Raw genomic sequence first — 57,671 nt, 5'->3', positions numbered from 1 at the left:
GCCGAGGTGCTCGGCGACTGGGACGACCTGGCCCGCCACCCGGCGGTGCTCTTCGAGGGCGGCCCGGTGCAGCCCGACTCGGCCATCTGCCTGGCCCGGATGCGGCACCCGCTGCGCCGGGTCAAGGGCTTCCACCAGGTCTCCGGTGCGGTCGGCACGATCGACCTCTCGGTCGACCCGGAGCGGCTGCGGGAGAGCATCGGCGCCATCCGGGTCTTCGCCGGCTACTCCGGCTGGGGGAGCGGGCAGCTGGAGCAGGAGATCGCCGACGGCTCCTGGTTCGTGCTGGACGCGCTGCCCGGTGACGCCTTCGTCGACCGGCCTGACGACCTGTGGCCGATGGTGCTGCGCCGGCAGGGCGGGATGATGGCCGCCGTCGCCCACTTCCCGCCGGACGTGGCGCTCAACTGACCCGCGTCGGCCGGCCCGCGGTGGGACCCGCGAGATGACCACGCTCGCGGGCATGTGTATAGTTTCGCCAGTGCCCGGGCGACCGGGGACAGCAGCAAGGGGCCGTGGCGCAGCTGGTAGCGCACCACACTGGCAGTGTGGGGGTCAGGGGTTCGAGTCCCCTCGGCTCCACCCTTGCGACCAGGGCGTTCGTCAGAAATGGCGGGCGCCCTTCGTCATGTTCTGGGCGCGGGCTTGACGTTTGTCGCTACCCTGCTTGCCGTCGCTGCCCGCAGCGGAGGGAGGCGTTGACGATGGATCAGGCAATCACCGCTCTGGCGGCCGTGATCGCGGTGCTGGCCGGAGCGGCCGGCACGTACGTCGTCGGCAGGCTCACCGATCGCGACAGGTTCGCCAGGGAGCTGCACGTCCGGTGGGACCAGCGCCGACTGGACGCGTACGTGTCCTACGTCTCGGCGGCGAAGCTGGCCGGCACCCGGGCGAACCAGGTTCACGCGGGCCGTATCAACGGCGCTTCCGAGGCCGACCTCGCTGCGCTGCTGCAGGAGCTGGCGGACGTCGAGATACGCAGGTCGGAGGCGTTCGAGGCGCTGCCCCTGCTGGCCGACGGCGCCACCATCGAGGCGGCACACGAGCTGAACCACGCCGTCTGGCAGCTTGAGCAGCCGGCACGGCTGGGCACGAAGCTGGACGACGACGTCTGGCACGCTCTCGCCGACAAGTGGGTCAACGCCCTCAACAACTTCCACTCGTGCGCTCGGGCGGGGCTGACCGTCCCCGGGCAGTTCTCCAGGCGGGACGTCGCGGCGTTGCCGGTGTCGCGTCCCGAGCCGGCCACTTCCTCGACGAGAGAGCAGTGACCGCTCGGCCGGCGTTGAAGCGGGCAGGCGGGACGACCGGGCGGAAAGCGTCAACCGGTCGAGCGGGGGTCCTCCTGAGGGGCCGGCCGGGTGGCGGCGGTGAGGCTACCCAGGATGCCGAGCAGCTCGGCGCTGCGGCTGCCGGGTTCGGCGTGGAAGACGACCATGATCAGGCCGTCGGTGCCGCCGATGGCGAGCTTGTTCGACTGAAGGTCGATGTCGCCGACCTGTGGGTGGGTCAACCGCACCACATGGCCCCGCTGCGGGTGCACGTCATGGCGTGCCCACAGCTGTCGGAACCGCTCACTGCGCACCGACAGCTCCCCGACCAGCTCCACCAGCCGCGGGTCGTCGACCTCGGGGCCGGTGTGGGCGCGCAGGATGGCGACCCCCTCCTCGGTGGTGTCGTCCCAGTCCCGGCGAAGAGCCCGCTCCGCCGGGTCGAGGAAGACCGACTCCAGCAGGTTCACGCCGGGCGCGTAGTTCGGTGACAGCGCCGCCGCCAGGGTGTTGACGGCGACCACGTCGAAGAACCGGGTCTGCACGTACGCCGGGTTGCCGGCCCATCCGTCGATGAGCTGCCGGATGCTCATCGGCACCCGGACGGGCGGCGACGTGCGGGCGCGGGCCGCCCTGGTGGATCGGCGGGAACCCTGCCCCTGGGCCAGCCGGATCAGGTGGGCGGTCGCGTCGCGATCGAGCCGCAGAACGCGGGCGAGCGCCTCCAGGACCTGCACGGAGGGGTTGCGGTCCCGGCCCTGCTCCAGCCGGAGGTAGTAGTCCGCGCTGATGCCGGCGAGCAGGGCGACCTCCTCGCGGCGCAGGCCGCGGACCCGCCGCAGGCCCGTGCCGGCGCCGATACCGACGTCCTCGGGGCGGACCAGTTCCCGTCGAGCACGCAGGAACTCCCCGAGCGGGTTGTCGCCATCCACGTCACCCACGGTAGGTCGGTTCGCGCCGCGGTGGCTGGCCCTCTCGGGACCAGGATGACGGGGTGCCTCTGACAGCCCGAGGCGCCGGGCACACGAAAACGCCCTGGCCGGAGATGTCCGGCCAGGGCGTTCGTCGACTGTGTGCCCGGTAGGGGCTCGATCAGCCCTGACGGCTCTTCCACTGCGGGTTCGCGCGGTTCACCACGAGGACCCGGCCGTGTCGGCGGACGACCACCGAACCGGGCTTCTGCTTCAGCGCTCGCAACGAGGTGCGTACCTTCATGTCTGCCTCCTCGGCCTGGGGATCTGGTGTCGATCCCGTACCGCCTGTCGGAACGCCGGGCCCGGGTCCGCGATTCCCGGCCCCCTCGACGTCGAACCTTTGCCGCCCCGCGCCCGTACCACTGCGCGGGAGGTCAATCCATGACCGTGCGCCGAGTGCTCGCCGCCGTGCTGGTCGCCGTGGCGACCGTGCCGGTGGCCGCCACGCCCGCCGTCGCGCACGGCGCCCCGACCGACCCGGTCAGCCGGGCGGCGGCCTGCGGACCCGAGGGCCGGTACGCGGCCACCAGCGCCTGCCGGGCGGCCGTCGAGGCGGGTGCGGCGGTCCGCGAGTGGGACAACGTCCGGGTCGCCGCGATCAACGGCCGGGACCGGGAGAAGATCCCGGACGGCGAGCTGTGCAGCGGCGGGCTCTCCGCGTACCGGGGACTGGACCTGCCCCGGACCGACTGGCCGGCCACCGAACTGACCGCCGGTGCCCGGTTCACCTTCCGCTACCGGACCACCATCGAGCACCGGGGCACCTTCCGGCTCTACGTCACCCGGCCCGGCTACGACCCCCGGAAGCCCCTGACCTGGGCCGCTCTGGAAGCCCGCCCGTTCCTGACGCTGACCGACCCGCCGGTACGGGCCGGGGCGTACCAACTGCCGGGCCGGCTGCCGGGGGGCCGGGACGGCCACCATCTGATCTACACGATCTGGCAGAACTCCAACACCCCGGACACCTACTACTCCTGCTCCGACGTGGTGTTCCGCTCGGCTCGCGGCGGCACGGCGACGGGCACCCCGAAGCGGGCCGCCGCGACGAAGAGCGCTGTGCCGCGTACCACCGCGAGCCGCCCGGCGGCGACCGAGCCGGCGGTGGCGGCGGCGGCCGAGCCGGGCGTGCCCGTGGCGTCGGTGACCGACCTCGCCGGCCGGTGGCCGGTGCTGGCCGGTGCCGCCACCGTGCTGGTCGTCGCGCTGCTGATCGGTGCGAGCCGGCGGCGGCGCAGCGACGGCCCCCCGGTCGGCCGGGCCTGCGAGGTGCGCAACCACCGGGCCGGACGGCGCCGGATCTGGTGACCCGGCCCGCCGGCCCGGCGGCGCTCAGCCCAGGTGCCGGTCGATCTCGGCCAGCTCCTCGGCGGTGAGGTCGAGGTTGTCCAGCGCGGCGATGTTCGTCTCCAGTTGCTCGACGCTGCTCGCGCCGATGATCAGGCTGGTCATCCGCGGGTCACGCAGCGCCCACGCCAGTGCGAGCTGGGCCAGCGACTGGCCGCGGCCCTCGGCGACCGCGCCGAGCCCCCGGATGGTGGCCATCTTCTCCTCGCTGAGGTCGCTCTCGTTGAGGAAGACACTGGTGCGCACCCGCGAGTCGGCGGGGATGCCGCCCAGGTAGCGGTCGGTCAGCAGGCCCTGTGCCAGCGGGCTGTAGGCGATGCAGCCGGCGCCGACCTCCTCCAGCGTGTCCAGCAGACCGTCGGCCTCGGTCCACCGGTTGAGCATCGAGTACGACGGCTGGTTGATCAGCAGCGGCGTGCCGAGGTCGCGCAGGATCGCGGCGGCGCGGGCGGTCTGCTCGGAGTTGTAGTTCGAGATGCCCACGTACTGCGCCTTGCCGGAGCGGACGATCGCGTCCAGCGCGCCCATCGTCTCCTCCAGCGGAGTGTCCGGATCGAACCGGTGCGAGTAGAAGATGTCGACGTAGTCCAGCCCCATCCGGCTCAGGGACTGGTCCAGGGACGAGATCAGGTACTTGCGCGAGCCCCACTCGCCGTACGGGCCGGGCCACATCAGGTAGCCGGCCTTGCTGGAGATGACCAGCTCGTCGCGGTACGGCTTGAGGTCGGTGGCGAGCAGCCGGCCGAAGTTCTCCTCCGCCGCGCCGGGCGGGGGACCGTAGTTGTTGGCCAGATCGAAGTGGGTGACGCCCAGGTCGAAGGCGCGGCGGACGATGTCGCGCTGCCGTTCGAACGGACGGTCGGGGCCGAAGTTGTGCCACAGGCCAAGGGAGACGGCGGGCAGCCGCAGGCCACTGCGTCCGCTGCGCCGGTAGGTCATGGTGTCGTAGCGGTCATCCGCGGCGAGATAGGTCACGATCATGAGCCTAGCTCCGGCCCGGCGTAGGCGGGATCGGGCGTGTGAACCCGGACAACGGGGTAGTTTCGAGACCATGCGTCTCATCGCGCTCGACACCCCCAAACCGCTGTCCAAGATCGGGTTGGGCACCTGGCAGTTCGGCTCCCGCGAGTGGGGTTACGGCCCGGACTTCGAGCAGCGAGCGACGCAGATCGTCCGCCGGGCCGTCGAGCTGGGCGTGACCGTCTTCGACACCGCCGAGGTCTACGGCTTCGGGCGCAGCGAGCGGATCCTCGGTGCCGCGCTCGGCGAGGACCGGCACAAGGTCGTGGTCGCCAGCAAGATCTTCCCGGTGCTGCCGGTGGCCGCCGTGGTGCAGCAGCGGGCGGTCGCCTCGGCGGCCCGACTCGGCGTCACCAGCCTCGACCTCTACCAGGTGCACCAGCCCCACCCGCTGGTCGCCGACCACAGCACGATGCGCGGCATGCGGGCGTTGCAGGACGTCGGGCTGGTCGGCGAGGTCGGCGTGAGCAACTACGGGCTGCGCCGCTGGCAGGTCGCCGAGGCGGCGCTCGGCCGGCGGGTGCTCACCAACCAGGTGCGCTACAGCATGCTGGACCGGGCACCCGAGCAGGACCTGCTGCCGTACGCGCGGCAGGCCGGCCGCGTCGTCATCGCGTACAGCCCGCTGGCACAGGGCTTCCTCTCCGGCCGCTACGACGCGAAGAACCCGCCCACCGGCGCCGTCCGGCGGGCCAACCCGTACTTCCTGCCCGAGAACCTGGAGCGGGGCGCCAACCTGATCGACACGCTGCGCCAGGTCGCCGACGCCCACGACGCCACCCCCAGCCAGATCGCACTGGCCTACCTGCTGCGCCACCCGAACGTGCTGGCCATCCCCGGCGCGTCCGGCGTGGAGCAGATGGAACGCAACGCGGCCGCCGCCGACATCGACCTCGCCGACGACGAACACGCCGCGCTCGCCGAGGCCGCCAAACGGTTCCGTCCGGTCACCGGCCTCGCCGCGATGCCCCGAATGCTGCGCGCCCGGTTCGCCGGGCCGACGGGAAAGTGAGCACAGTGGACGACATCACCGCACTGATCCTGGACGACCACGCCGCGTTCCGGCGTGGCTTCGCCCGCCTCGACGACGCCCGCGACGAGCAGGAGCTGCTGGCCATCTGGGAGGCGCTCGCCCTGCACCTGGACATCCACGCCGAGGCGGAGGAGGCGATCCTCTACCCGCACCTGGTCAAGCACGGCGACGACGGTGAGGACGAGACCGCCGACGCGATCGGCGACCACAACAAGATCCGCGACGCCATCGCCGAGTCCAAGCTGCACCCGGTCGGCTCCGATCGCTGGTGGGAGGCGGTCGGTACGGCCCGCCGCGAGAACAGCGAGCACCTGGCCGAGGAGGAGGACGAGGCGCTGCCCGACTTCCGCCGGCACGCCGGCACCGAACTGCGCGCCGAACTGGGCCACCGCTGGCTGACCTTCTACGGCGAGCACAAGAACGGGCGCAACCTGCCGTTCCGCGACAAGGACCCGCAGTCGTACGTGGCCGACCACCGCTGAGATCTCCCCGGTGCGGGGGAGTCGCACCCCGGGGAGTCGGCCGCAGAATGGCGTGATGACCCTCCGAGCGGCGCTGGCCCCGCTGGTCGCCGGCAGCACCTGGCGGCGCGGCGTGTTCCTGCTGCTGGGCGGGGTGCTGGCGCTGCCGTACGGGCTCCTCGCGGTGACCTTCGCCCAACTGCTCGGCGACGCGGAGATCCCCCGCCCACTGGTGTACGCCCTGCTGGTGATCGCGGCGCTGATCGCCGTGGTGCCGCTGCTGCTGGACGGCAGCCGGGCACTGGAGATCGCCGCCGTGCGGGCGTTGCTCGGCGTCGACCTGCCTGAGCCCGCAGCGGGGCACCGCGGCGACCGGGAAACCCGCCTGCGCAGCGCGCTCTGGATCACCACCCACCTCGTCGTCGGGGCTCTGGTGATGGTCGCGCTGTTCAGCGCCCTGCCGATGGCGCTGGCCTTCATCGCCCAGCAGTTCGGCGTCGGCGACGAGCTGACCAGCCGGGAACGGTTCGGGCCGCTCCACGGGCGGGACAGCGGCTGGTTGACGCTGACCGGGGTGGCCCTGCTGGTCGGCCTCGGCTACGCCGTCGCGGCGCTCGGCGCGCTCGCCGGGTCGATGGCGCCGGTGCTGCTCGGCCCCGCGCAGGCGGAGCGGATCGCCGCCCTGGAGGCGCGGGCCACCCGGCTCGCCGAACGCAACCGCCTGGCCCGGGAACTGCACGACTCGGTCGGCCACGCGCTGACCGTGGCCACCCTCCAGGCCGGCGCCGCCCGCGAGGTGCTCGACACCGACCCGGAGTTCGTCCGGCGGGCGCTCACCGCCATCGAGAACGCCGGGAGGACCGCCATGGACGAGCTCGACCACGTACTCGGGCTGCTCCGCGAGACCGGCGGCGACCGGAGCGGGGCGGCGCCGCAGCGTACTCTCGCCGACCTGGACCGGCTGGTCACCGACGCCCGCGCGACCGGGCTGACGGTGCACGCGCAGCGCGCCGGCGACCCGGCGCGGGTGCCCGCGGCGGTCTCCCGCGAGGGCTACCGGATCGTCCAGGAAGGGCTGACCAACGCCGCCCGGTACGGGCACGGGCCCGTGACGTTGCGCCTGGACCTGCACCCGGACGCGCTGGAGCTGGAACTGGTCAACGCGGTGGGCCGGGCAGACCGCGCCGACCCCGGTCGTGGTGGTCGGGGCCTGGACGGCATGCGCGAGCGGGTGCTGCTGCTCGGCGGCAGGCTCACCGTGGGCCCGGACGGCGAGCGGTGGCTGATCCGGGCCCGCCTGCCGTACGAGGGGACGCGATGACCACCGGCGTGCTGATCGTCGACGACGACGAGCTGATCCGGATCGGGCTGCGGGCAATCATCGACGCCCAACCCGACCTGCGCGTGCTCGCCGAGGCCGCCGACGGCGCCGAGGTGCCGCCGCTGGTCGCCCGGCACCGGCCGGACGTGGTGCTGATGGACGTGCGGATGCCCGGCATCGACGGCATCCAGGCCACCCGGCACCTGCTGGCCACCTCCGCCGACCCGCCCCGGGTGCTGGTGGTCACCACGTTCGCCAACGACGAGTACGTCTACGAGGCGTTGCGCGCCGGCGCCTCCGGCTTCCTGCTCAAACGGGCCCGGCCCGCCGAGGTGGTGGAGGCCGTCCGGGTCGTCGCGGCGGGGGAATCGCTGCTCTTCCCCGCCGCGATCCGCCAACTGGTCGGGGCGTACGGGCCGGCCGGCGGCGACCGGCTGCGCGGGGCACGGCTCACCGAGCGGGAGGCCGAGGTGCTGCGCCTCATGTCCACCGGCCGGTCCAACCCGGAGATCGCCGCGCACCTGGTGGTCGGGGTGGAGACGGTGAAGACGCACGTCGGCAACGTGCTGGCCAAGCTGGGCGTCCGCGACCGTACCCAGGCGGTCATCGCCGCCTACGAGTCTGGCTTCGTCACCCCGTCCGGCTGACCGGTCCCTCCGCCGGGGGAGCGGCTTCACCGCCGGCCGGGAGGGCACCGACCTGCTGTCGGACCAGGCTGAGAGCATGACAACGATCACTGCCTCCCGACCCCGTGCCGACTCCCGCTGGCCGGACCGGCTCGCCCCACTGGCCGCCGGTTGGCTCGGCCTGTGGGGCGTCCTCGCCCTGGTCGGCACGCTCACCGGTGCCGGCTACCCGTTCGGCCCGAACGACCCCCACGGCGGCGACGTCAGCCTGCTCCGCCTGGTGCCGGTGGAGGTGGCCACCCCGCTCTTCGCCGGCGTGCTGCTCACCGCCGCGGTGGCCGCCCTGGCCATGAGCCGCCCGGCCGTACGCCCACCCGGCCCACTGCGGACGCTGCTCGCCGGCTACGGCTGGACCGTGGCGTTCGTGCTCGCCGTTGTCGTTCCGGACGCCCGGGTGCTGGTCATCCTCGGCTACCTGCCGATGCTGATCATCGGTGCGCCGTTCGGCTGGCCGCCGGTCGACTACGCCGAGATCTTCACCTGGGCGCTGTTCGCCCGGTTCGCCGCGCTCGTCGGCGGGCTGCTGCTGGCCGGGGCGGTGCTCGCCTGGCAGCGCCGCACCGCCGGGGCCTGCGTCGGGTGCGGCCGCGACGACACCGACCGTGGCTGGACCACCCCGGCCGCCGCCGCGCGCTGGGGTCGGTGGGCCGCCGGCATCGCCGCGGCCATCCCGTTGACGTACGCGCTGACCCGGTTCGCCTGGACGGCCGGCATCCCGCTGGGCATCTCGCGGGAGTTCCTGGCCGAGATGCAGGACACCGGGCTGGTGTGGGCCGGGTTCGGGCTGGGCGCGTTCGCGACCGTCGGCGCGATCCTCACCCTCGGACTGGTGCAGCGGTGGGGCGAGCGGTTCCCGCGCTGGATGGTCGGGCTCGCTGGTCGCCGGGTGCCGGTGAAGCTGGCCGTCGTGCCGGCCACGCTGGTCGCCATCGCGGTGACCGCCGCCACACTGGGCCTGCTCACCAACCCCGAGTTCTGGCGGCTCACCGGCGGGTTCAGCCTGACCGGGGCGCCGATGCTGCTCTGGCCGTTGTGGGGCGTGGCGCTCGGCGCCGCCACCTACGCGTACCACCTGCGCCGCCGCGGAGCCTGCCGGCGCTGCGGGCGGAGCTGAGGGTGGGAGTGGCGGTGCCCCCCGATGCCCGGGGCGCCCCCGCGAATGTGAGCTAGCGTGGGTCGGGTGACTGCGCCCTCCCCGGTAATCCCGGTCCCACCGGCCGACCTGCCCGGCACGCTCGGCGCGCTTCGGGCGGCCGGTCACCAGTACCGCACCGTCAAGCAGGAACTCCGCGACAACCTCCTCGCCCGGATGCGTTCCGGCGAGGACCGCTTCCCCGGCATCGTCGGCTACGACGACACCGTGCTGCCCGAGGTCGAGCGGGCACTGCTCGCCGGGCACGACATGGTGCTGCTCGGCGAGCGCGGCCAGGGCAAGACCCGACTGATCCGCTCGCTCGGCGCGCTGCTCGACGAGTGGACGCCCATCATTCCCGGCTCGGTGCTCAACGAACACCCGATGCACCCGCTCACCCCGGCGTCCCGCGCCCAGGTCGCCGAGGCCGGCGACGACCAGCCGGTCGGCTGGCTGCACCGCTCGATGCGCTACGGCGAGAAGCTGGCGACCCCGGACACCAGCGTCGGCGACCTGATCGGTGACGTCGACCCGATCCGGATCGCCCAGGGCCGCACCCTCGGCGACCCGGAGACCATTCACTTCGGCCTGGTGCCCCGCACCAACCGGGGCATCTTCGCCGTCAACGAGCTGCCCGACCTGGCCGAGCGGATCCAGGTGGCGCTGCTCAACGTGCTGGAGGAGCGGGACATCCAGGTCCGTGGCTACCAGTTGCGGCTGCCGCTGGACCTGCTCCTGGTGGCCAGCGCCAACCCCGAGGACTACACGAACCGGGGTCGGATCATCACCCCGCTCAAGGACCGGTTCGGCGCGGAGATCCGCACCCACTACCCGGTCGACCTGGAGTTGGAGCTGGAGCTGATCCGGCAGGAGGCCGACCTGGTCGCCGAGGTGCCGGAGCACGTCCTGGAGGTGCTGGCCCGGTTCGCCCGCGCGGTGCGTGAGTCGCCGTCGGTGGACCCGCGCTCCGGAGTCTCCGCCCGGTTCGCCATCGCCGCCGCCGAGACGGTGGCCGGCGCCGCGCTGCGTCGCGCCGGCCTGCTCGCGGCCCCCGGCAACGCGGAGGGTCAACCGGAGGCAGCGGTGGCCCGGGTCGGCGACGCGGTGTCGGTGACCAGCACCCTGCGCGGCAAGGTGGAGTTCGAGAGCGGCGAGGAGGGGCGCGAGATCGAGATCCTCGCCCACCTGCTGCGGACCGCGACCGCCGAGACGTTCCGGGCCCGCCTCGCCGGGCTGGACCTGTCCGGCTTCACCAACCTCGTCGAGGACGGCGCGGCCATCGAGACCGGTGAGCTGGTCGGTGCCGCCGAGTTGCTGCGCCAGGTGGGCACCGTGCCCGGCCTGGCCAAGGTGCTGGACCGGCTCGGTCTGGGCGACGCGCCCACCCCCGAGGAGGCCGCCGCCGCCGTCGAGTTCGTGCTGGAAGGGCTGCACCTGACCCGCCGGCTCGGCAAGGACATCAGCGACTCCGGGCGCACCGTCTACGGCGGCCGGGGCTGACCATGGCCGGCAACCGGTTCCGGTACGGGCAGTGGCGCGGCGGGCCGGACCCGCTCGCGCCCCCGTACGACGTGCGTGAGGCGGTGGACGCGGTCGGCGCCGAGGTGCTGGCCGGTGGCAGCCTCCGGGAGGCGCTGCGCGACCTGCTGCGCCGTGGCCCGCAGGGCCGTGGCGGGCTCGACGACCTGGCCGCCCGTGCCCGGCGGCTGCGCCGGGAGGCGTTGCGCAGGGGCGACCTGGACGGCGCGGTGACCCGGGCGCAGGCACTGCTCGACCAGGCCCTCGCCGCCGAGCGGGACGAGCTGCGGGGCCGCGACGACGACGCCGCGCGGTTCGCCGAGTCGGTGCTGGACAACCTGCCCCGCTCCACGTCGCGGGCGGTGGAGGAGTTGGCCGGTTACCAGTGGGCCAGCGAGGACGCCCGCCGGTCGTACCAGCAGATCCTCGACCAGCTCCGCGACGACGTCCTCGGTCAGCGTTTCGCCGGGCTGCGCGACGCGGTGCGCGCCTCCGCCGACCCGGCCGCCCAGCAGCGGCTGGCCGAGATGATGCGGGACCTGAACGACCTGCTGGCCCGGCACGGCCGCGCGGAGGACACCACCGACGCGTTCGCCGAGTTCATGCGCCGGCACGGCGACTTCTTCCCGGAGAAGCCGGAGACCGTCGACGAGCTGGTCGACGTGCTGGCCCGCCGCTCGGCGGCCGGCGAACGGCTCATGAACTCACTCTCCGACCGGCAGCGCGCCGAGCTGGCCGGGCTGATGCAGCAGTCGCTCGGCGACCGGCTGGCCGGGGAGCTGTCCGCGCTGGACGCGAACCTGCGGGCGCTGCGACCGGATCTGCGGTGGGGGCGCGGCGAGCGGGTCCGGGGCGAGCAGCCGCTGGGCTACGCCGACGCGGCCGGAGCGTTGGGTGAGATCGGCGAGCTGGACGAGCTGCTCGACCAGCTCGACCAGGAACACCCGGGCGCCACCCTGGACGACGTGGACGTCGACGCGGTGGCCCGGACGCTGGGCCGGGACGCCGCCGACGAGGTCCGCCGGTTGCGTGAGCTGGAGCGGGAGCTCCGCCGGCAGGGCTGGGTGAGTCGGGACGCCGACGGCCTCACGCTGAGCCCGAAGGCGCTGCGCCGACTCGGCGGGACCGCGCTGCGACGGGTCTTTTCCGAGCTGACCGCCGGGCCGCGAGGCCAGCACGACCTGCGGTCGGCGGGTGCCGCCGGTGAGGTCAGCGGCGCGTCCCGTCCGTGGCAGTACGGCGACGAGCAGCCGCTGGACGTGGTCCGGACGCTCACCAGGGCGGTGAGCCGGGGTGGCCCGAGCGTGCCGGTGCAGCTCACGGTGGACGACTTCGAGGTGGTGGAGACCGAGAAGCGGGCCTCCGCGGCGGTGGTGCTCTGCGTGGACCTCTCGTACTCGATGATCTCGCAGGGTCGTTGGGGGCCGATGAAGCAGACGGCGCTGGCACTGGCGCACCTGATGGAGACCCGGTTCCCGCAGGACGCGCTGCAGATCGTGGGCTTCGGCCGGGAGGCGATGACGCTCACCCAGCAGGAGTTGGCCGCCGTCGAGCCGGACATGGAGCAGGGCACCAACCTCCAGCACGCGCTGCGGCTGGCCGGTCGGCACCTGCGCCGGCACCCGGACGCCGAGCCGGTGGTGCTGGTGGTGACCGACGGCGAGCCGACCGCCCACCTGGACCCGGACGACGGGGAGGCGCTGTTCCACTGGCCGCCGCTGCCGGAGACGATCGAGGCGACGGTCCGCGAGGTGGACCGGCTCAGCCGCTACGGCGCCACGCTCAACCTGTTCATGCTCGGTGACGATCCGGGTCTGCGCCGCTTCGTCGACGCGGTGGCCCGGCGCAGCCGGGGTCGGATGTTCACCCCCGACACCGACGACCTGGGCGAGTACGTCGTCAGCGACTACCTCCGCTCCCGCCAATCCCGCCGCTAACCCCCGCCGGGCGGGGTTGACTGGGGGTGTGGAGAGCGGAGGGCTGCGGCGCGCGTACGACGCGGTGTTCGTGGAGATCGACGACGAGGCGGGGTTCGGGCCGCCACCGGAGGGTCAGCTCAGCGCTGAGCAGATCGTCGCGCACCTGGTCGCCAACGACGAGCTGATGGTCCAGGCCACCGAGGCGCTGCTGGCCGGGTCGGCGTTCGCCTACTACGACCTGGACGACATCCACCGCCCGCAGCTCGACGCGCTGGTCGCCGAGCAGGGTGGCCTGCGCGGCCTGACCGCGTTGCTGCACGGCACCAGCGACCGCCTGTGCGCGCTGGTCGACCAGCTCGGCCTGGAGGCGGACACCCCGGTCGAGACCCACCTGCGGGAGGGCTTCGACCTCATCGTCGACGAGCCGCTGCCCTGGTCCCGCACCCTCGACCTGCACACCCGGGTCCACCTACCCAAACACCAGGCCCAACTGCACATGCTCCGCCGCCCCTGACCCGTGCTGACCCCCGCTGGACCCCCGCCGATCTTGCACTTTCTGCCTCGACAAATGGGGGCACGGTGGGCGAATGGGCGACCGAAAGTGCAAGATCGCGGGCGGGTGGGTGGGTGGGCGGGGCGGGTGGGCGGGGCGGGGCGGGGCGTAGGCGCGGGTCAGCTTTTTAGGAGCTCGGTGCGGGGGTGGAAGGTGCGGCGGTAGGTGGAGGGGGCGACGCCGATGCGCTGGTGGAGTTGCTGGCGCAGGGCGGCGGTGGTGCCGAAGCCGCAGCGGTGGGCGATCTGGTCGACGGTGAGGTCGGTCGTTTCCAGCAGCAGTCGGGCGTGGTCGGTGCGCTGCTGGAGCAGCCACTGCGCCGGGCTCAACCCCGTCTCGGAGCGGAAGCGTCGGGTGAAGGTGCGTACGCTCATCCGGGCCTGCTCGGCCAGGTCGCGCAGCGCGATCGACTCGTGCAGCCGCTGCCGGGCCCACTCCCGGGCACCCGCGGTGCTGGTGTCGGTGGCCTTCGGCACCGGCTGCTCGATGTACTGCGCCTGGCCGCCGTCCCGCCAGGGCGGCATCACGCAGCGGCGGGCCGCCCGGTTGGCCACCTCGGTGCCGTGGTCGAGGCGGATGACGTACAGGCAGAGGTCGATGCCGGCGGCCACTCCGGCCGAGGTGAACACCCGATCGTCGGCGATGAAGAGCACACCGGGGTCGAGGTCCACCCGCTCGTGCAGCCGGCGGAACCGCTCCGCGTACGCCCAGTGGGTGGTGGCCCGGCGCCCGTCGAGCAGCCCGGCGGCGGCCAGCACGAACGCGCCCGTGCAGATCGACATCACGCGGGCGCCCCGCCGGTACGCCGACCGCAGCGCCTCGGCCACCTCCGGCTCGACGCTGCCGGAGGTCAGCGCGCTGCCGTCGTGGACGCCCGGGACGATCACCGTGTCGGCCGTGTCGAGCAGGTCCAGACCGTGGTCCGGGACGACCTGGAAGCCGGCGGTGCTGCGGACCGGCTGGCCGCCGGGGGTGCAGACCCGCACGTCGTAGTGGGGCACACCGTCGGCGCCCCGGGCGGTGCTGAAGACCTGGGACGGGGTGCCGAGGTCCAGGCCGACCACCTGGTCCAGGGCGAGGACGGCGATCCGGTGCGGGCGTACGGTCATGGCCCGATTATTGCGCATGATGGCTTTCCGGCCACTCGTCGGTGCCGGCGGCGCCGCACAGACTGGTCTGCGTGAGTAAGAACCGCCGCCTGCATCCCGCCTGGCTGGTCGCCGCCGTCGCCTTCGTGGCGCTGGTCGGCGCGGCCGGCTTCCGCGCCACCCCCTCGGTGCTGCTGCACCCGCTGCACGAGGAGTTCGGCTGGCCGCTGGCCACCATCTCCGCGGCCGTCTCGATCAATCTGCTGCTCTACGGGCTCACCGCGCCGTTCGCCGCCGCGCTGATGGACCGGTTCGGCATCCGCCGGGTCGTCTCGGTGGCACTGCTGCTGGTCGCCGCGGGCAGCGGGTTGACGGTCTTCATGACCGCCAGCTGGCAGTTGCTGCTCTGCTGGGGCGTGCTGGTCGGGCTGGGCACCGGCTCGATGGCGCTGGCCTTCGTGGCCACCGTCACCGGGCGTTGGTTCGTCCGCCGGCGGGGCCTGGTCACCGGGGTGCTGACCGCCGGCGGGGCGGCCGGGCAACTGGTCTTCCTGCCGCTGGTCGCGGTGCTGGTGCGCGACCACGGGTGGCGGACGGCGGCGCTCGTCGTGGCCGGAGCCGCGCTGGCGGTCGTACCCCTGGTGGTGTGGCTGCTGCGGGAGCATCCGGCGGATCTCGACCTGCCCGCCTACGGCGCGACCGAGGTCGTCGCGGCGCCGCCGGCCACCGGCGGGGCGGCGACGCGGGCGCTGGGCGCGCTGGCCGCCGCGGCCCGGACCCGGCCGTTCTGGCTGCTGGCCGCCGGGTTCGCGATCTGCGGCGCGACCACCAACGGCCTCGTCGGTACGCACTTCGTGCCGGCCGCGCACGACCACGGCATGACCGAGACCACCGCCGCCGGGCTGCTCGCCCTGGTCGGGCTCTTCGACATCGTCGGCACGATCGCCTCCGGCTGGCTGACCGACCGGGTGGACAGCCGGCTGCTGCTCGGCGGCTACTACGCGCTGCGCGGGGCGTCCCTGCTGGTGCTGCCGAGCCTGTTCGCCGACACCGCCAAGCCGAGCATGCTGGTGTTCATCATCTTCTACGGCCTGGACTGGGTGGCCACCGTGCCGCCCACCGTGGCGCTGTGCCGGGAGTACTTCGGCACCGCCGGGGCCGTGGTGTTCGGCTGGGTGTTCGCAGCCCACCAGTTCGGTGCGGCGCTCGCGGCGACCGGCGCGGGGCTGGTCCGGGACCGGCTCGGCGACTACGCGATGGCCTGGTACGTGGCCGGTGCCCTGTCGATCGGCGCCGCCGGGCTGTCGTTGCTGCTGCGGCGGCGGCCGGGCCGGCCGGTGCCGGAGGCCGTCCTGGTCGCCGCGACCGCACCCCGGGCGTGGAGCTTCCGGGGCTGAGGCCGGGCGGTCAGCCGAGGGTCCACTGCTGGGCGGGCCGGCCGTCGCACGTCCGCTGCCGGACCTTGTCCCCGGCCTCGGCGCCGTCGTCGTCGGCCTGCCCGCACTTGCCGCTGTGCACCGCCACCAGCAGCACCGGGCCGGTGCCGGTGGCGGTCAGCCGCCACTGCTGGTTGGCCTGGCCGTGGCAGGGGAACTGCAGCATCTGCGCGCCGTCGTCCGTGCTGCCGCCCTCGACGTCGAGGCACTGCCCGTAGGCCGCGTTGGTCAGCGTCACGACGTCCGCGCCGGCCGCGTTGACCACCCACTGCTGCTCCGGGCCACCCGTGCACGCGGCCAACGTCGCCTCCGCCTCCTCGTCGTCGCCGTCGAGCCCGAGGCAGAGCCCGGCGGCGGCCCGCAGCACACGAGGGCCGGTGGGCGGGTTGGCCGGGGTGGCCGACGGGGTCGGCGACGGCTCGGCCGTCGCGCTCGGGCTCGGCTCGGCCGCCGGGGCGGTGGTTTCCGGCGCGCTGGACGGGGCGCCGACCGTCGCCGGCACCACCGGCTCGTCGTCACCGTCGAGCAGCCCGGTGGCGAAGACCACTCCCAGGAGCACGCCGACCAGCCCGACGGCCAACGCCACCCGCAGCAGCGGATCGGCCAGCGGGCCGGAACGGGGTGCGGACCGCCGGCCGCCGTAGACGGTGCCGGCGGGGTCGGGGCGTTCGTCGGGCGCGGACATACGGGCCATCCTCACCCACCGCGGCGGGCTGGGGCCAGTCGGCGAACGGCGCCAGCCGCCGCGGTCGGGGGATCAGTCGACGACCCGGACGTCCTTCCAGAACGCCACCCGGTCGCGCACCATCTCGGCGTCCGGCTTCGGCTCCGGGTAGTACCAGACCGCGTCCTCGCTGGTGCTGCCCTCGTGTTCGAGGGTGTAGTACGAGGCGGTGCCCTTCCACGGGCAGACGGTGTGCGTCGCGGACTCGCGGATCAGGTCGTCGCGCAGGGCGGAGCGGGGGAAGTAGTGGTTGCCCTCCACCAGCACGGTGTCGTCGCTCTCGGCGACGACCAGGTCGTTCCACACGGCTTTCGGCATGGCACCAACACTAGGCCGTCGCTGGGACAGCGGCTGCGCTCAGCGCGTCGGCTGCGGGTCCGTGACGTCCGCCACGGTGGCCGCGAGAGCGGCGATCGTGGCGTCGGCGTCGACCGCGACGGCGAGACCGCGCTCACCGGCGCCCAGCGTGATCTCCCGGCCGCGCAGCCGCTGGTCGGCGATCACCGGCCAGGCGGTGCTCGCGCCGAACGGGGTGATGGTGCCGCGCTCGTAGCCGGTGGCGGCGAGGGCGCCGGCAGCGTCCGGCATGGACAGCCGGTGCACCCCGAGCAGGGCACGCAGCTTGGGCCAGGAGATGACCCGGTCGCCGGGGGTGAGCACGAACAGGTGGTCGTCCGCGCCCCGGCGGACCACGATCGTCTTGACGACGTCCGGGACGGCCACGCCCCGGGCGGCGGCGGCCTCCGCCAGGCTGCCGACAGCGCCGTGGCGGACCAACCGGTAGGGCAGGCCGGCGGAGTCCAGGGCGGCGATCGCGGGCGACGACATGCCCGCCACGGTAACCGCCGGGCCTGCCACCGGACGGGAAATGGCCATCGTCGACATCCCACCGAATTCTGGGTACGGGCGTAAGGTGATCACATGCGCGCTGAGCGTGTGGATCACTCGATTGACCATGATCAAGCGGTGGACACGTTGCGGCGGTCGTACGCCGCGGTGCCCACTGGCGAGCCTGTCCGGCTCGCCAAACGAACCTCCAACCTGTTCCGCCCCCGGTCCGCTCCCCGGACCCCGGGCCTCGACGTGAGCGGCCTCGGCCGGGTGCTCTCGGTCGACCCGACCGGGCGCACGGCCGACGTGCAGGGCATGTGCACCTATGAGGACCTGGTCGACGCGACACTGCCGCACGGGCTGATGCCCCTGGTGGTGCCGCAGTTGCGCACCATCACCCTGGGCGGGGCGGTCACCGGCCTGGGGATCGAGTCGACCTCCTTCCGCAACGGCCTGCCCCACGAGTCGGTACGGGAGCTGGACGTGCTCACCGGCACCGGCGAGATCATCACCGCCCGGCCGGACGGCGAGCACGCCGACCTGTTCACCGCGTTCCCCAACTCGCTGGGCAGCCTCGGCTACGCCACCCGTCTGCGCATCGAGCTGCAGCCGATCGGCCGGTACGTGGCGTTGCGCAACATCCGGTTCACCCAACTGGAGGCGCTCACCGACGCGATCGCCGAGGTGACCGCGACACGGTCCTGGGCCGGCGAACCGGTCGACGCGATGGACGGGGTGATGTTCAGCCCCGGTGAGGCGTACCTGGTGCTGGCCAGGTTCACCGACGCGGCCGACCCGCCCAGCGACTACACCGGCCAGGCGATCTACTACCGGTCGCTGCGCCAGCGCACCCGTGACGTGCTGACCGCGTACGACTATCTCTGGCGCTGGGACACCGACTGGTTCTGGTGCTCGGCGGCGTTCGGCGCGCAGCACCCCGTGGTGCGCCGGCTCTGGCCGTCGCGCTTCCGGCGCAGCGACGTCTACCACCGGCTGGTCCGGCTGGAACACCGGCACCAGGTGGCCGCCCGGATCGACCGGCTGCGCGGCCAGCCGGCCCGGGAGCGGGTGGTGCAGGACGTGGAGATCCCGCTGGAGAACACGGCTGACTTCCTGCGCTGGTTCGCCGGCGCAGTGGGGATGAACCCTGTCTGGCTCTGTCCGTTGCGCCTGCGCGAACCGGCGGGTCCCGGTTCCGCGAGGTCCTGGCCGCTGTATCCCCTCCGGCCGGGGCAGGACTACGTCAACATTGGGTTCTGGGGGAGCGTGCCGATCGCGCCCGGCGCCGCCGACGGCGACGTCAACCGCACGATCGAACGCAGGGTGTCGGAGTCCGGCGGGCACAAGTCGCTCTACTCCGACGCGTACTACGACCGGGACGCCTTCGACCGCCTCTACGGGGGTGAGACCTGGCGCGCGGTGAAGGACCGCTACGACCCGGACCACCGGCTGACGGGACTGTACGAAAAGGCGGTAGCACGAGCATGAGCCTGACCGACCGAGACCAGGGGGCGGCGAGCGCCCCGGCCACCCCGCCGGCGGGGGGCCGGCAATCGGGACCGACCGTGGCGGACGTGGTCCGTGCGGTCACCGCCGGGCCGCTGCCGGTGCGCATCACCGGGTACGACGGCAGCGCCGTCGGCCCGTCCGACGCCGGCATCACCCTGGCGATCCGTTCCGAGCGCGGCCTGTCGTACCTGCTCACGGCCCCCGGTGACCTGGGCATGGCCCGGGCCTACGTCAGCGGCGACCTGGCGTTGCAGGGGGTGCACCCGGGCGACCCGTACGAGGCGCTGCGGGTGCTCAAGGACGAGTTGCGGCTGCGCCCGCCGTCGCTGGCGGAAGGGTTGGCCCTGGTGCGTGGGCTGGGCTGGGAGCGGCTGCTGCCGCCGCCGGCCCCGCCGCAGGAGGCCCAGCCCCGCTGGAAGCGGGTGATGAACGGGCTGCGGCACTCGCGGGTGCGGGACAGCACGGCCATCTCGCACCACTACGACGTGTCGAACGCCTTCTACGAGAAGGTGCTCGGCCCGTCGATGACGTACACCTGCGCGGTGTACCGGTCTCCGGACGACACACTGGAGCAGGCCCAGGCGGCGAAGTACGACCTGGTCGCCGGCAAGTTGGCGCTCAAGCCGGGGATGCGGCTGCTGGACGTGGGCTGTGGCTGGGGTGGCATGGTCCGGCACGCGGCGCGCGAGTACGGCGTCAAGGCGCTCGGGGTGACCCTGTCGAAGGCGCAGGCGCAGTGGGCGCAGGCGGCGATCGAGCGGGAGGGTCTGACCGGGCTGGCCGAGGTGCGGCACATGGACTACCGGGACGCGCCTGCGGAGCAGTTCGACGCCATCTCCTCGATCGGGTTGACCGAGCACATCGGGGTGCGCAACTACCCGGCCTACTTCGGGGCGCTGCGCAACCGGCTGCGGCCGGACGGCCGGCTGCTCAACCACTGCATCACCCGGGCGGACAATCGGGCGCCGCACCGCTCGGGCGCGTTCATCGACCGGTACGTCTTCCCCGACGGGGAGTTGGCCGGCCCGGGTCGGCTGATCAGTGAGGTCCACGACGCCGGGCTGGAGGTGCACCACGAGGAGAACCTGCGCCAGCACTACGCGCTGACGCTGGCGGCCTGGTGCCGCAACCTGGTGGAGCACTGGGACTTCTGCGTCTCGGAGGTCGGCGCGGGCACCGCACGCGTGTGGGGGCTGTACATGGCCGGGTCGCGGATGGCGTTCGAGCGCAACGGCATCCAGCTGCACCAGGTGCTGGCCACCCGCAACGGCCCGGAGGGCCAGACCAGCTACCCGTTGCGGCCCGACTGGCTGCCCTGACCGTCCTCGCCCGAAGCCGCGCCGAAAAGTCGGCGCGGCTTTTGGCGAACCGATTGACAAACAAGTTTTGTACGTACAAACTGATTTTGCCATGAGAGAAGTCCTGTACCTGGAGCAGATCGAGCAGGCCGAGGTCCTGCTCAAGCCGCAGCGCGTCGAGGTGCTGCGGCAACTGGCCGAACCGCGCACCTGCACCGAGGTCGCGGCCCGACTCGACCAGACGCCACAGCGCGTCTACTACCACGTCAAGCAGCTCGTCGCGGCTGGCCTCGTCGAGCTGGTCAAGGAACGCAAGGTCCGCGGCATCACCGAGGGCATCTACCAGGCCGCCGCCCGGTCCTACTGGCTGTCCCCCCGGCTCATCGGCCGCATCGGGCTGCGCCGGGCCCGCGACGAGCTCAGCCTGGGCTACCTGCTCGACCTGATGGAGGAGGTCCAGGCCGACATCGCCGGGCTGGACAGGGCGGCGCCCGAGCTGCCCTCGATCGGGGTGTCCGGCGAGATCCGGGTGCCGGCGGAGCTTCGCCAGGAGTTCCTGCACGACCTGCAAAGCGCACTTCAGGACCTGTTCACCCGCTACGGCGGCAGCGAAGGGGATGCCTTCAAGCTCGCTGTCGCCTGCTATCCGAAGGGAAACAACCATGAGTGACCCGATGAAGGTTCAGGCCCGCCTCTCCGCGCCCGTCGGGCGCGTCCGCCAGGCACTGACCGACCCGGCCGAGCTGCGACTCTGGCTCGCCGAGCACGCCGAGGTCGAGCTGCCCCAGCGGTACGAGTTCTGGGGCCGGTACACGCCCGAGGGCGACGCACCGCACCAGCGACTGCTGCACGCCGACGACGACACGCTGCGCTTCGGCTGGCTGCTCGACGGCGTGGAGACCACCACCGAGTTCCAGCTGACCGCCGAGAGCCCGGACAGCACCGTGCTGACGCTGACCCAGAGCCACTTCGACTTCAACGAGGCGATGACCGGCTCCAGCATCCGCGGCGTGCTGCAGACCTTCTGGGCGCTGGCCATCGCCAACCTCGCCGCCCACCTGGAGGGCCGGTCGCTGCTGCCGAAGACCGACTTCACCTCCTCCGACCTGCGCGGTGAGCTGGTCATCGCCGCCCCCGCCGACAAGGTGTGGGAGTCGCTGACCGACTCCGAGCAGGCCAGCGCCTGGTTCGGCTACCCGATCGGCATCGAGCCGTGGGCCGGTGGCCGCTACGCCATGGGCGGCTTCGACGCCGGGTACGCGGCCAAGGTGGTCGACGTGGAGCCGGGCCGGAAGATGAGCGTCGACTGGGGGCCGGTCGGCGTCACGACCTGGGAGCTGGCCGAGTCCGGTGGCCGGACCACGCTGACCTTCGTGCAGAGCGGCTTCGACGAGAGCAACCCCCCGTACGCGGCCTGGAGCGGGTCGCTGGCCGGGCTGTACGAGCTGCGCCGCTACCACGAGGTGCAGGCCTGGCAGCCGATCTGGCTCGCCGCCGACGTGCCGGGGCTGGAGCCCGAGCCGACCGCAGCGGCCAGCTGACGGGGTGGACCCCTGCGGCGAGCGCCGGTCCCACGGCACCACGGGCCGGCGCTCGCCGCGTATCCGGCGGCATTCCCGGTGATATCCGAGCCTGGAGTGGGTACTGGCTGGCGATGTTCTTCATCTTTGGTCTGCGTACCAAGGTCGACCGGTCCGGTGTCGTGCAGCAGGTCTGCCGGCACTGCGGCAACCACGCCGCGCAGGTGATCACCCGCCGATCGACCAAGTTCACCCTCTTCTTCATACCCCTCATCCCGATCCGCACCCGGTACGCGCAGCAGTGCACGTTCTGCGGGGCGCAGTACGAGATCTCCAGGGCCGACGCCGAGCGTCTCCCGGTCGGCTGAGCCGTCGATGGCCCGCTTCCTCTGCTGGTTGATCCGCCGGCCACCCCCGCCGGTCAGCCCTCCGGTGCACACCGCCGCACGCCCGCCCTGCACGCCCGGCCGGCGCAAGCACCGCCGCGCCCGCCGCCCGCTGGCGGGCACCGGGTTGCCCCGCTCCCCCTGGAACCGTTCCGGCGGCCGCTGACCGCGTACCAGAGGACGCCCCTCCGGCGCGGCCTCCTGTGTGGCCGGACCGGCTCGATGTGGGCGGCCGTCCGGACCCTGGCGGGCGTCCCGGGCGCTGGCTAGGCTTTCGGGGTTTGCCGTGGACTCCGTCCGTCCGAGGGTGCACGCACGACGACGAGCCGGAGCGACGTGTCGCGAGAGGACCTGAAGCAGGCTGCGGGGGAGTCCACCTCGGAGCCGGCCGGCGCGCCGCCGGCCCCCGCCGATGCGACCCTTCCGACGCTGGCACCAGCCGCACTGGACGCGAGTGGTGGGCAGAGCGCCGTCGCGCCGGCCCGGCCGGGAAGAGCCGGACTCGTCGTCGCAGCCGGTGTCCTGCTCGTCGAGGCGTTCTGGCTGGTCGCCGCGCTGCCCGGCGCGGCGCTGGTCAGCGACGTGGGCGCGCTCCTGGTCGCCGGCTGGGCCACCGTCGCCTGTGCCGGGGTGGCCCGCCGGCACCCGGTCCCGCTGCGCCGGTTCTGGACGCTGCTCGCGGCCACCATGGCACTCGCCGCGCTCGGCCGGGCGATCTGGACGGCGCAGCGGCTCGGCGGCGGCGACCTGCCGCACACCCCGCTCGTCGGGGCGATCTTCACCGCCGGCATCCTCACCGGCACCGCCGCGCTGCTCAGCTCGCCCTCCGCGCCGCGCACCGGTGTGGGGCGGGCCCGGACGCTGCTGGACGGGGTGATCGTCGCGCTGGCCCTGGTGCCGATCGGCTGGGTGCTGGTGTTCCGTGGCGTCGCCGCCGCCGAGCTGGCCGACCCGGCGCGCACGCTGGGGCTGCTCTACCCGATGTTCGACCTGATGCAGCTGACCATCCTGGTGGCGGTCTCCGGCCCGGCCCGGTCGGTGTGGCGGCCGATGAGCGTGCTCGCGGCGAGCCTCACCATCCGGGTGGTCGCCGACGTCGTCTACGTCTCGCTGGTCGCGCGCGCCGACTACGCCGCCGGTCACCCCATCGACCTGTGCTGGCCGCTGAGCTACCTGCTGATCGGCCTGGCCACCCGCAACCCGCCACCACCGGACTGCGACGGCACCGACGACACCGCCGAGGCACCGGTGCCGCCCTGGTGGCGGGTGGCTCTGCCGTACCTGCCGGTGGGCGGGGCCATCATCGCGGTGGTGATAGCCCGGCGGCCCACCGGGCAGACTCCGCACCTCGTGTTCGTGACCATGATGGTGCTGCTCGCCGCCCTCGCCGTGCGGCAGGGCCTGGCCGCCAACGAGAACCTGCGCCTCGTGGCCCGGCTGCGCCGGCTCGCGTACGGAGATCAGCTCACCGGGCTGCCCAACCGGCTGTTGTTCAACCGGCGGCTGCGCCTGGCCCTGCGCGACGGGCGGCCGGTGGCCGTGCTGCTGCTCGACCTCGACGGGTTCAAGCAGGTCAACGACCGGTTCGGGCACGCCACCGGCGACACCCTGCTGACCGGGCTGGCAGCTCGCATGCGGGCCGCCGTGGACGACGACGGCATCATCGCGCGGCTGGGTGGCGACGAGTTCGCGGTGCTGGTCGACGGCGACCGGCCCGTACCCCCGGAGCGGCTGGCCCAGCGGCTGCTGGACGCCCTGCGACCCTCCGACGGTGACGACGACGTCGGAGTGCACCCGTCGGCGAGCATCGGCATCGCCGAGTACGGCCCACAGCACGCCTCCCACACCGACCTCCTGCGCGACGCCGACATCGCCATGTACGCGGCCAAGGCGGCCGGTAAGTCCGCGTACCGGACCTGCACCCCGGCGCTGCGCGAGTCGGCCGTCTCGCGGGCCGAGCTGATCGCCGACCTGCGCCGGGCGGTCGACGAGGAGCAACTGCACCTGGAGTTCCAACCCATCGTCGACCTGGCCACCGGCGCGGTACGCAGCGCCGAGGCGCTGGTGCGCTGGCGGCACCCCCGGCTCGGGCTGCTGCCGCCGGCGAAGTTCCTGCCGCTGGCCGAGGAGACCGGGCTGATCCTGCCGATCGACCGCTGGGTGATCCACGAGGCGTGCCGGGCCGCCGCGACCTGGCGGGACCGGGTGCCGGAGGCGACGGTCGCGGTGAACATCGCCGCGGCGCACCTGCGCAGGCCCGACCTGATCGCCACGGTCACCGCGGCCACCGCCGGCGCCGGGCTGGCGCCGCGCGCGTTGACCCTGGAGCTGACCGAGTCGGCGCTGATCGAGGGGACCGACGCGGTGCTGGAGCGGCTGCGCCAGCTCCGGGACCTGGGCATCCAGATCGCCATCGACGACTTCGGCACCGGCTACTCGTCGCTGAGCTACCTGCACCGCATCCCGGCCACCGAGCTGAAGATCGACCGTTCGTTCGTGGCCCGCCTCGGCACCGACGACGACCGGGCGTACGCCACCGTGGAGATGGTCACCCGGCTGGCCGGCGCGTTCGACCTGGCGGTGGTCGCCGAGGGGGTGGAGACCGAGCGGCAGCACGCGGCGGTCACCGCCATCGGTTGCCCGCGTGGCCAGGGCTATCTGTACGGGCGGCCGGACGCCCCCGCGACGGTGGGTCAGAATCGGCCTTGACCCTGACGTAGCGGCAGGCGGGAGCCTGGTTCCCGGAAGGGAGGGGAACCATGGCGTACACGGTGGGACAGGTGGCGAAGGTCGCCGGCGTGACGGTACGGGCGCTGCACCACTACGACGAGATCGGACTGCTCTCGCCGAGCGGGCGGACCCCGGCCGGCTACCGCCGCTACGACGACGCGGACCTGGAACGGTTGCAGCACGTCCTGTTCTACCGGGAGCTGGGTTTCCCGCTGGAGGAGATCGCCGCCATCATCGACGACCCGGCAGCCGACCCGGCCGCGCACCTGCGCCGGCAGCACGAGCTGCTGACGGTACGAATCACGCGGTTGCAGGAGATGGTCACGGCGATCGAGTTCGCGATGGAGGCGAGCAAGTTGAACATCCAACTCACCCCCGAGGAGCGGTTCGAGGTCTTCGGCGACTTCAACCCGGAGGAGCACGAGGCCGAGGCCGAGCGGCGTTGGGGCGACAGCGAGGCGTACCGGGAGTCGAACCGGCGGGTCTCCCGCTACAGCAAGGACGACTGGCTGCGGATCAAGGAGGAGAACGAGGACTGGGGCCGGCGCATCGTCGCGGTGCTTGCGTCGGGCGTGCCGGCGGACAGCCCGGAGGCGATGGAGCTGGCCGAGGAGCACCGGCAGATCATCAGCCGCTGGTTCTACGAGTGCTCGTACGAGGTGCACACCGGGTTGGCCGACATGTACATGGCCGACGAGCGGTTCACCCGGCACTACGAGGACATCGCCCCGGGGCTTGCGGCGTACCTGAACGAGGCGATCCACGCCAACGCGATCAGCCGCGCCTGATCGACCGGGAGGCCGACCCGGAACAGTGGTCGGTGCGGTCCGGCTAGTCTGGCCGGACCGCACCGCGGTGAGCGTCGATCGGCCACCGGCCGGCGGGCGTGCCGATCGGGGGAGATGACCGTGGAGAAGCCGAAGCTGGTCGCCGCTGGCGCCGTCCTCGCCGTGGCGGTGGCCGTCGGCGCGTGGGCGCTGGTCACCGGCGGCGACGAGCCGGACGCGGGCCCTCCGGCGGCCGACGCGTCACCCGCACCGGCCGCGACCGACCCGGTCGGTGTGCTGGTCGCCGCCGCCACGAAGGTCGACCAGCAGTCGTACCGGCTGACCGTCGGCACAGGTGGGGCGGCGGGCGGGGACAGCACGGTGCTGCTCTGGGACCCGAAGGCGCGGCGCGGACTGGAGACCACCTCGCTGAAGGTGCCCAACGGCGAGGTGAAGATCGAGCGGCTGACCACCGGCCCGGACGTCTACGTGCGGGTCAGCGCCCCGGACCGCCGGATCCCGGTCTGGGACGGCCGGACCTGGTGGCACGTGGGCGCTCCGAAGGCGCCGGGCGCTCAGCCGGGCCTGGACAACACCAGGCTGGCCGGCACGTTGACCGCGCCGGCCCAGGTCCGGCAGACCGGCGTCCGCGAGTACGCCGGCACGCTGGACCTGCGCGAGAGCGGCGCGGTGCTGGGCAGCGGCGTCGGCAAGGTGCTCGGCGAGCGGGCCGGCGCCGTGCCGTTCACCGCCGCCGTCGACGAGCAGGGACGGCTGGTCCGCTACCGGATCGAGTTGGCCAGCGAGCAGTCGCAGACCGCGCAGCTCGACCTGACGTACTCGGACTTCGGGCTGCCGGTGGCGGCCGATCCGCCGGCGGCCGACCTGGTCGGCGAGGATCCGCCGGCGAACATCCCGGGCGCCTGACCCTCGGCTCACTCCTCGTACGCCCCGTCCACGCCGGTGACCAGGAAGTCGTAGACGGTGCGGGCCATCCGGCGGACCGTCTCGTCGCCGGTGTCCATGGGCCCGGCGGTGAGGAACGCGACGGCGGTCTCCGAGCCGGGGATCAGGTAGTAGCCGACGTCGTGTGAGGCGTCCGGCAGGTCCCCGGTCTTGTGCGCGACCGGCACGCCGGGCGGCAGCGCCGCCGGGATCTTGGTGTTCAGGGTCTGCTCGCGCATGAAACCGATCATCAGGTCGCGGGAGGCGGGGGTGAGGATCTCGCCGTCCCAGACCGCGCCGAGCAGCGACACGACGTCGTCCGGGCTGGTGTAGTTCTCCTCGCCGCGCTGCGCGGCCGCGCTGTCGAGCATCCTGCGGGCGAGGATCGTCGAGCGCTGGTTCATCGAGTCGATCAGCGCGTTGACCGGGGCGAACCCGCCCAGGTAGGTGATCAGCACATTGGCGGCGACGTTGTCGCTGTACTTGATCAGGTACTGGGCGAGCCGGTGCAGGGTGACCACCTGCGGGAACGTCTCGAACTGCAACTGGCCGGTCCCGCCGACCACGTCCGCCGGGGTGACCAGCACGCCGTCGTCGAGAGAGACCTGTCCACAGTCGACGCGGCGGAGCAGCTCGACCAGGATCCACAGCTTGATGACGCTGGCCGCCTTCGGGCGGAGCGCGCCGTTGACGGCGATCTGCTGGTCGCCGTACCGGCCGGACAGATCGCGCACGGTGACCCCGGCGGGGTTGAGGCTCGCGTCGGCGACCACCCGGGCGAGTTGCCCGCTGAGCGGGAACAGCCGCGCCCCCGCGACCGGGTCGGTGGGCGGCTGCGGGCTGGTGACCACCACGCCGGTCAGGTCGGTCGGCTGGTGGTGCCGCCGGATCACCTGGAGACTTCCCTCGGCCCGCCCGACCAGGGGCACCCGGTAGCGGTAGCTCGTGCCCCCGACGGTCACCTCACCGCTGGCGACCCCGGCGGCCACCCGCATGTCGGGGTCGGCGACCCGGCCGGTGTCGCCGTCGCAGGCCCGATAGCGCACGGTGTGCCCGAGCGAGTCCACCGCGAACACCCCGCCGGGGAACGACAGCCAGGACACCTCGCTGGTCGGCGCCCGTTCCGGGGTCGGCTCCACCCCGGGCTCATGCCCCGCCTCGGGATCTCCGCCCGGCTCGGCTCCGTACCCCTTGTCGGTTTGCTGGCCCGGCTCGGCTGCGGACCCTGGGCCGGGGCCTGGGCCGTCCGCGGTGGCGGGCCCGGTCGTCGCGACCACGACCAGCGCGACCGCCGCCGTCAGCCACTTCAGGGCCGCCCGGCTGACTGGACCCGGCTGGGAAGATGAGGACTGCTTGTCGCTTTTTTTCACGTTTGCACGATATGAAGCGGCGGGGGTGCCTGGGGCGGTCGAGGCTGGCGTCACCCGTCCGGGCGGCCGCGTCCCGACGACCGCGATACCTCACGGGTGACTCTGAGGTATCAGCGCCTCGAGCGACATCGCCCCGCGCCGCCGGGCCGGCCGACGGGGTCACGCCGATGGCGCGGCCGGCACGGGATCCGTGGGCAGTCCGGGTGCCAGCCGGCGCATCGAGGTGAAGGCGGGCACCAGCGCCTCGTACAGCTCGGCGAAGAGCGGCAGCAGGGATGCGTACGTGGCGGCCGCGGCCGGGTCGGGGCGGATGGTCTCCTCGATCGTCACGAGGTCGGAGGCCACGTCGATGCTGGGGATCAGGCCCAACGCCTGCATGCCGAGCAGGGCCGCGCCGAAGCTCGACCCCTCGGGCCCGGCCGGAAAACTCACCGGCAGGCCGAGCACGTCGGCGAGCATCTGCCGCCACAGCCCGCTGCGGGCGAAGCCGCCGCCGGCCCGGACCTCGCGGACCTCGTTGCCGGCCGCGCGCACGGAGGTGAGCACCAGCGCGAGTTGCTGACAGACCCCCTCCAGGGCGGCCCGCACCAGGTGCTCGCGGCGGTGCCCGTGGGTCAGCCCCACGTACGCGCCGCGCGGCAGGGCGCTCCAGTGCGGTGCCCGCTCGCTGTGCAGGTACGGCAGCATGATGAGCCCGCCCGAGCCGACCGGCGCCCGGGCGGCCAGCGCGACGAGCGCCGCCTCGGAGTGCGCGCCCAGGTCCGGGGCGAGCGCTTCGGCGGCCCAGCGGAGGACGATGCCGCCGTTGTTGATCGCGCCGCCGACCGCCCAGCGGTCCTCGGTCAGCGCGTAGCAGAACACCCCGCCGAGCGGGTCCACGCCGGGCCGTTCGACCATCACCCGCATCGCGCCGCTGGTGCCGATCGAGCAGGCCACCATGCCGGGGTGCACCGCGCCCAGGCCCAGGTTCGCCAGCGGCCCGTCGCCGGCGCCGACCACCACGGGGGTGCGCTGCGGCAGCCCGGTGGCCGCCGCGGCCTGCGGGGTGAGCCCGGGCAGTACGGCGGTGGTGGAGACCAGTTGGGGGAGCTTTTCGTCGGTGATGCCGGCGATGGTCAGCGCCTCGCTGTCCCACTCCAGTCGGTGGATGTCCATCAAACCGGTGGCCGAGGCGATGGAGTGGTCGGTGACCAGGAGGCCGCAGAGCCGCAGCAGCACCCAGTCCTTGATGCCGACCCAGTGCACGACCTGTTCGAAGAGCTTCGGTTCCTGCTCGGCGAACCAGAGCAGCTTGGGCAGCGGCGACATCGGGTGCATCGGCGTCCCCGTCCGCCGGTGCAGGGCCAGGCCGGAGGGCACCGCCCGCAGGCGCTCGGCCTGTCGGGTGGATCGCGAGTCGGCCCAGGTCAACGACTGGGTCAGCGGGACACCGGCCCGGTCCAGCCCGATCAGGCTGTGCATGGCCGAGCCGAACGACAGCCCGGCCACCGGCGCGGCCAGATCGGCCACCACCGCGCGGATCGACTCCAGCACCGCGTCGAGGATGAGCTGCGGGTCCTGTTCGGCGTACCCGGGTTGCGGGTCGTCCAGCGGGTAGCCGGCGGTGTGGGCGGCGAGCTGTCGTCCACTGGTGTCGTACGCGACGACCTTGGTGCTGGTGGTGCCGATGTCGACCGCGACCACCACTCCGGGCCGGCTGTCCTGCGGCACGACCCTCACCCCCTCCGTACGGCGATGCGGCGGCATCGCCACCCGGCTGCGGCTGACGTTACCGAGGCAGCGGCCACCGCGTACGGCACGCCAAAAAGGTGAGTCTCCGCCGGCGGGTCGTTCTCCGCGCCGCGCGGCGACACTCCGAACCGCATGAACGCCGACAGCAGTATCGCCCTATCGTGTGGATTGCTCCGCCGATCGGCCACTTCGCCCCGTTCTGGCGTGTCCGGGCGGCGCGTCGTTGCTGTTAACACGAGTGACACCCCGGTTGGTGGCCTGCGCGACGGAGGAGTCGGCGTGGCAAAGACTGATTCGACGGGTTCCACTTGGCGGTACCGGTGGGCGCGCCGGCAGAACGTTCGGCGGGTCAGCACGTTCCGCGGCGCTGAGGCGGCGTGGCGGCGACGCGACGACGAGCTACGGCGGCTGCGTGCCCTGGCCGCCGACTTCCAGGGCTCCGCGGCGGCCGGTGCCGGCCTGCCGCTGGAGCTGGCGGGCGACGAGGTGGTGCTCTGGGTGCTGCCCGCCGCACAGTTGGTCGAGGTGCGGCACACCACGGTGCTGCCCGCGCCGGACCTCACGGTCGCCCCGCCGGCCGGGCCGCTGCGCCCGCGTCGCCCCGACGGGGTCCGGGTCACCGACGCCGGCATGGCCGTGATCACCAGCCGTCGGCTGGTGCTGCTCGGCGGACGCGGCCGGCGCGACTGGGCGTACGGCCGGATGACCGGCCTGGGCCACGACCCGGCGGCGCCGGTGACCCTGATCCAGGTGCTGGACCGGCGGGGTACCTCCGGGTTGATGCTGCCCGCCGACGCGGCGGCGGACTTCCGGTTCACGCTCACCCTGGCCTTCGCCGACGCGATCGAGCAGCGGGCCGCGGTGCTCGCCCAGCTCGACGAGTTGATCGCCGAGCACGCCCAGCTCAAGCCGTTCCGGCCGGCGGCGGCCACTCCCGCGCAGGCCCGGCTCTCCGCGCTGGTGCCGGGCGGCCGGCGAACCGTCGCGGTCGCCGCGGCCGTCGCGCTCCTGGTGCCGGCGGCGCTGCTGGAATCGGACCCGTCCGACCCGACCGGCCGTTCGGAGGTCGCCGTCGCCGCCACCCCGGCGCCCACTCCCAGCGCGATCCCGGCGCTGGCCCTCCCGAAGCCCGCGCGCAGCACCGCACCGAAGTCGACGAAGTCGCCGCGCCCGTCGCCCACCCCAAGCCGGGACCCGCGTTGCGGCGCGCCGCAAAACCCGCTGGGGTACGACTTCTGCGGCGGAACCCGGATCCGCCGGCCCGCCACCGAGGTCTGCGACTGGTTCGACTGCGCGCCGCAGTTCTGGTCGGGTCGGGGCTACCTGGTGCAGTGCCGCGACGGCTCGGTCAGCCTGACCGGCGGCCGGTCGAACGCCTGCGCCGAGCACCGTGGCGTGCGGCGGACCATCTGGAAGTGACTGATTTGGGGGTAAACGTCCGCTTCGGTCAGCCAGAATGATCGGGTGGAGATCCGGTCCGACGATGGTGCCCGGGTGCGGATCCGCCCGATCGGCTACCAGCCCGGCATCGACCCGCCCGACGACCCCGACCGAGCCGTGCCCGGTTGGCGCGACTGGCTGCTCATCGAGGTGGACGCCCGCACCGCCGACGGTCAGACCTGGTCGCACCACTACCCGAGCCTGATGGTCGAGGAGGCCCGCGCCCTGGGCAGTTGGCTGCGCGGGCAGGCGGAGGCGGCCGTCGGCCCGAACCCGCCGGCCGCGGTTGTCCGCTTCACCGAGCCCAACCTGACCCTGCGGACCCGGGTCATCCGCCGTCGCCGGCTGGAGTTGACCGTCGAGTTCTCCGCCGAGTCGCTGCCACCGTGGATGCGCCGCCCGCCCACCGCGATCTACCCGCTGATCCTCACCGTCTCCGCGGATGCCCTCGCGGTGGCCGCCGAGCAGTGGGCCGGGCACTGCGAGGCGTACCCGCCGCGCACGCCGTCGCGGTTTCCGGCCCGAGGTCCGTCGCCAGGCCCGATGACGCACCGGAAGCGGGCCGGCTGACCGGCTCGGTGCGCCACAGTGTCGGACGAGCGTGATACCTCTGCGGTGTCGATACGCCCGGGTCGGGCGGTACCTCCGCTCGGAAGGAGCCCGATGTCCGGCTACGTGAGGCTCGGCGAGGTCAACACGTTCTACGAGCGCGACGGCGCGGGAGATCCGCTGGTGCTGCTGCACCCCGGCTTCGCCGACTCCCGGGCGTTCGGGCAGAACGTGCCGGGGCTGGCGGAACGGTTCACCGTCTACCGGCCCGACCGGCGCGGGCACGGTCGTACCCCCGACGTGGACGGCCCGATCAGCTACCAGCAGATGGCCGAGGACACCATCGCGTTCCTGGAGCAGGTGGTCCGCGGGCCGGCGTACCTGGCCGGGCACAGCGACGGTGCTCCGGTCGCGCTGCTGGTGGCGCTGCGCCGCCCCGACCTGGTCCGCCGGCTGGTGCTCGCCGCCGGCGTGTTCCACCACGACGGCTGGATCGACGGCGCCGTCGACCTCGACGAGGAGACCGTCGCCTTCTTCGTCCAGTACCACGGCGAGGTGTCACCGGACGGGCCGCAGCACTTCCCGATCGTCAAGGCCAAGCTGGACCGGATGCACCACGAGGAGCCCACGCTGACCGTCGCCGACCTGGCCGGATACCCCGGCCCGGCGTTGGTGATGGTCGCCGACGACGACGAGGTCCGTGTCGAGCACACCCTGGCATTGCGCGACGGGCTGCCGCAGTCGCAGCTCGCCGTGGTGCCGGGCACCACCCACGGCCTGCTCGCCGACAAGCCCGACCTGTGCAACCGGCTCATCATCGACTTCCTCACCGAGCCGATCGGTTCGGCGGTCGCCCCGGCGGGGGCGGGCGGCAACGGGCAGGGGTAGGGTGACGTCCGTCAGCCAAGAGAGGAGGTGAGCCCGGTGACCACCAATCGTCATTCCTGGGCGCTCCTCTCGGCCGTCCCCCTCAGCTGACCTTTCGCGTCGGGGAGTGCGCCCTCCTTATCGGAGGATCAATGTCTTTCTCCCCGTTCCGCATCGACGTGTCCGATGCGGTCCTCGACGACCTGCGGGCCCGACTGGCCCGTACCCGATTCACCGACCGAAGCGGCAACGAGCCGTGGCAGGGCGGCGTCGACCCCGACTACCTGCGGGACCTGGTGTCCTACTGGCGTGACGGCTTCGACTGGCGGGCCCGCGAGGCCGAACTCAACGCGTACCCGCACCACCTGGCCGTCGTCGGCGGCCGGAAGCTGCACTTCCTGCACGTCCGCGCCGCCCGCCCGGCCGGCGCGCCCGCGCCGCTGCCGCTGATCCTCAGCCACGGCTGGCCCAGCAGCTTCGTCGAGATGCTGCCGCTGGTCGACCGGCTGACCGACCCCACCGGGCACGGCGGCGCGTTCGACGTGGTGGTGCCCTCGCTGCCCGGCTTCGGCTTCTCGGACGTACCGGACGAGCCGGTGACCCGGGCGCTCCTCGCCCGGACGATGCACGAGTTGATGACCGACGTGCTCGGCTACGAGCGTTACGGAGCCTTCGGCGGGGACGTCGGCGGGGCGGTCACCGGCTGGCTCGGTGCCCTGTACCCGGAGCAGGTCGCCGGCATCCACATGATCCACCCGCCGTTCCCGGCCAGCTTCGACGACCGACCGCTGTCGGCGGCCGAGCAGGCGTACCTGGACGCCGAAACCGCGTACGACCAGACCGACGGCGGGTACAGCGCCATCATGGGCACCCGACCGGACACCCTCGCGGCGGCGCTCGCCGACTCCCCGGCCGGGCTTGCCGCCTGGCTCGTCGACAAGTACCGGGACTGGAGCGACAACCACGGGGACCTGGCGAACAGCTTCGATCGGGACACCCTGCTCACGATCATCACGCTGTACTGGGCCAGCGGAACGATCGGCTCGTCGTTCCGGCAGTACGTCGACTTCGACCACAACACCCCACGACCCGACATCACCGTGCCGGCTGCGTTCACGGTGAGCACCGAACCCGGAATGGCCAACTTCCCCCGCTCGATCGCCGAGCGGGCCTGCACCGACATCCGGCACTGGAGCGAGCCGGGCCGGGGCGGGCACTTCATGCCGCTGGAGGAGCCGGACCTGCTCGCCAGCGAGATGAGGCAGTTCTTCACGTCACTGCGCCCGTCATAGGCAATGGTGGGGCCGGGCCGGTCGTCGGCCCGGCTCCACCCGCGTGTCACGCCCGGGCTCGCCGTCTCGTCACGGGCGTATGAGAACCATCGTGCGACCCGCCGCCGCCCTGCTCGGCCTGGCCACCGTGATCGTCGGCGTGTGGGCGCTGCTCTCACCGGCCTCGTTCAGCGACTGGGCGGGCTTCCCGCCACACCGGCACTTCGTGCACGACATCGGCGCGTTCCAGCTCGGCATCGGGGTGACCCTGCTGCTCGCCACCATCTGGGCCGACGCGCTCACCGTGGCCTTCGCCGGCTACGTGGTCGGCGGGACGGCCCACACGGTGGTGCACGTCGCCGACCGCAATCTCGGCGGCACCACCGGGCAGACCGTCGCCATCGCCGGTGCCGTGGTGGTGGCCGGAGCGGCGTTTGTGTACCGGTGGCGCGAGCAGGGCTGGGTGCTCGGCACGGTCTCGCCGACCGGTGTGCCGGCCCTGGCGCCGTTCGGCCGGCAGAAGACGGTGCTGCTGACCACGTACCGCCGCGACGGGCGACCGGTCGCGACGCCGGTGAGCATCGCGGTGGTCGACGACCGGGCGTACGTGCGCAGCTTCGAACGGGCCTGGAAGACCCGGCGGATCGGCAACAACTCGACGGTAACCGTGGCGGCCTCGACCGCGCGTGGCGTGCCGACCGGCCCGGCCGTGCAGGCCACCGCCCGTCGGCTGACCGGCACCGAGTACGACGGCGCCGCCCGCGCGTTGCGCCGCAAGTACCCGCTGCTGCACGGCGTGCTCGTGCCGCTGCTGCACCGCCTCGGGCGGCGCAGGACCGGCCGTACCGTGCACTTCGTGCTGGTGCCGAAACCCTAGTCTGTCAAATCTCTCCTTTCGGGAACAAAGGGAAGCATCGATCCCACCGGCGTTCCCTGTCACGTACATGAGCGGTTGTACCGCGTGTGACCGTGACCTCACGCCCCACCGCTCCCGGACTCCAATGGCGGATCGCCTGGGCCGAGCGCGAGAACGAACGGCGGCGACGCGCCTACCGCGGCGCGACCGACGCCTGGCTGCGACGCAACGACCACCTGACCCGGCTGCGGATCGAGGCCGCCGGGTTCCTCGGGTGCACCCAGCCGCGTACCGGCCTGCCGGTGGACCTCGCCCACGACGAACTCGTCTTCCGGGTCGTCCCCCTCGCGAAGCTGGTCGAGGCCGAGGCGCGGCACGTCACCGGCCTGCCCACACCCGGCCCGCTCACCTGCGCCGACACACCCGGCAACACCCTGCCGACCGGCCTGAGGGTCGTCGACGCCGGCCTGGCCGTCGTGACCAACCACCGAATCGCCTTCGCCGGGCGCGACCATCGTCGGGAGTGGAGGTACGCGGACCTGACCGGCCCCGCGCACCATCCCGACGTCCCCCTGACCCTGCTGCACGCCGACGACCGCGGTCCGCTCGCCGGGCTGCTCGTGCCGGCCACCGCCGCGGTGAACTTCCGCTTCTACCTGACCCTCGCCGTCGCCGCCCTCGCCGGAGAACGCGCCACCGTCGTCGCGCGACTCGACGCCCTGCTGGACGCCCACCGTCGCGCGCGGCCGACACCGCTGCCGTTCGTCGGCCCGGACGAAGCGCCCCTGACGGCCGTACGCCCCGATCGCCGGATGATCGCCGTGGCCGCCGTCACGGCGATGGTGGTCGCGACGCTCGGTCCTGGGGCTTTCGGGCCGGAGACGGGCGGCCCGGTGCAGCGGGTGGATGCCGGCGTCATCGGCACGGTAGATCTGCCGCTGGACGCCGATGCCGTCCTTCCCGTCCTTCCCGTCGGGCCGGTGGTGCCGGAACGGGGGAGGGCCGGGTCGGTTGGCCGTGCGGCGCAGCCACCCGCAAGTGAGTCGCCGTCCAGGCCGTCGGCGTCAACGGTGGGTGTGCCCGTGCGGCCGGTGGCTCCGTCGTCGTCTTCGGCACCGTCGACCGCTGTGCGCTCGTCGACCGCTCCGGCCCCGTCCGCCAGCTCGGCGCCGCCTGCTCCGGCTCCGACCACGGAACCGCCCCCGGTGGCCCGCCCGACCCTGCCGACCGCATCGGCCTCGCCGACTGCACCGGCCCCGACGACGAGCCCGGCCTCGTCGGATCCCGCCCTGCTGAGGGTCTGCCTGGATCCCCTCCAGCTCCCGCTGGTGGACCGGCTGCTCTGCCCACCAACCGGCGAGTGATCCGTTCCCAAGCCGATTTGAGCAGCGTCAGCCCGTGGTGCCGAAGTCGGGGACGGTGATGGAGCCGTCGGGGCCAAGCGGGAAGCCGGGGTTCCAGGCAATTTCCCAGACGTGACCGTCCGGGTCGATGAAGTAGCCGGCGTAGCCGCCGTAGAACGTCTCCCGGGCCGGTTTGGTCACCTCGGCCCCGGCGGCCACCGCTGCGGCGATCACCTCGTCGACCTCCGCCCGCGAGCGGACGTTCTGCGCCAGGGTCACCCCGCCGAACCCGTCGGTGTCCGAATCGTCGACGCCCCCGTCCTCGGCCAGCTTGTCCCGCCCCCACAGCACCACCGCCAGGCCGCCGGCCTGGAAGAACACCGTTTCCTCGACCTCCTGGCCGCGCCAGCCGAGCTGCTCGTAGAACGCCTTGGACCGCGCTACGTCCGCGACGCCGAGGGTGACCAGGCTGATTCGCTGTTCCATGCCGGTGGATCCAATCACTCGGGGGCGTGGCAGACGGCTTCGACGTTGTTGCCGTCCGGATCGCGGACGAACGCGGCGAAGTAGGTCGGGTGGTACTCCGGCCAGACCCGGGGCGGGTGCAGCACCTCCGCGCCGGCTTTCACAGCGGCGTCGTGGAACGCCTGGACACTGGCGCGGTCGTCGGCGGTGAAGGCCAAGTGCAGCTCGCGGGCCTCGCCGGGGGTTTCGGTCGGGCCCAGCCAGAAGTCGGGACGCTCGCGGCCGTAGCCGATGACGTTCGGGAACTCCAGCAGACGGCGGCCGCCGAGCGGGCGAGCACGGCGTCGTAGAAGTCGGCGCTCGCCGCCACGTCGCGGACCTGCACCGACAGGTGGTCGATCATCGAGGGCTCCTCCAAGCGACTCCGGGCAGGGATGACGCCACGCTAACGGTGGGGTATGACGTGCCCCCGCGTTCGTAGCGGCCGCCACGGGACGGCGCCAAGTCGTTCCGCCCGGGTGCACCCAGCCGCGCTGTCACCCGGCAGGTGCGCTGGATCGGCGGGCGCTCACCTCCCCGGAGGCTGGTACTCGGCCTTCCGCTGGGTCGCCTCGTCGACCTCGCTCGGGGTCAGCACCGGCGTGATCTTCGTGTCCACGCCGCCCGACGCCCGGATCGCGATGGCCAGCCCGGCCGCCGCGGCATTGTCGGGGAGGTCGCACAACACGTAGGTGTCGTGATCACCGAACCCGAAGTACAGCGACTCCATCTGCCCGCCGGCCGCCTCGATCGACTTGCGGACAACCTCGGCGCGCTTCGTGCCGCCGTCGTTGGCCAACCCCTTGACCCCGTCGACGGTGTAGGTCGACCTCAACAGGAACTTCGCCATCCGGATGTCTCCTCCCAGGGGATCGGCGCTGCCCGGCCGCCACCACGCTTGCGCGTACCCGGCGGCGGAGTGGCTAGTCATGAGCCCAGGGCCGGATCCGCGCCGGCGGGCGGAGCAGGTCGGCAGCCAGGCCCAGCGCGCGATCTGGCCGGGCTGCCGACTCCTGCGGGATTCCTACGACGCCGCCGGTGCCCGCTCGGTCGGCGGCGCCGCGACCGGCCGGATCCTTGGCCGCGCCAGGGCGCTCGGCCACCAGGTGCGGGGGCCGATGTGCAGCGCCAGCGCCGGGACGAGCAGGCTGCGGATCAGGAACGTGTCGAGCAGCACCCCGACGCCGATGATGACCGCCGTCTGCACGGACGGCACCAGCGGCAGCACGCTGAGCGCGCCGAACGTGGCGGCCAGCACCACGCCCGCGCTGGTGATCACCCCGCCGGTGACCGTCAGTGCGTGCAGCACGCCGTTGCGGTGCCCGAGCAGCGCCGCCTCCTCCCGCGCCCGTGTGCTGAGGAAGATCGTGTAGTCCACGCCGAGGGCGACGAGGAACAGGAACGTCTGCAGCGGAATCCCGACGAACAGGTTCGGATAGCCCATCGCGTCGAGGATCAACCCGGCCGCGCCCATCGCGGCGACGTAGGACAGGACCACGCTCGCGAGCAACAGCAGCGGCGCGACCAGCGCGCGCAACAGCAGCACCAGGATGACGAAGACGACCGCCAGCACCAGCGGCACCACGACCCGGTTGTCCCGGCTGACGGTCCGCTCCTCGTCGATCAGGTACGCGGTGTCCCCGCCGACCAGCGCCTGCGCACCCGGCACGGCATGCACCGCCGCGCGGAGCCGCTCGACCGTGTCCAGCGCCGCGTCGCTGTCCGGCGTGTCGGCCAGGACCGCGGCGATGCGTACCCAACGGCCGTCCGGCGAGCCTTCGGGCTCGCCCACCTCGGCGACCCCCGGCACGGTACGGGCGGCGGCCACGACCTGCTCGGCCGGGCCGGCGGCGGCCAGGATCTCGGCGGGCGCCACCGACCCCCTGGGGTAGTGCGCCTCGATCATCCGCTGGCCGGTGACGGAGCCGACCTCCTTGGTGAACGACTCGTCGTGCGGCATGCCGATGCTGAGGTTCACCATGCCGAAGCTCAGCGCGACCAGCACCGCCGTCGTACCCAGCCACACCGCGCGGGGTCGCCGGCCGACGAACCCGGCGATGCGGCGCCACAGCCCGTGCTCGGCCGCCACGTCGAGCCCAACCGCGTCAGGCGAGTACCGGGGCACGAACGGCCAGAACAGCCACCGCCCGAAGATGACCAGCACGGCCGGCAGCAGCGTGGTCATGGCCAGCAGCGCCGCGACGATCCCGACCGCGCCGACCGGCCCGAGCCCCCGGGTGGACGGCAACTGCGCGGCGAGCAGGCACAGCAGACCGAGCGCGACGGTCGCCGCCGACGCCGCGATCGCGCCGATCGACCGGCGCAGCGCGACGGCCATCGCCGTGTGCCGGTCGGCGTGCCGGCGCAGCTCCTCCCGGTAGCGGGCGATGAGCAGCAGGGCGTAGTCCACACCGACACCGAAGACCAGCACCGTCAGGATGCTCTGGCTCTGGAAGTCCACGGCCAGCCCGGCGTGTCGGGCCAGCAGGTACACCACCGCGCTGGCGAGCTGGTTGGCCAGCGCCACGGTGATGAGCGGGATCAACCACAGGATTGGGCTGCGGTACGTGATGAGCAGCAGCAACGCGACGGTGGCCGCGGTCGCCAGCAGCAGCGCGGTGTCCATGCCGGCGAACGCGTCGAAGACGTCGTCCTCCCCGCCAGCGGGACCGGTGAGCGCGGTCCGCAACCCATCCGGTACGTCCGCGGTCAGGCGGTCCTTGATGGCGGCCACGGCGTCGGCGCGCTGGTCGGCGTCCCCGGCGACGGGAAAGGAGAGCAGCAGCGCCTGCCCGTCGTCGCTGGGCACCGGCGGGGACACCTGACCGCCATCGGCGTGCGGGGTGAACGCCGCCCGGTCGCCGTCCACCTTGGCGCGGTCGGCGTCGGTGAGCCCACCCTCGCGGGCGTAGACGGCGACAGCGAGGGGCTTCTGCGAGTCCGGGAACGCCTCCTCCGCCCGCTGCGTCGCCCGGCTCACCTCGGCGGTGGCGGGCAGCGCGCCGAGGCTGTCGTTGTCCTGCACCTCGGTCAGCTTGATCGCCAGCGGCCCGGCCGCCGCGACGAGGACGAGCCAGAAGACGAGCATCATGTACTTGCTGCGTCGGCCGGACGGCATTGCGGCCAGTCGGTGCCGCGCGGTTTCCTTTTGCCTGGTCATGCCTACGATCCTTCGGCCGTCGCAGGTGGAAGGCAGGGGTGGCAGGTCCCGAAGGCAGGTGGTGGTAGCACCACCGATTCCGGTGGCGCATCGGGCGGAGAATGACGCCGTGGACAGCTCCGTACGCTCGACCATCTGGCAGCAGCTCCGGCCCGGCGCCCTCGCCGCCGTGCAGGGCCTGGCCGTGGCCCTGCTCAGCCTGAGCACCAACGTGGCGCTGTTCGCACTGTCGGTGGTCTCCCTCGCGCTCATCCCCGCACTCGGCATCGGGTTCGCGCTCTTTCCCGCGGTCACCGTGCTCGTACGGCTGTCGCTGACGGCGCAACGCCGGCTGAGCCGGTGGGCCGGCACGCCGATCGCGTCGCCGTACGCGCCGGTGCCCGCCGGCGCCCGGCTCGGCACCTGGCAGCGGTTCCGGTGGGTGGTCTCGGACCCGGCGACCTGGCGTGACTTCGCCTGGCTGATCCCCGGCACCATCACCGGCGGCGTCTGCCTGCTCGCGTTCGCGCTGCCCGCGTACGGGCTGGAGGGCGCCCTGTTCGTGCCGCTGGTGCTCTACCTGACCATCGACTGGTACGGCTACGGCGTGTTCTGGCCGATGGACAATTTCGCGAAGGCGTGGCTGTCCGCGCCGCAGGGTTGGCTGCTCATCGCTGGCGGGCTGGCCGTCGCGCACTGGCTGGTGTGGCTGCACTTCCGCTTCGCCGGCTTCTTCCTCGCCCCCACCCGGGCGCAGGAGTTGGCCCTGCGGGTCCGGCACCTCGCCGCCACCCGCGCCGACACCATCGACACCCAGGCCGCCGAGCTGCGCCGCATCGAACGCGACCTGCACGACGGGGCGCAGGCCCGGCTGGTCGCGCTGCGGATGAGCATCGGCCTGGCCGAGAAGCTCATGGCCGACGACCCGGCACGGGCGGCGCGACTGCTCAGCGAGGCGCAGGAGACCAGCGGTCACGCCCTCGCCGACCTGCGTAACCTCGTGCGCGGCATCTACCCGCCGGTGCTCGCCGAACGCGGCCTCCCCGGAGCGGTGGAAGCCCTCGCCCTGACCGCACCGCTGCCCGTGGACGTCGACGTGCAGCTGCCCGGCAGCCCACCCGCGGCGGTCGAATCCGCGGCGTACTTCGCGGTGGCCGAGGCACTGACCAACATCGCCAAACACAGCGGCGCTCGGCGTGCCTGGATTCACGTCGTGCACCGCGATGGCGTGCTGAGTCTGGTGGTCGGCGACGACGGCCGGGGCGGTGCGTCGCCGGACGCGGGGACCGGCCTGGCGGGTGTGCGACGCCGACTGGCAGCCTTCGATGGCACGATGACCGTGCAGAGTCCGCCCGGCGGACCCACCGTCGTGACCATGGAGCTGCCGTGCGAGTTGTCATCGCCGAGGACCTCGCCCTCCTCCGGGACGGGCTGACGCACATCCTCGACGCGTACGGACACCAGGTGGTCGAGGCGGTCGCCGACGGGCCGTCCGTCCTGCCGGCACTCACCCGCCACCGCCCCGACATCGCCGTCGTCGACGTACGCCTCCCGCCCACCTTCACCGACGAGGGCCTGCAGGCCGCCCTCGCGGCCCGTGTGGAGATGCCCGGGCTGCCGGTCCTCGTGCTGTCCCAACACGTCGAGCAGCTGTACGCCCGGGAACTCCTCGCCGACCGGAGCGGCGGAGTCGGCTACCTGCTCAAGGACCGGGTGTCCAACGTCGGCCAGTTCATCGACGCGCTCCGCCGGGTCGCCGACGGCGGCATGGTGATGGACCCCGAGGTGGTGTCCCAGCTCCTGGCCCGGAACAGCGGCGTTCAGCCGCTGCAGGACCTGACCGCCCGGGAGCGGGAGGTGCTGGGACTGATGGCCGAGGGACGGTCGAACGCGGCGATCGCCGGGCGGCTGTTCGTCACCGAGAAGGCCGTCAGCAAGCACATCAACAACATCTTCAGCAAGCTGGGCATGCCGCCGTCCGATGACGACAACCGGCGGGTGCTGGCGGTGCTCGCCTACCTGAACAGTTGAAACTCGCCCAGCCCCCGGAGCCCAAGCATCCGAAAAGGAGTACCGGGCGACGGTAGTCTGCACAGCGGGTAGCGAAGACTGCCGGCAGAGTGACGGGCGGGTGCCCTGGGCGCTCCAGGCCCCAGACGTCGGTGGTGCCGAACACACGGGGGAAACCATGTTCGAGCGGCTGGGCAGATTCGTTGTGGGCAGAGCCTGGTGGGTGATTGCCGGGTGGGTGGTCGCGGCAGCCGCCATCATCGCCACCACACCGTCGCTGAGCGACATCACCTCCGCCGACCAGGAAAGCTTCCTGCCCCGCTCGTACGAGTCTGTGCAGGCCACCGAGCTCGGGCAGAAGGCGTTCCCGCAGCAGGCCACCGCGACGGCGATCATCGTGGTCAAGCGCGCCGACGGGCAGAAACTCACACCGGCGGACGAGGCGAAGGTGGGCCAGCTCGCCCAGGCGCTCAAGGCCAGGAACATCCCGCACACGTCCGGCTACCTGACCGGTCCGCCCGCGGTCGCGCCGGACAAGTCCGTGCAGATCATCAACGTCGGGCTCGACGCCCCCACCCCCGACGACCCGGCGCTGCTCGACGCCGTACGCGATATGCGGGCGGACATCGGCCCGGAGCTGGCGAACAGTGGGTTGACCGCGGGCGTGGCCGGCGACGTGGCGAGCTTCGTCGACAACGAGGACACCTTCAACAACGCCTTCGCCGTGGTCGGCATCGCGACGATCATCCTGATCATCGGCCTGATCCTGATCATCTTCCGCAGCCCCATCGCCGCGCTGCTGCCCGTGGTGGTCGTCGGCGTCGTCCTGAGCATCACGACGGGTCTCGTCGCCGCCGCCGGTAAGGCATTCGATCTCAGTGTCAGTCAAGATCTGCAGACGATCCTGCTGATCGTGCTGTTCGGCATCGGCACCGACTACATCCTGTTCCTGCTCTTCCGCTACCGGGAGCGGCTGCGCGCCGGCGACGACAAGCGCACCGCGATGATCGTCACCGTCCAGCGGGTCGGCGAGGTCATCACGTCGGCCGCCGGAGCGGTCATCGTCGCGTTCCTCGTGCTGCTCCTCGCCTCCCTGGGCTTCTTCGGCTCGCTCGGCCCGGCGCTCGCGATCGCGGTCGGCGTCATGCTGGTCACCTCGCTCACCCTCGTCCCGGCAGTCGTCTCCCTGCTCGGCCGGTACGTCTTCTGGCCGTCGAAGGCGTGGCAGCGTGCGCCCAAGGCCACCATCTCGCACCGGCTCGGCACGGTCGTCGGGCGCAGGCCGGCACTCGTCGCGGCGGCATCCGGCGTCCTCCTGGTCGCGCTCGCCGCAGGCGTGCTCGGCTACAAGGCCGACTACGACTTCAGCGCCGGCTTCCCGCAGGACACCGAGTCGGCGAAGGCCGCGCAGGACCTGCAGCGCGGGTTCGCCGCCGGTGCGCTCGCCCCCACCGAGGTCTACCTGACCGCCAGTAACGGGTCGTCGCTGACCGAGCAACAGGTCAACGACTTCGCGGCGGCCGTAGCGCAAGCCCCGGGTGTCGGCCAGGCGCAGCCCCCGGAGCGCAGCACCGACCCGAGTGTGGCCCGGGTCAACCTGCTGCTCAACGAGAACCCCGTCTCCAACGAGGCGATCACCCTCGTCCGCGAGGACCTGCGCGATGCCGTGCACGCGGCGGCCCCGCCCGGCACCCGGGCGCTGGTCGGCGGAACCACCGCGATCTTCGCGGACATCAACTCGGCGAACAACCGCGACCTCTCGGTGATCCTGCCGGTCGCGGCCGGCCTGATCGCGCTCATCCTCGCGCTGCTGCTGCGCAGCCTGGTCGCGCCGATCTACCTCGTGATCGCGGTGCTGCTCAACTTCGCCGCCACGCTGGGCGCCACGGTCTACCTCTTCCAGGGGCTGCAGGGCGAGCCCGGCGTCACCTTCCAACTGCCGATCATCCTCTACCTCTTCGTGGTGGCGATCGGGACCGACTACAACATCCTGATGATCGCCCGACTACGGGAGGAAGCGCGGGAAGGCAACGAACCACGCAAGGCTGCCGCCATCGGCGTGGAACACGCCGGCCCGACGGTCGCGGCAGCAGGATTGATCCTGGCCGGGACGTTCGCGGTGCTGCTGCTCGCGCCGATCTCGTTCCTGCAGCAGATGGGCTTCGCGGTGGCGATCGGCATCGTGCTGTCGGCGTTCGTCATGTCGATGTTCTTCGTTCCGGCGCTGACCGCGCTGATCGGGCACAAGGCGTGGTGGCCGGGCCACGGCGACGAGCGGCCGGCCGGCGGGCCGCACACCCCGCAGGAGCCGGCGACCATGGCGAACGGGTAGCGCGAGTCGTCAACGCGGAGGGTCTCGACGCGGTGCGCCGAGTGGCGGACGGCGGCATGGTGATGGAGGCACCAAGCTCCCCGTAGCGGCGCGGCGACCTCGACAGTCTGATCGGCCAGGAGTGAGCGGACCCCGGTGAGGCGGCCGGCCGGCGTGTTCACCGCCGTCAGGTGTACCGGCGACCGGAAAGGGTAGCCGCGCCCAACTGCGCCCAGTGCCGATGGAGGAACCGTGACCGGGCTGCGTACCGACCTGTACGAGCTGCGGATGGCGGCCAGCTACCTGCGCCGGGACATGGTGGAGCGCGCGACGTTCAGCCTGTTCGTCCGCCGCCTACCGCCGCAGCGTGGCTTCCTGGTGGCCGCCGGGCTGTCCGAGGCGCTGGCGTTCCTGGAAGGGTTCGCGTTCGACGAGGGCGAACTCGGCTACCTGCGCGACACCGTCGGGCTCGACGAAGCGACGCTGGCAGCGCTCGCGGGGCTGCGGTTCACCGGTGATGTCTGGGCCGTGCCGGAGGGCCGCGTGGTGTTCGCCGACGAACCGCTGCTGGAGGTCACCGCGCCGATCGCCGAGGCGCAACTGGTGGAGACCGGCGTGCTGAACCTGATCACCTTCCACACCACGGTCGCCAGCAAGGCCGCCCGATGCCGCCTCGCGGCCGGCGACGCGCAGCTGATCGACTTCGCGTTCCGCCGTACGCACGGCATCGAGGCCGGCGCGGCCGTGGCCCGGGCGTCCGCGATTGCCGGGTTCGGCGCGACCAGCGACGTCGAGGCCGCTCGACGCTACGGACTGCCGCCGTCGGGGACCATGGCCCACTCGTACGTCGAGGCGTTCCCGGACGAGCGCGCCGCGTTCCGTGCGTTCGCGACCGACTTCCCGACGAACCCGGTGTTCCTCGTCGACACCTACGACACGCCCGCCGGAGTGCGAGCCGCCGTCGAGGTGATCGCGGAGCTGGGACTGACCGGCCCGGTGGGCGTGCGGCTCGACTCCGGAGATCTCGCCGCGCTCGCCGTGCAGACCCGCGCGATCCTGGACGACGCCGGGCTGACTCAGGCCCAGATCGTGGCCAGTGGCAGCCTCGACGAGGATGTCATCGCGGCGCTCGTCGCCGCGGGCGCACCGATCGACGCGTACGGCGTGGGCACCCGCATGGGCGTCTCGTTCGACGCGCCGTCCCTGGACAGCGCCTACAAGCTGGTGGCCGTCGGCGACCGGCCGGTGCTCAAGCTGTCGCCCGGCAAGGCCACGCTGCCCGGTCCCAAGCAGGTCTTCCGCGATCCTGCCGGTGTCAACGGCGACGTGGTGGGGCTGCGCGACGAACCGCCGCCGGGCGACCGCGAGCCGCTGCTCGTGCCGGTCATGCGCGGCGGCCGTCGCCTGGCCGTCGCCGACCCGGCCGGTGAGGTACGCGCCGCGCGCGGCCGGTTCGACGCGGACCTCGCCTGGCTACCGGAGCCGGCGCGTCGGCTGGCGGACCCGACGCCGCTCACCGCCGCCGTCAGCCCAGCCCTGGCCGCGCTGCACGAGCGGGTGGCCGCGCAGGTGGCGCGGGGCGGTACCTACTGACAGCCGGGCCGGGCGGACGCGTCGGGGCGGCGGTCATCGCGGCGCGCTTGTGGCAACCCCCGGGCTGGCGCGTTGGCGCCAGCCCGGAGCAGCGGTCGCGCTACCGCAACGCCAGCACGGCCAGGTAGCCGAGGTGGTCCGATGCCCACCGGCCGTCGGGGGTCTGCCGCTCGGTGCCGAAGATGAGGCTCGAGACGGGAACGACCGCCCCACGGAACAGGACCATGTCGATGCGGTGTTCGACGGCGTCGGCCGGTTGGTTCAGGTCGTCGCCCAGACCCGCGGTGTAGCCGGGTTCGTCAGGGTGCAGGATCTGCCACGTGTCCCGCATCCCGCCGGCCACCAGCGCGGCGTAGGCGAGCCGGTTCTCGGCGACGGGCAGGTCGGGGCCTGTGTTGAGGTCCCCGGCGAGGATGACGTCACCCGGTGCCGTGGCGAGAGGGCCGGCCAGCAGCTCGCGCGCCTGCAGCAGCCGGACACCAGGGTGGAAGGCCTCCAGGTGGGTGTTCACGAACCGGAACGCGCGTTGCCCGTGCACCACGTCCACCGCGGTCCAACCGCGGGTGCTGGTCACGGTCCCGTTCGTTGCCGCGAGCGTGAAGGTGAGGTTGTTGACGAAGGTGCCGGACGAGGAGTCGGTCACCTTCACCCGGCCGCCGTGGCGCACCAGGATCACGTCGCGCATCGTGAGCCGGACGTCGAGGAAGTGCGGCGCACCCGCCGGCGCCTCCAGATCGGCCTCGGCCTGTACGACCGCGACGTCGTACGCGTGACCGGAGCGGCTCAGCTCGCCCATGAGCAGGGCCAGGTAGTCGTACCGGATCTCGGTGGCTGGTGCGGGGTCAGCGAACGTGCCGGTGCGCCACAGGGCGACCTCCTGCAGTCCGACCAGGTCCGGCTTGTTCTTGGTGATCTCCCGGGCGAGCAGCTTCGCCCGGGCGGGAAAGTCGACCAGGTCGACATGGCCCAACAGCGCGGAGTTCGCGGCCAGGAACGCCCCCGGTGTCGGCGCGCCGATGGATGGCGTCAGATCGCCGCCCAGATAGAGGTTCCGGGTCATCACGGTGACCTTGGATTTTCCTTCGGCGTGGGCGGGTGCGCCGACAATGCCGAGGCTGACCAGGGCGATGGCGGCTGCGAGGGTGGCCCTCGCCGTTCGCCGGGAGGTGGTGGGTGTTGGGAGCATCCTCTTCGATCCTCTCTCCCGGCGACTACGCCGGCGTCGGACGTGAGATCGATCCGGTGGTGCGGATGGGGACGCGTGAGGCGGCGTCGCGGCCTGTCGGCGGGGCGCGGCCCGGGGCGGTGCGTGCACCGTATCGCCGCGAGGCGGTCGGAGACAGCCGTGGATATCGGCGGTTCGGCCCCACCCGCCAACCGGTACGGGTACTCGACGGTATCCACGGAACCAGCCAAACCGGTCGACGGCTACGACGTGTCCTGCGTCGCCGGGCACTGTTGTACCGGGTGGACGCGGAACCCCTTCGCGATGAGAGGCGACCCGGTGGCGACGGACGGGACGGCGGTGGGCTGGCGGGCCCGGTGGGTCAACCGAGAGAACGAGCGGCGGCGCACGGCGTATGAGACCGCCTAGCTCGGTGGCAGTGGACCATTTGGCCGTTGTGCCGCCGTGTAGCGATCCGAACAACGACGGCGGCTGTGGCTGAGCAAGGACTGGGACCACCGCCCGCGCCTGCGATGGCGGCAGCTGCACTAGTCCCCGACTCGTCCATTCGATGAGATCCCCGTCCTGTCAGGGTGGTCAGATCTGGAGGTTTTTCGCCCGTGACTGGGGGCGACCCACGCGGACTGCGAGCAACAGGAAGGGACTGACCAGCACTGCACCGGACTGACGTCAAGGCTCCGTGGCCGATCCGCGTGAAATTTGAGGTTGACTCGACGGTGTTCCCGAGGCGTACTGGATACACGTCTCCGCACTGCCGGCTGGCGCGGTCGGCCAGAAAGAGGCGGGCGGGCACCCTCCAGAGTCGGGTTGCCTGCTCTTGTTTACGCCGACGGTGCTGCGACCGTCGAGAGAAGGGGGCCCCACATGAAGGATCGTTCGTCGGCGAGTTGAGCCGCCGCACCACCATGGCGCTTGTCGAGCGCTGCCGGTGGCGAGAGTCCTGACCTCTTGTGGCGCGGCTTGGCCGTCTGCCCCCGTGTCCGCCTGTTGACCGCAGCCTGCTGTGCCGGTTGTGGCGACGCCTGCTGCCCTGGTGCCTGCCCCTGCGCATGACAGGAGGGGTTCCGTCCGGACTGGCGTCAGCCGGCAGGGTCGCGTCTGCCCAATCCCTGATCCGGGCCGGCTGGACTGCATCCCCATCGCCCGCACCTTGACATCGTTCAACTGGAGCACGAACTTGAAATCAATCAGCATCAATCTAACGAAGCCGACTGCCAGGTCGGTTGACCCCTGTACGACGACGATAGTCAAGATTGCGCACGTGCTACCTCACCATCGGAGGTGGGCCGTTGGCGACGACTGAACAGCGATCCCACGACGTCCCCGCTGATCAGCGGTCGGGGCGGGAGCGGCTGGAGAACCGCATCCAGGTGCTGATCATGTTGTTGATCGGCGGCGCGGCCGGCGCGGCCTCCTTCCGGCACGTGCATGACGTCGCGGCGGCACACGGCCAGCCGGGCTGGCTCGCCTGGGCCGACGCGGTCGTGCTGGAGTTGACGTCGATCGCCGCCGGTCTGGAACTGCGCCGCAACCGCCGCCTGGGCAAGCGCGTCGCCTTCCCGGCGACCGTCCTGACAGTGGCGGTGTTCCTGTCCCTCGCCGCCCAGGTGGTGGAGGCGGAAGCGTCGGCGATCGGCTGGATCGCCGCCGCGCTGCCGGCGCTCGGCTTCCTGACGATGGTGAAGATCGCCCTCGGCCGCGCCGACCCTGCCCCACCCGAGCGCATCGCCCGACCCACGCGGGTCGCCCCAGGACCGCCGCTGGTCGCGGACGCCGCGGTCCCGGACACCCGCGAGCCGGTCCCCGCACCGCCACTGCCGGTCCCCGCGAGCACTGAAACGGTCCGGGACTGCACCGCCGCGGTCCCCGCCCCGGCGGACCAGGACCCGGCGGTCCCGGACCGACGGGCCGAGGACACGCCGGTCCGGGACCCAGGCCCGGGGATCACCGCGCTGGTCCCGGCCGCCCGGAGCGCCGCCCGCACCCTCGACGCCCACGGAACGCCCCTGTCCCGCAAGGCCCTCGCCGGACAGCTGCGCGCGGACGGGCACCAACTGTCCAACGCCACCGCCTCAGCACTCGTGCGCGTCCTGCGCGGCGAGAGCACCGCAGCCCCGCCGGACCTGTCACACCGGGAGGCCGCGTGACAGAACCACCATCTGCGACCTCTGTCAGCCATAGCCGTCGCCCTGAGACCAGCACACGGGTCTGTCAGGAAGCCCGTCTCGTGACAAAACCTGACCCGACCTGGCAGAGCGAACACCGGCCCGCCCGTCACGGCAGGGCGACCGGTGCACGCCTTGCTCTCCATCCCCCTGTTCGGATCCTCGAAGGAGCAACAAGCATGCTGACCCAGCTCAGCTACCCTCAGCCGCGCCACCAGAGTCGTCACCGACCTGCGGCGTACTCGCTGTCAAAGCACTGTCAAGGCGGAACCGGTGTGGCCGGCCGTGTCGACGTCGGTGTCGGTCGCCGTTGCACCGTCAGCCTTGATCCTGACCCCCGAACCGACCCGCCGATCCCGCCTATAGCCCAGGTCAGGCCCCCTTTCAGGCGTGCGGCCCGGCTCCAGACACACCCTCCTGTGTGGGGTGTCCCCCCAGGGGCAGCCCATGCGTAAACCGCTACCGGCTCCGGACCCGCTGCTGCGCCTACAGGCCAGCATCACCGCCCGCGACGACCGCCTCCTCGGCTGGCTCTACGACCACGGAGTCCTCACCACCGATCAGATCGGCGCCGCCCTGTTCCCGTCCCTGGATTTCGCCCAACGCCGGCTACGCCGCCTCACCGTCCTGCGCGCGACAGACCGGTTCCGACCCAACCGGGCCTACGGCGGCTCCTACCCGTACCACTACGTCCTGGACCAGCTCGGCTACGACCACGTCCACGCCCAACGCGGACTCGGACGACCACGCCGAGACCAGGCCCGCCGCCGAAAGCAGTCCCTGACCGCCCGGCCGGACCTGCCGCACCTGCTCGGGGGCAACCAGTTCTTCATCGACCTCGCCGCCCACGCCCGCACCCACCCCGACACGGCCCTGGATCGGTGGCAGCCCGCGTCCGCCTTTCACGAGCCCGGCGTGTTCTACCGCCGAGGCGGCGACCCGCAGATGATGGTCCACGGACCGAGCGGACTGCCCCGCCCCGACGGCGCCGGGGTGTGGACCGAGCACGGACGGTCCGTGCCGTTCTTTCTCGAGTACGACACCGGCCGCGAACGCCTCGACATCCTCACCGAGAAGATCGGCAAGTACGAACGGCTGGTCTGCCTCAGCAACTGGGCGTGGCCGGTGCTGTTCCATCTCCCCTCGGCCCGCCGCGAGGCGAACCTGCACCACCGCGTCGCCGGCATCAACCTGAAGACGGTCATCGCCACCACCACCGCCGAACTGCGTGCCGCACTCGTTGCCAGCCCCTCTGACGAGGTCTGGCAACGGGCCGACAGCAGCGGCCGTCACCGCCTTATCGACCTGCCCTACAGCGACACCGACCACGACGACGAGTTTTCCACCCACGCCGTGTCCGATCAGGAGGGTAGTGCCGCCTGATTAGCGGACGGATCAGGCGGCGCATGCGGTGGCCCGGTGGCCCCACACGCCGCCGAACCCGCCCACACCCGCGCAACCCCGGGACGACGGTCCCCGCCCGCCGTCCGGCCCGCACCGAGGCGACGGTCCGGACCGCGCGGCTGAGGCGAGGCAGGCGCCTCACCGCCGGTCCAGGTCTACCGGCGGCGATCGCCGACGACAGACAGACCCCGAGACCGACCGCTTACTCACATCTAGCAACTCGCGCTGTGAGTCCCTGTGACCGGCGCATGTCTTCTCCTCCGCGGCCACCGAAGTTACAGTCCGCAGCCCTCCACCGCCGCCGACTCGGACGTGGCCGTGGTCGACGAGCAGTGGTTCGCGCAGGCACCGCCGGTACGTTCGGTGATCTGATGGCGGCCGTGCGTCCGTATGACACGCGAGTCGTCCTCGGCGACCGGCAGGCGGTCGAGTCGCCGCAGCGGCGCGCGGCGTACTTCTCACCGGGCGTCTCCTGGCAGCCGGTGGCGATGAGTGGAACCGCCGGGTGCTCGCGGACCTCAACAGCTGAGGCGCGGCAGCGGATGCCGACTGATTAACAGTGGTCCTTTTGGGCTTGAGCAGCGACGGCCCTAGCCTCCGTCAGGAGCTTGGCGACCTCGTCTTGATAGCTGGTCCCCTTCTTTTTCCAAGCCCCAGTCTTTACCGATACCTGATTGAGGAGATCCTTGACCTGGTCTGCATCTGGTGCGTTAGGCGGTGTGTACCCGGGCAGCGCAGCTGCGGCCTGCTGAAATGCGGATAGGTCACGGCCGAGTTGGGTAGCAGCGTCCTTAAGCGCTTGGATGTCGCTGGTCAGGCTGTTCATGTCGCTGTCGATGCTGTAGGAGTCGCTTTCGACGCTGTAGGCATCGCTCTCGGCACTGTAGGCGTCGCTGCACGCCGACCACTCGTCCTGCTCTCTGTCAGCCTTCGCGGCGTTGGTCTTCGCGCTCGCCAAGTTCTGCTTTGCGGCGGTCAAGTCCCTTTCGAAATCTGAGAAGGAGGGCGGCCTGGCAAGCCCATCCCGTACGGCCGCGGCGTCCTGTGCCACAGCTTCGGCTGCCTTTGCGATCTGCTGCCGGCTTTCTTGCAGAGAAGCTGCTGCGGCTGCACTCGCCGCAGCAGCCTGTCGATCTGCCAGGTTGGCATCAGCCTTCGCTTGCACCGTAGCAACCTTGCGGTTGTAGGTGTCGGTGGACGCCGTTTCTAGCGTAAGTGGGGCGGTCGAGCCGTCGTCTTGCGGCACCTGGAGCGTCATCTCCGAGGCGGACACCGTGCCGGAAAGGTTGGTGACGAATCCGAGCCCCTGGGGGAAGCTGAGAGTGATTGCCTCGCCGTCCATCGTGCCCGTGAAGGCCGCGTGGGTCGACTTCGTCGTGGTCGGGTCGGCGCTGTCCAGGCTGGTCTGGTCCAGCGTTCCCGAGAGGGTGCCTGCCTGCCGGGTAATTTGCATCATGACCGCGCTCGTGGTGTCCGCCCCTACCCAAGTGTGTGGGAAGTCCCCGACTCGGTTGGTGATGCTCGAACACGATGTCCCGGTTATACCGGGCACGAGTAGCAGGGCGGCAACCAGGAGTTGGGCAGGCCCCAGACGCATTTGCACCAGCGGAACCTAGCGATCTTTCAGGCAGAGGGGTTCCCCATTCGGACGACGAAGGTGCCGCTTTGCAGGAGAGCTTTGGACTCGCGTCAGGAATCGTGCACCTCCCGCTGTCGTAGGTCATGCGGCGATCGCGCGGGCGGCGGCGTATATGTCGGCGGGAAGGGGGTGGTGCAGCCGCCAGAGGATCCGCATCGGCCGGTCGCCGGTGTGCTCCTGGTAGGTCATTGGTCCGGCGTACAGGTACGGCGGAGCGCCCAGGTCGCGGTCGGCGAGCTTGGTCTCCCGGACGAACAGGTGCACCGTCGACCCGCGCTCGGCGTGCTGGATGTAGCGCTGTCCGGTCCCGGACGCCGAGGAGGTGGTGCTCTGCGACTCCCACTGGAACAGGTTGTCGGTGATGGCCCGGTCGGCGTACATCGTGGTGGGGGAGTAGTGCTCCTCGGACTTGACCAGGGTGACGAAGAAGAGGTCTGCCTGCTCCGACTCGAGCCACTTCACTCCCTCGCGCAGGGACCCCGGGTTCGTCATTCCGAAGGCCGCGCATGCCTCGTTGCGGCTGTAGCGGGCGTGTACCCGCAGCGGTACCCGGCCCGGCTGCGGCGTGACCGTCACCCGGTGGATTCGGTCTCGCAGCACCTCGGTGACCTGGCGTAGCTCCGCGCAGCGCGCCGGCTCTCCCCAGAGCCGCTTCAGCCGGGCGTCGCGCTCGGTCAGCGACACCGACGGCCCCCAGAGGCTGAAGTGCAGCATGTCCAGCAGTCGGCCGCCGCCGCGGTGTTCGCCGGTTGCGACCCGGGCCAGCAGGTCCAGCCGGTCGACGTCGTCGATGTGCAGCATCCGCCCGATGGCCCGTCCGAGCTCGCGGTCGTCCGGCCCGGCGGTCGAGGTCTCGATGCCAGCCAGGCGCCGCAGCCCGGCCCACCCGCCGATGCTCGCCGACCGGTAGATGTCCTCGATCTCCAGGCCGGTCTCCCGCAGGAACTCGGCCAGGCGGACGTCCCCGAGCTGCCGCAGCTCCGCCACCAGGCCGTTCTTCGACGTCGGCAGCGCCGACTTCAGGTTGGCGAGCACGACCTCCTTCGCCACCCGGTCCAGCTCGACGTGGCAGCCACTCGGCAGCGACGGGAAGTCATCCCGGACGGCCGCCTCGACGGCCCGCCGGCTGACTCCGGTCAACGCCCGCCACCGCAGGTCGAAGCGGAAGTTGGCGTGCTGCCCGCCGATGAAGTCGAGCACCGTCAGGCAGGGTTTGTCGTCGTCGAGCCGCAGCCCACGGCCGAGTTGCTGAAGGAAGATCGTCGCGCTTTCGGTGGGCCGCAGCATCAGGATCGTGTCGACCATTGGCAGGTCGACACCCTCGTTGAACAGGTCGACGGTGAACAGCACGCGGAGTTTGCCGGCCTTGAACTCCCGCAGCAGGCCGTCCCGCGTCGTGCGGTCCGCCCGTGAGGTCACCGCCGCCGAGGGTACGCCGTGCCGGGTAAACCAGTCCGCCATGAACTCGGCGTGCCCGATGCTTACGCAAAACCCGAGCGTCCGCATCCGACCCACGTCGGCCGTGTCCTGTACCGCTTTCAGCACCATCCGTGCCCGCGCGTGGTTGCCGGTGTAGAGGCCGTCCAGCTCCGCCGGGTCGTACCCTTGCCCGCGCTTCCACCGCAGGTGCGACAGATCTACGTCGTCGTGCACTCCGAAGTACTGGAACGGCGCCAGCAACTGCCGCTCCAGCGCGTCCCACAGGTGCAGCTCCACCGCCGCGTGGCCGTCGAACCACCGACGCACATCACCGCCGTCGGCCCGGTCGGGGGTCGCTGTCAGTCCCAGCAGTACGCGCGGCCGCAGCCGCTCCAACAACCGGGCGTACGTCGGCGCTTCCGCGTGGTGGAACTCGTCAACGATCACCATGTCGTACGCGTCGGGGTTGATCTCCCGGCGGTGCAGCGACTGGATCGAGGCGAAGACGTGCGTCCAGTGGGTCGGTTCCTTGCCCCCGACCAGCATCTCGCCGAAGCTGCCGTCACCCATGACCTGGCGGAACGTCGACATGCTCTGCTTGAGGATCTGCTCCTGGTGCGCGACGAAGAGCAGTGAGTCGACTTGGCCTGCCCGATGTAGCCGCCGGTAATCCAGCGCTGCCACGACGGTCTTGCCGGTGCCCGTCGCCATCACGACCAGGTTGCGGTGCCGGCCGTGCACCTGCCGCTCCGCATCCAGGTCGGCCAGGATCTCCGCCTGATACGGGTACGGCCGCACATCCAGGTTCGCGATCTGCGTCGGCACGTCGTCAGCGCGCTCGCCGCTGAGCGCCTGCCGGAGCCGCTCAGCGTCCTTGGCGGTGTCGTACTCCTCGAACGCTGGGTCGTTCCAGTAGTCCTCGAACGTCGCGGTGAAGGTGTCGATGACGTGCGGCTGCTCGATGTTCGAGATCCGGACGTTCCACTCCACCCCGTCGACCAGCGCCGACTTTGAGAGATTTGAGGAGCCCACGTACGCGGTGGTGGTGCCGTTGGTTCGACGGAACAGCCACGCCTTGGCGTGCAGCCTGGTCGTTCGGGTCTCGTAGGAGACCTTGATATCGGCGCCCAGCTCGGCGAGTCGGTCGAGGGCTCGTTGGTCGGTCGCGCCCATGTAGGTCGTGGTGATGACACGGAGTCGGCCGCCGCGTCGGATCAGGTCGCGGATGGCGGGCTCGACGATGCGCAGGCCGTGCCACTTGATGAAGGCGCAGAGCAGGTCGACGTGCTCTGCGGAGGCCATCTCGTGGGTGACCTCGTGGCCGATCCGGGGCTGGTGCTTGCCGTTCACCAGGAGAGCGCCGGTGGAGAGCGGGGTGGTCGGGCGCTGCGGAAAGGTCGGTTGCGCCGGCGGGGTGGGCGGGGCGGCGATGGCGTGTAGGAGGTTTTTGGCGTCGGCTACCTGGTCGCTGTGATTTGTTGCGGCGGGGCTGAGGACGGCGATGGCTTCGGCGATGCGGTTGGTCAGCTCGACCTGGTGGTGCAGCTTGTCGTCGCCCCCAGGGACGGCTTGGAGAGCGCGGCTGATCAGGGCGGCGAGGTGACGGGTGAGGGGGCCGTGTGAGTCAGCAGCGTCTAGGGCGCGGTGCTGGATCAGGGCGGGATCGACGCGGTGGAGGTGGTCGGCGAGCTGCTTAGTGATCAGGTGCTCGTAGATGCCCCGCTCAAGATCCGTCACCCCGGCAACCTAACCTTCTCGCAGGCGTCCCCGTTGCCCCGCGCACCATCTCCGCGCGTCTCACTGACTTCTAGCGAGGTGTCCCACTGTTGCGCACGTCCTGGATCGCGAGCCGAATGGCGGCGTTGATGCGCTGACCCCGGCGGCGGAAGCCCAACTCCTGCATCGCCTCCGTGATGATCTGCTCCTCCGTACGCAGACGCCCGTCGCTATTGATCCACGCCACCAAGCCGGCGAGCTGCCTTCGGCTGTACTCCGTGATGGGGGCGCCCGGGTAGAGCTGGGGCTTCGGCATGCTTCGGATTGGTTCGGTGGGAGACGGTGGGGCACCCTCCGACCGTGGCCGCACGACCGGCCGCTTCACCGAGGCCGGTCGGCTCGCCTCGGCGACGGCTGCGTCGTAGGCCGCCTTCACCCGCGTGACTTCCTGGTCCCGATCCCGGAACCAGGCGGTGGACCAGATGCGATGGAAGCGCCAACCGAGCCGCTCCAGGTGCTCCTGTCGCAGCCGGTCGCGGTCGCGGGCGGTCGGCGACGAGTGGTAGGTGGCCCCGTCCGCCTCGATCGCCAGCACCATTTCGCCCGGTCGATCGGGATGCTGGGCGGCGAAGTCAATCCGGTAGCCACTGGCGCCGTACTGCGCGACGAGTGGAATCCCGGCCGCCGCCAGCCGGTCGCGCACGTCGGCCTCGAACGGATTGAGTGTGGGCGCGGTGCCGACGGCGGACAGCCGCTCGCCCTGGCTCTCGGCGTACTCCAGGTAGCTGCGCAGAAGCTTGGCGCCATGGGCGTTGAGCTTGTTCGGGTCCAGGTCGCGGGCGCTGAACGAGCTGACCACGGTGGCACGCTGCCGCGCCCGGGTCACCGCAACGTTGAGGCGCCGGTGGCCGCCGTTGTTGTTGATCGGTCCGAATCGGTAGAGCATTCGGCCGTCCGGCCCCTTGCCGTAGCCCACGGACAGAATGATCGCGTCCCGTTCGTCGCCCTGTACCCGTTCGATGCTTTTGACGAAGAAGGGCTCCTCGCCCCGCTCCTGAAAGAACTCGTCGAAGCCGCCGCGGTCGATCAACGCACGACGCAGGGCGGCTTCGATCCGCTCGGCGTGCTTGATGCCCATGGTTATGACGCCCAGCGACTCGTCCGGTCGCTTCTCCGCGTGCTCCAGGATCAGCTCAACCACCTGGTCCACCTCGGCGCTCACCCGGTCGCCCGGCCCGTAGCCGACCGGGTTGTTGTCGACCAGGACGTGGGTCAGGCAGCCCTCCGTGGCGGCGCCCGGGAAGGTGATCAGCTCGTTGCCATTCGGCGCGTAGATGTGCAGGTTGGAAAAGGCGATCAGTCGCTCGTCCCGGCTTCGGTAGTGCCAGGCGAGGTGCTTGTTCTGTGACAGCGGGAGCGCGGTGGCGAAGGCCTGGAGCAGTGACTCCACGTCGTCGGTCAGCGCCGTCTCGCCGTCTTCGTCAGCGACGGAGTCGTCGTCGCCACTGTCGAAAAACCGGGTCGGCGGCAGTTGGTGTTCGTCGCCAGCAACCACAATCTGCCGGCCCCGCATGATCGAGGTGATGCCGTCGACGGGCTCGACCTGGCTTGCCTCGTCGAAGATGACGACGTCGAAGAGGCGCTGCGCCGGTAGCACCTGGCTCACCAGTAGCGGGCTCATCGCCCAGCAGGGCTTGACGGCCAGCAGCACCTCCGGTGCTGCCCGGAACAGCTCCCGCACGGGCAGGTGCCGGGCCTTCTTGGCGGCCTCCTTGCGGACGAGCTGTTGCTGCTCCGGGTTGGCGTCGAGCGTCGCGACCAGGTGAGCCGCCGCAGCGCGGCGGATCCGACCAGGGGTCGCTTCGATGTGCTGATGATCGGCCCGCTGGAAGTCGCTCACTGCGGCCGTGAGCAGCTCGGCGTTTAGACCCGCATAACGGGCATCGGTGAGGGCGATGTGATCAAGGATGGAGTGCAGCCAGGCGTACTCCAGCACACGCTCGGCCTCGGTGGCGCCGGCCCGGCGCTCCGCCAGCTCGGCCAGTAGCGCGTTCAGATTCCACTCCAGCAACGCTGCCCGTAACTCGTTGTGCCGGGCGACCCGCTGCAACCCCAACTGGTCGCCGGCCAGGGCGGAGAGCTGTTGCTGAAGCCGCTCTGGAGCGTCGGTGAACGTGGCGGGCAAAACCGCTTCCAGCACTGCCAGGGACCGGTCCAGGTGATCCGCGTTGGCGAGCGCCGCCGGCAGGCAGTCGGCCCCGCGCGGCTGGCTGCCGTTCTGGCAGCATCGCTGCCAACGGTCGCGCTGGTCGGCGACGGCGAGCAGACCGGTGTGTAGTTCTTTGCGGGCAGGCTTGTCTGGGCCGGTCCAGAGGGCGCGGACCTCCTTCAATGCCGCCCGCCGCTCCAGCCAACCGAGCGACACCGTGGTCGACTTCCGGCCGCGCCGGTCGGCCGTGGCGGCGATCCAGCGGTCGAGGTCGCCGGCGAACACCTCCGGCGTGAAGCGGTCCAGCGACCCGGTGACGTCGTGGACGAGGGTGAGCAGGTCCCGCCACGCCGTCCGAGTCTGCGGCGGTCGCAGCCCACAGTCACCGGTCAGCGTGCGCAGCAGTTGTTGCGTTTCGGGGAGAATCTCGTAGGCGGTCTGCCCGGCCGCCGCCATGACCTCTCGGACCGCCGCTGTCGCCGC

Annotated in this window: 48 protein-coding genes, 1 tRNA gene and 1 pseudogene (2 of these 50 cut by a window edge); 33 read left to right on the top strand and 17 right to left on the bottom strand. The window is 72.1% G+C overall.

The window, feature by feature from the left end; genetic code table 11:
• The 3 genes from ACTWLT_RS23490 to ACTWLT_RS23480 all read left to right on the top strand — a co-directional run.
• On the top strand, nt 1-411 hold the 3' portion of the coding sequence (locus tag ACTWLT_RS23490; RefSeq protein ID WP_252420070.1) for a YqgE/AlgH family protein. Its footprint begins 180 nt before the window's first position; 411 of the gene's 591 nt are visible here — the last part of the coding sequence; the start codon falls outside the window, past its left edge; it ends in the stop codon at nt 409-411.
• A gap of 98 nt (nt 412-509) precedes the next feature.
• Nucleotides 510-582, top strand: a tRNA-Ala gene (locus tag ACTWLT_RS23485).
• A 122-nt stretch (nt 583-704) separates the two neighbouring features.
• On the top strand, nt 705-1,271 hold the full coding sequence (locus tag ACTWLT_RS23480) for a hypothetical protein (protein ID WP_445320246.1): 567 nt from the start codon (nt 705-707) through the stop codon (nt 1,269-1,271).
• Nucleotides 1,272-1,321: 50 nt separating this feature from the next.
• Here the strand turns inward: ACTWLT_RS23480 and ACTWLT_RS23475 are convergent, their stop codons facing one another.
• Nucleotides 1,322-2,203 carry a helix-turn-helix transcriptional regulator gene (locus ACTWLT_RS23475; RefSeq protein ID WP_445320245.1) on the bottom strand — a complete coding sequence of 294 codons (882 nt, stop codon included), beginning with the start codon at nt 2,201-2,203 and terminating at the stop codon, nt 1,322-1,324.
• A gap of 160 nt (nt 2,204-2,363) precedes the next feature.
• Nucleotides 2,364-2,486, bottom strand: coding sequence for a ribosomal protein bL36 (locus tag ACTWLT_RS23470; RefSeq protein WP_074317072.1), 123 nt, complete (start codon nt 2,484-2,486; stop codon nt 2,364-2,366).
• Between the two features lie 140 nt (nt 2,487-2,626).
• Between ACTWLT_RS23470 and ACTWLT_RS23465 the strand changes: the two genes are divergently transcribed.
• Nucleotides 2,627-3,550, top strand: a complete 924-nt coding sequence (locus ACTWLT_RS23465; protein ID WP_445320244.1) for a lytic polysaccharide monooxygenase auxiliary activity family 9 protein — start codon at nt 2,627-2,629, stop codon at nt 3,548-3,550.
• 24 nt (nt 3,551-3,574) lie between these two features.
• Here the strand turns inward: ACTWLT_RS23465 and mgrA are convergent, their stop codons facing one another.
• Entirely contained in the window at nt 3,575-4,570 is a 996-nt protein-coding gene (mgrA, locus tag ACTWLT_RS23460) for an L-glyceraldehyde 3-phosphate reductase (RefSeq protein WP_445320243.1), read from the bottom strand.
• Between the two features lie 70 nt (nt 4,571-4,640).
• Here mgrA and ACTWLT_RS23455 point away from each other — a divergent pair, with 70 nt between their 5' ends.
• The 8 genes from ACTWLT_RS23455 (at nt 4,641) to ACTWLT_RS23420 (ending at nt 13,193) form a co-directional block, all read left to right on the top strand.
• Nucleotides 4,641-5,621 carry an aldo/keto reductase gene (locus tag ACTWLT_RS23455; protein WP_445320242.1) on the top strand — a complete coding sequence of 327 codons (981 nt, stop codon included), beginning with the start codon at nt 4,641-4,643 and terminating at the stop codon, nt 5,619-5,621.
• Between the two features lie 5 nt (nt 5,622-5,626).
• Complete coding sequence (locus tag ACTWLT_RS23450; protein WP_252420032.1) at nt 5,627-6,124, top strand: hemerythrin domain-containing protein; 498 nt, start codon at nt 5,627-5,629, stop codon at nt 6,122-6,124.
• Nucleotides 6,125-6,179: 55 nt separating this feature from the next.
• Entirely contained in the window at nt 6,180-7,424 is a 1,245-nt protein-coding gene (locus tag ACTWLT_RS23445) for a histidine kinase (RefSeq protein ID WP_252420031.1), read from the top strand.
• A complete protein-coding gene (locus tag ACTWLT_RS23440) occupies nt 7,421-8,071 on the top strand; it encodes a response regulator transcription factor (protein WP_252420030.1) in 651 nt (216 codons plus the stop codon). Before ACTWLT_RS23445 ends, ACTWLT_RS23440 begins: the two co-directional genes overlap by 4 nt.
• Before the next feature lie 76 nt (nt 8,072-8,147).
• Nucleotides 8,148-9,224, top strand: coding sequence for a hypothetical protein (locus ACTWLT_RS23435; protein WP_445320241.1), 1,077 nt, complete (start codon nt 8,148-8,150; stop codon nt 9,222-9,224).
• A gap of 57 nt (nt 9,225-9,281) precedes the next feature.
• Nucleotides 9,282-10,742, top strand: coding sequence for a MoxR family ATPase (locus ACTWLT_RS23430; protein WP_445320240.1), 1,461 nt, complete (start codon nt 9,282-9,284; stop codon nt 10,740-10,742).
• A 2-nt stretch (nt 10,743-10,744) separates the two neighbouring features.
• Nucleotides 10,745-12,697: a vWA domain-containing protein gene (locus tag ACTWLT_RS23425; RefSeq protein WP_445320239.1), complete on the top strand. Its 1,953-nt coding sequence runs from the start codon at nt 10,745-10,747 to the stop codon at nt 12,695-12,697.
• Between the two features lie 28 nt (nt 12,698-12,725).
• The gene (locus tag ACTWLT_RS23420; RefSeq protein WP_445320238.1) at nt 12,726-13,193 is read left to right on the top strand and encodes a hypothetical protein; all 468 of its coding nucleotides are present in this window, start codon (nt 12,726-12,728) and stop codon (nt 13,191-13,193) included.
• Between the two features lie 158 nt (nt 13,194-13,351).
• Here ACTWLT_RS23420 and ACTWLT_RS23415 read toward each other — a convergent pair whose 3' ends face one another.
• Complete coding sequence (locus ACTWLT_RS23415; protein WP_252420023.1) at nt 13,352-14,359, bottom strand: GlxA family transcriptional regulator; 1,008 nt, start codon at nt 14,357-14,359, stop codon at nt 13,352-13,354.
• 53 nt (nt 14,360-14,412) lie between these two features.
• On the opposite strand from ACTWLT_RS23415, the gene ACTWLT_RS23410 reads away from it, so the two are divergent.
• Nucleotides 14,413-15,717 carry an MFS transporter gene (locus tag ACTWLT_RS23410; RefSeq protein WP_252420021.1) on the top strand — a complete coding sequence of 435 codons (1,305 nt, stop codon included), beginning with the start codon at nt 14,413-14,415 and terminating at the stop codon, nt 15,715-15,717.
• A 10-nt stretch (nt 15,718-15,727) separates the two neighbouring features.
• Here the strand turns inward: ACTWLT_RS23410 and ACTWLT_RS23405 are convergent, their stop codons facing one another.
• The 3 genes from ACTWLT_RS23405 to ACTWLT_RS23395 form a co-directional block, all read right to left on the bottom strand.
• Complete coding sequence (locus tag ACTWLT_RS23405) at nt 15,728-16,441, bottom strand: RICIN domain-containing protein (protein WP_445320237.1); 714 nt, start codon at nt 16,439-16,441, stop codon at nt 15,728-15,730.
• A 72-nt stretch (nt 16,442-16,513) separates the two neighbouring features.
• Nucleotides 16,514-16,798 carry a DUF427 domain-containing protein gene (locus tag ACTWLT_RS23400; protein ID WP_354962825.1) on the bottom strand — a complete coding sequence of 95 codons (285 nt, stop codon included), beginning with the start codon at nt 16,796-16,798 and terminating at the stop codon, nt 16,514-16,516.
• 39 nt (nt 16,799-16,837) lie between these two features.
• On the bottom strand, nt 16,838-17,308 hold the full coding sequence (locus tag ACTWLT_RS23395; protein ID WP_445320236.1) for an aminoacyl-tRNA deacylase: 471 nt from the start codon (nt 17,306-17,308) through the stop codon (nt 16,838-16,840).
• A 93-nt stretch (nt 17,309-17,401) separates the two neighbouring features.
• On the opposite strand from ACTWLT_RS23395, the gene ACTWLT_RS23390 reads away from it, so the two are divergent.
• From ACTWLT_RS23390 to ACTWLT_RS23355, 8 genes are all read left to right on the top strand, one after another.
• Nucleotides 17,402-18,799, top strand: a complete 1,398-nt coding sequence (locus ACTWLT_RS23390) for an FAD-binding oxidoreductase (RefSeq protein ID WP_252420013.1) — start codon at nt 17,402-17,404, stop codon at nt 18,797-18,799.
• On the top strand, nt 18,796-20,139 hold the full coding sequence (locus ACTWLT_RS23385; RefSeq protein ID WP_445320235.1) for a class I SAM-dependent methyltransferase: 1,344 nt from the start codon (nt 18,796-18,798) through the stop codon (nt 20,137-20,139). The genes ACTWLT_RS23390 and ACTWLT_RS23385 overlap by 4 nt, the downstream gene beginning before the upstream one ends.
• A gap of 91 nt (nt 20,140-20,230) precedes the next feature.
• Nucleotides 20,231-20,788 (top strand): winged helix-turn-helix domain-containing protein, encoded by a 558-nt coding sequence (locus ACTWLT_RS23380; protein ID WP_252420010.1) that lies wholly within the window; start codon nt 20,231-20,233, stop codon nt 20,786-20,788.
• Complete coding sequence (locus ACTWLT_RS23375) at nt 20,781-21,659, top strand: SRPBCC family protein (RefSeq protein ID WP_252420009.1); 879 nt, start codon at nt 20,781-20,783, stop codon at nt 21,657-21,659. The genes ACTWLT_RS23380 and ACTWLT_RS23375 overlap by 8 nt, the downstream gene beginning before the upstream one ends.
• 113 nt (nt 21,660-21,772) lie before the next feature.
• Nucleotides 21,773-22,006 carry a zinc-ribbon domain-containing protein gene (locus ACTWLT_RS23370; protein ID WP_252420008.1) on the top strand — a complete coding sequence of 78 codons (234 nt, stop codon included), beginning with the start codon at nt 21,773-21,775 and terminating at the stop codon, nt 22,004-22,006.
• A 354-nt stretch (nt 22,007-22,360) separates the two neighbouring features.
• On the top strand, nt 22,361-24,733 hold the full coding sequence (locus ACTWLT_RS23365) for a putative bifunctional diguanylate cyclase/phosphodiesterase (RefSeq protein ID WP_445320234.1): 2,373 nt from the start codon (nt 22,361-22,363) through the stop codon (nt 24,731-24,733).
• Between the two features lie 50 nt (nt 24,734-24,783).
• Entirely contained in the window at nt 24,784-25,542 is a 759-nt protein-coding gene (locus ACTWLT_RS23360; RefSeq protein WP_252420006.1) for a MerR family transcriptional regulator, read from the top strand.
• A 120-nt stretch (nt 25,543-25,662) separates the two neighbouring features.
• A complete protein-coding gene (locus ACTWLT_RS23355; protein ID WP_445320233.1) occupies nt 25,663-26,448 on the top strand; it encodes a hypothetical protein in 786 nt (261 codons plus the stop codon).
• 8 nt (nt 26,449-26,456) lie between these two features.
• Here the strand turns inward: ACTWLT_RS23355 and ACTWLT_RS23350 are convergent, their stop codons facing one another.
• Together ACTWLT_RS23350 and ACTWLT_RS23345 are read right to left on the bottom strand one after the other, a co-directional pair.
• Complete coding sequence (locus ACTWLT_RS23350) at nt 26,457-27,836, bottom strand: serine hydrolase (RefSeq protein WP_445320232.1); 1,380 nt, start codon at nt 27,834-27,836, stop codon at nt 26,457-26,459.
• 159 nt (nt 27,837-27,995) lie between these two features.
• A complete protein-coding gene (locus ACTWLT_RS23345; RefSeq protein ID WP_252418650.1) occupies nt 27,996-29,546 on the bottom strand; it encodes a gluconokinase in 1,551 nt (516 codons plus the stop codon).
• 300 nt (nt 29,547-29,846) lie between these two features.
• On the opposite strand from ACTWLT_RS23345, the gene ACTWLT_RS23340 reads away from it, so the two are divergent.
• From ACTWLT_RS23340 to ACTWLT_RS23315, 6 genes are all read left to right on the top strand, one after another.
• Nucleotides 29,847-30,986, top strand: a complete 1,140-nt coding sequence (locus ACTWLT_RS23340) for a hypothetical protein (protein WP_445320231.1) — start codon at nt 29,847-29,849, stop codon at nt 30,984-30,986.
• 45 nt (nt 30,987-31,031) lie between these two features.
• On the top strand, nt 31,032-31,577 hold the full coding sequence (locus ACTWLT_RS23335) for a WapI family immunity protein (protein ID WP_252418647.1): 546 nt from the start codon (nt 31,032-31,034) through the stop codon (nt 31,575-31,577).
• 93 nt (nt 31,578-31,670) lie between these two features.
• Nucleotides 31,671-32,444, top strand: a complete 774-nt coding sequence (locus ACTWLT_RS23330) for an alpha/beta fold hydrolase (protein ID WP_445320230.1) — start codon at nt 31,671-31,673, stop codon at nt 32,442-32,444.
• Nucleotides 32,445-32,575: 131 nt separating this feature from the next.
• A complete protein-coding gene (locus ACTWLT_RS23325; RefSeq protein WP_445320229.1) occupies nt 32,576-33,715 on the top strand; it encodes an epoxide hydrolase family protein in 1,140 nt (379 codons plus the stop codon).
• 79 nt (nt 33,716-33,794) lie between these two features.
• Nucleotides 33,795-34,571 (top strand): PPOX class F420-dependent oxidoreductase, encoded by a 777-nt coding sequence (locus ACTWLT_RS23320; protein ID WP_445320228.1) that lies wholly within the window; start codon nt 33,795-33,797, stop codon nt 34,569-34,571.
• 92 nt (nt 34,572-34,663) lie between these two features.
• Nucleotides 34,664-35,914 (top strand): hypothetical protein, encoded by a 1,251-nt coding sequence (locus ACTWLT_RS23315; protein WP_445320227.1) that lies wholly within the window; start codon nt 34,664-34,666, stop codon nt 35,912-35,914.
• A gap of 27 nt (nt 35,915-35,941) precedes the next feature.
• On the opposite strand, the gene ACTWLT_RS23310 is transcribed toward ACTWLT_RS23315, so the two are convergent.
• From ACTWLT_RS23310 to ACTWLT_RS23295, 4 genes and pseudogenes are all read right to left on the bottom strand, one after another.
• Nucleotides 35,942-36,379 carry a VOC family protein gene (locus tag ACTWLT_RS23310; RefSeq protein ID WP_445320226.1) on the bottom strand — a complete coding sequence of 146 codons (438 nt, stop codon included), beginning with the start codon at nt 36,377-36,379 and terminating at the stop codon, nt 35,942-35,944.
• Nucleotides 36,380-36,393: 14 nt separating this feature from the next.
• Nucleotides 36,394-36,761, bottom strand: a pseudogene (locus tag ACTWLT_RS23305) (VOC family protein).
• 165 nt (nt 36,762-36,926) lie between these two features.
• Entirely contained in the window at nt 36,927-37,247 is a 321-nt protein-coding gene (locus ACTWLT_RS23300) for a GYD domain-containing protein (RefSeq protein ID WP_445320225.1), read from the bottom strand.
• Nucleotides 37,248-37,421: 174 nt separating this feature from the next.
• Nucleotides 37,422-39,557, bottom strand: a complete 2,136-nt coding sequence (locus tag ACTWLT_RS23295; RefSeq protein WP_445320224.1) for an MMPL family transporter — start codon at nt 39,555-39,557, stop codon at nt 37,422-37,424.
• Between the two features lie 109 nt (nt 39,558-39,666).
• Between ACTWLT_RS23295 and ACTWLT_RS23290 the strand changes: the two genes are divergently transcribed.
• The 4 genes from ACTWLT_RS23290 (at nt 39,667) to ACTWLT_RS23275 (ending at nt 45,450) form a co-directional block, all read left to right on the top strand.
• Nucleotides 39,667-40,971, top strand: a complete 1,305-nt coding sequence (locus ACTWLT_RS23290) for a sensor histidine kinase (RefSeq protein WP_445320223.1) — start codon at nt 39,667-39,669, stop codon at nt 40,969-40,971.
• Nucleotides 40,923-41,567, top strand: coding sequence for a LuxR C-terminal-related transcriptional regulator (locus ACTWLT_RS23285; RefSeq protein WP_252418630.1), 645 nt, complete (start codon nt 40,923-40,925; stop codon nt 41,565-41,567). The genes ACTWLT_RS23290 and ACTWLT_RS23285 overlap by 49 nt, the downstream gene beginning before the upstream one ends.
• Before the next feature lie 202 nt (nt 41,568-41,769).
• Nucleotides 41,770-43,878 carry an MMPL family transporter gene (locus tag ACTWLT_RS23280; RefSeq protein ID WP_445320222.1) on the top strand — a complete coding sequence of 703 codons (2,109 nt, stop codon included), beginning with the start codon at nt 41,770-41,772 and terminating at the stop codon, nt 43,876-43,878.
• A 231-nt stretch (nt 43,879-44,109) separates the two neighbouring features.
• Entirely contained in the window at nt 44,110-45,450 is a 1,341-nt protein-coding gene (locus ACTWLT_RS23275) for a nicotinate phosphoribosyltransferase (protein WP_445320221.1), read from the top strand.
• A gap of 100 nt (nt 45,451-45,550) precedes the next feature.
• Here the strand turns inward: ACTWLT_RS23275 and ACTWLT_RS23270 are convergent, their stop codons facing one another.
• Nucleotides 45,551-46,636 carry an endonuclease/exonuclease/phosphatase family protein gene (locus ACTWLT_RS23270; protein ID WP_445320220.1) on the bottom strand — a complete coding sequence of 362 codons (1,086 nt, stop codon included), beginning with the start codon at nt 46,634-46,636 and terminating at the stop codon, nt 45,551-45,553.
• A 1,289-nt stretch (nt 46,637-47,925) separates the two neighbouring features.
• Here ACTWLT_RS23270 and ACTWLT_RS23265 point away from each other — a divergent pair.
• Nucleotides 47,926-48,783, top strand: coding sequence for a DUF2637 domain-containing protein (locus tag ACTWLT_RS23265; RefSeq protein ID WP_445320219.1), 858 nt, complete (start codon nt 47,926-47,928; stop codon nt 48,781-48,783).
• 465 nt (nt 48,784-49,248) lie between these two features.
• Nucleotides 49,249-50,184: a replication-relaxation family protein gene (locus ACTWLT_RS23260; protein ID WP_445320218.1), complete on the top strand. Its 936-nt coding sequence runs from the start codon at nt 49,249-49,251 to the stop codon at nt 50,182-50,184.
• Between the two features lie 574 nt (nt 50,185-50,758).
• On the opposite strand, the gene ACTWLT_RS23255 is transcribed toward ACTWLT_RS23260, so the two are convergent.
• The 3 genes from ACTWLT_RS23255 to ACTWLT_RS23245 form a co-directional block, all read right to left on the bottom strand.
• Nucleotides 50,759-51,661, bottom strand: coding sequence for a hypothetical protein (locus ACTWLT_RS23255; protein WP_445320217.1), 903 nt, complete (start codon nt 51,659-51,661; stop codon nt 50,759-50,761).
• Nucleotides 51,662-51,925: 264 nt separating this feature from the next.
• Nucleotides 51,926-55,000: a DEAD/DEAH box helicase gene (locus ACTWLT_RS23250; protein ID WP_445320216.1), complete on the bottom strand. Its 3,075-nt coding sequence runs from the start codon at nt 54,998-55,000 to the stop codon at nt 51,926-51,928.
• A gap of 70 nt (nt 55,001-55,070) precedes the next feature.
• A protein-coding gene (locus ACTWLT_RS23245; RefSeq protein ID WP_445320215.1) for a PDDEXK-like endonuclease domain-containing protein crosses the window boundary here: on the bottom strand, nt 55,071-57,671 show its 3' portion. It continues 1,401 nt past the right edge of the window; only the last 2,601 of its 4,002 coding nucleotides appear in the window; its start codon lies beyond the right edge, outside the window; its stop codon occupies nt 55,071-55,073.

The organism is Micromonospora yongxingensis, assembly GCF_052601155.1.
Note: the sequence above shows the minus strand (reverse complement) of the source record. Positions and strands in the feature narration are given on the sequence as shown.

What these genes read in the sequence shown, in the direction of transcription:
- ACTWLT_RS23455 (WP_445320242.1), top strand. Translation starts at nt 4,641, where the DNA reads ATGCGTCTCATCGCGCTCGACACCCCCAAACCGCTGTCCAAGATCGGG.
- ACTWLT_RS23295 (WP_445320224.1), bottom strand. Translation starts at nt 39,557, where the DNA reads ATGACCAGGCAAAAGGAAACCGCGCGGCACCGACTGGCCGCAATGCCG.
- ACTWLT_RS23310 (WP_445320226.1), bottom strand. Translation starts at nt 36,379, where the DNA reads ATGGAACAGCGAATCAGCCTGGTCACCCTCGGCGTCGCGGACGTAGCG.
- ACTWLT_RS23395 (WP_445320236.1), bottom strand. Translation starts at nt 17,308, where the DNA reads ATGTCGTCGCCCGCGATCGCCGCCCTGGACTCCGCCGGCCTGCCCTAC.
- ACTWLT_RS23320 (WP_445320228.1), top strand. Translation starts at nt 33,795, where the DNA reads ATGAGAACCATCGTGCGACCCGCCGCCGCCCTGCTCGGCCTGGCCACC.
- ACTWLT_RS23480 (WP_445320246.1), top strand. Translation starts at nt 705, where the DNA reads ATGGATCAGGCAATCACCGCTCTGGCGGCCGTGATCGCGGTGCTGGCC.
- ACTWLT_RS23445 (WP_252420031.1), top strand. Translation starts at nt 6,180, where the DNA reads ATGACCCTCCGAGCGGCGCTGGCCCCGCTGGTCGCCGGCAGCACCTGG.
- ACTWLT_RS23385 (WP_445320235.1), top strand. Translation starts at nt 18,796, where the DNA reads ATGAGCCTGACCGACCGAGACCAGGGGGCGGCGAGCGCCCCGGCCACC.
- ACTWLT_RS23375 (WP_252420009.1), top strand. Translation starts at nt 20,781, where the DNA reads ATGAGTGACCCGATGAAGGTTCAGGCCCGCCTCTCCGCGCCCGTCGGG.
- ACTWLT_RS23370 (WP_252420008.1), top strand. Translation starts at nt 21,773, where the DNA reads ATGTTCTTCATCTTTGGTCTGCGTACCAAGGTCGACCGGTCCGGTGTC.
- ACTWLT_RS23325 (WP_445320229.1), top strand. Translation starts at nt 32,576, where the DNA reads ATGTCTTTCTCCCCGTTCCGCATCGACGTGTCCGATGCGGTCCTCGAC.
- ACTWLT_RS23300 (WP_445320225.1), bottom strand. Translation starts at nt 37,247, where the DNA reads ATGGCGAAGTTCCTGTTGAGGTCGACCTACACCGTCGACGGGGTCAAG.
- ACTWLT_RS23400 (WP_354962825.1), bottom strand. Translation starts at nt 16,798, where the DNA reads ATGCCGAAAGCCGTGTGGAACGACCTGGTCGTCGCCGAGAGCGACGAC.
- ACTWLT_RS23390 (WP_252420013.1), top strand. Translation starts at nt 17,402, where the DNA reads ATGCGCGCTGAGCGTGTGGATCACTCGATTGACCATGATCAAGCGGTG.
- ACTWLT_RS23330 (WP_445320230.1), top strand. Translation starts at nt 31,671, where the DNA reads ATGTCCGGCTACGTGAGGCTCGGCGAGGTCAACACGTTCTACGAGCGC.
- ACTWLT_RS23440 (WP_252420030.1), top strand. Translation starts at nt 7,421, where the DNA reads ATGACCACCGGCGTGCTGATCGTCGACGACGACGAGCTGATCCGGATC.
- ACTWLT_RS23470 (WP_074317072.1), bottom strand. Translation starts at nt 2,486, where the DNA reads ATGAAGGTACGCACCTCGTTGCGAGCGCTGAAGCAGAAGCCCGGTTCG.
- ACTWLT_RS23380 (WP_252420010.1), top strand. Translation starts at nt 20,231, where the DNA reads ATGAGAGAAGTCCTGTACCTGGAGCAGATCGAGCAGGCCGAGGTCCTG.
- ACTWLT_RS23435 (WP_445320241.1), top strand. Translation starts at nt 8,148, where the DNA reads ATGACAACGATCACTGCCTCCCGACCCCGTGCCGACTCCCGCTGGCCG.
- ACTWLT_RS23255 (WP_445320217.1), bottom strand. Translation starts at nt 51,661, where the DNA reads ATGATGCAAATTACCCGGCAGGCAGGCACCCTCTCGGGAACGCTGGAC.
- ACTWLT_RS23465 (WP_445320244.1), top strand. Translation starts at nt 2,627, where the DNA reads ATGACCGTGCGCCGAGTGCTCGCCGCCGTGCTGGTCGCCGTGGCGACC.
- mgrA (WP_445320243.1), bottom strand. Translation starts at nt 4,570, where the DNA reads ATGATCGTGACCTATCTCGCCGCGGATGACCGCTACGACACCATGACC.
- ACTWLT_RS23270 (WP_445320220.1), bottom strand. Translation starts at nt 46,636, where the DNA reads ATGCTCCCAACACCCACCACCTCCCGGCGAACGGCGAGGGCCACCCTC.
- ACTWLT_RS23405 (WP_445320237.1), bottom strand. Translation starts at nt 16,441, where the DNA reads ATGTCCGCGCCCGACGAACGCCCCGACCCCGCCGGCACCGTCTACGGC.
- ACTWLT_RS23425 (WP_445320239.1), top strand. Translation starts at nt 10,745, where the DNA reads ATGGCCGGCAACCGGTTCCGGTACGGGCAGTGGCGCGGCGGGCCGGAC.
- ACTWLT_RS23360 (WP_252420006.1), top strand. Translation starts at nt 24,784, where the DNA reads ATGGCGTACACGGTGGGACAGGTGGCGAAGGTCGCCGGCGTGACGGTA.
- ACTWLT_RS23260 (WP_445320218.1), top strand. Translation starts at nt 49,249, where the DNA reads ATGCGTAAACCGCTACCGGCTCCGGACCCGCTGCTGCGCCTACAGGCC.
- ACTWLT_RS23415 (WP_252420023.1), bottom strand. Translation starts at nt 14,359, where the DNA reads ATGCGCAATAATCGGGCCATGACCGTACGCCCGCACCGGATCGCCGTC.